Genomic DNA, 54,357 nt, shown 5'->3' on the forward strand with positions numbered 1-54,357 from the left:
GGGGTGGGGGGTGGGTGACAGGGCCCGGGGGCGCGGTGCGCCCGCCCGCCGTCCGATGCGTCCCTCTTAGGGTAATTCCCGCCGAAGGTAAATGGCCCGTGCCCGCCGGGGCGCAGGGTGTTGCAGTTCCCGGCGCTTTGCCGTACCGTTTGGGCCCCCCTACCCCAACGCCGGATCCGCCGCCCATGTTCCAGCCAGCATCCCTGCCGCTGTCCCCCATAGCCGAGCGCGCCCCGCGCGACGAGATCCTGCGCCTGCGCGCGCACCTCGAGGCCCACTGCGACCTTGGGCTGCTGGAAACCGTCCCGGCCATGGTCCTGGTGCTCGACGCCAGGCGCCAGGTGGTCCATGCCAGCCGCAGCCTGCTGGGCTACGCCGGGACGCAGGACCAGCCCATGGCCATGGCCGCCGCGCTGGGGCAGCGCCCCGGCGAGCTGTTCAGCTGCGTGCATTCCGTCGAAGCCGCCCACGGCTGCGGCGCGACCCGGGCCTGCGTGCAGTGCGGCGTACTCCGGAGCCTGCGCGACGCGGCCGCAGGCGCTGTGGCCGAGGACGAAGGCCGGATGCTCCTGCGCCGCAAGGGCCGCCTCGCCGCCGTGACCGTCACCGCGCGCGCCGTGGCCATGGACTTCGCGGGCCGGCCCTTCCTGCTGCTCTACCTGCAGGACGTGCGCGACCGGCACGCCAGCGAGATCATGGAAGGCCTGTTCCTGCACGACGCCCTCAACGCCCTCAACGGCATCGTCGGCGCCGCCGGGCTGCTGCACGAGGAGACCGAGGGCGAGCCGCACGAGTTGGCGGGCATGGTCCTGGAGCGCGCCGGACACCTGGAGCACGAAATCCGCGCCTACCGCATGCTGCTCGACGCCGAAAAGTCCGAACTGGAGCTGCACCCCGGGCCCGTGGACCCCGGCGCGGCCTGCGCGGCCCTGGCCCGGCTCTTCGAGGCCCAGGCCCGCCAGCAGGGCGTGATGCTGGCCTGCGCCCCGGGCCCGCAGACCGCGCTGCACACCGACAAACGCATCCTGGTGCGCGTGCTGGAAAACCTCGTCAAGAACGCCGTGGAGGCCTCGCCCCAGGGCGGCACGGTGACCGTCGGCCACACCGCCACGGACCACGGGGTGCGCTTTTTCGTGGCCAACGAGGCCGTGATGCCCGCCGAGGTGCGCGACCAGGTCTTCCAGCGCTTCTTCTCCACCAAGGGCCCCGGGCGCGGCCTGGGCACCTACGGCGTGCGCCTGCTCACGGAGAACTGCCTGCGCGGCGAGGTGGGCTTCACCTCCGAGCCGGGCGCGGGCACGGTGTTCCATGTGGAACTGCCCCGGTCCCTGGGCCCCGGCGGATCGGCGGCGCAGTGAACGCACCGCTGCTGCCCTTCCCTGCGGGCTGCCGGGAGGCGGCCTTCGTGCGCCGGGTCAAGCGCTTCAGCGTCGAGGCCCGGGCGCCAGGGGGCGCCACGCTCTGGACGCACACCAACAACTCCGGGTCCATGCTCGGGCTGCTGCGGCCCGGGGCGCAGGTGCTGCTCTCCCCGGCGCCCGGAGCCGGGCGCAAGCTCAAGTGGACCCTGGAAACCATGGATTTCCACGGCGTGCGCGTGGGCGTGAACACCCTGACCCCCAACCGCCTGCTGCGCGCCGCGCACCTGGCCGGACGCCTGCCCGGCACCCGGGGCTACACGACCTTCCGCCCCGAGGCCGCAGTGGGCGACTCGCGCCTGGACGCGCGCCTGGACGGCCCGGCGGGCACCCTCTACGTGGAAGCCAAGAACGTGACCCTGGTGGAGGACGGCGTGGCGGCCTTTCCCGACGCGCCGACCCTGCGCGGGCAAAAGCACCTGCGCGAGCTGACGGCCCTGGCGGGCCGGGGCGTGCGTGTGGCCCTGTTCTGCCTGGTGCAGCGCGCCGACTGCGCCTGCTTCGGCCCGGCCGACTACGTGGACCCCGACTACGCCGCCCTGTTCTGGCAGGCCGTGGACGCAGGCGTGGAGATCTGGCCGTACCTGGGCCTGGTCACGGCCCGGGGCATCGACCTGGGCCCCCGGCTGCCCCTGGCGCCGCGCTAGGTGTGTGCACGCCCGGGGACGGTGCGCGCTCCTGGGGGCGGATAAGCCTCCGGCGGCTTAAGGGCCGTGGGCCCTTAAGAATCCCATTCGGGGAGGGCGTGGCGGCGCGCCGCCACGCCCTCCCAATGCGGGATGCTCAAGGGGCGTGCCCCTTGATCCGCCGGAGGCAAATCCACCCAGGGGATACGCGCACCGCCCCCAGGCTTCCGCCTGCCGGGACGAGGGGGCGCGGCTAGAGCGAACCGGCGGCCAGGGTCATGCTGCCCAGGGGCAGGAAGGTGGTGGCCTGGCGCATGGTCAGGGGCAGGTTGTCGCCCGGGCGCAGTTCGAAGCCGGAAGCCCACGGGGCCAGGTCGTTGCCCGTGGTGGCCAGCAGCTTGTCGCGCGGGCCGTTGCTCCACACGTCGGCCAGCCGGTAGCGGCCCGGGGGCAGGGTCACGCTGCCCCCGGCCAGCCAGGGCACCACCACCTCGCCGGACGGCCCGTCCAGGCGCAGGGCGTGGATCTCGCGCGGCAGGACCCGCAGCGCGAATTCGGAGCGGCGCATGCCGGGCGTTTCGCGGACCACGCGGCACAGCACGCCCCCGCCTCCGGCCTTTTCCAGATACCGCCCGATGAAGGCCCCGGTGTCGAGGATGATCTCCTGCCCGGCGTCCTGGCCGTCGTTGCCCAGGGGCTGGCTCACGTAGCCCTTGAGGTTGAGCACCTCGCCCTCGGGCCCGGTGGCGCCCCAGACTCCCTCCAGCAGGAGCTGGTCGCCCTCCAGGGCGTCCAGGGTGCCGCCCTCGGGCACGAAGCGCAGCTCCCCGTTGATCCAGCAGGCGAACAGCACCCCGCCTGAGGCCTTAGGGCCGCCAGCCTCGTTCCAGTCCACGCGCACGCTGCCCACCCGGTCGCCGTCGGCCAGCACGTCCAGCCGGGGAATGCGGTTCAGGGCCAGGCGCGGCGCGACCACGAGGTTCTGGTCGGGCCGGTCGGGGGCGACCACGGCGGGGACGGCGTCGCACAGCGAGGCCCCGCGCACGGCGCTGGCCTCGATGCGGCTGCCCGGACCCAGGGCCAGGACGATCTCACCCCCCGGGGGCAGGGGCTGGCCGTTGACCACCACCGACAGAGCCTGCGCGCGTTCCACGTCCTGCTCGTTGAAGTCGGGCACCTCGACCTCGACCCCGTACTGAGCCAGGATCAGGCAGGTGGCGCGCACCTGCTGGCGAACCTTCCAGCCCAGCTGGCTGATGTTCTTGCTGACCTCGATGGCCAGGGCCGGGATGCCCGCCTCGGACAGGGCGTGGTAGGTCAGCGACTTGCGCTGCTCGGGGTGCGCGGTCCGGGTGGAAAAGGTATCGGTGTTGAAGAGCTTGAACTGCCAGGCCGGAACGATGGACGTGTTGAGTTCGTCAAGCACCGAGGTGGCCACCTGGGCCAGGTTGATGCGTCCGCCGTACAGCGGGGTGTCGATGATGATGGACTGGCCGTAGCGGCCCGGGTTGCGCAGGCCGTCCACGTAGGTCGGGTGGTAGAAGCCCGAGCCCTCGTGCAGGTGGATGAAGGCGTCGGAGCGGCGCAGCAGGAAGCGGATGGCCCGGGCCAGGCGGTCCTCGAAGAAGGTGTTGTAGTCCTGGTCGAAGCGGCGGTTGAGGTCCACGTTGATCTGGCGCTTCTTGGCCAGCACCGTGGGCACGTTGGCCCGGGGGATGACGATCAGGTTGCCCTTGCGCACCTGGGCGCGGGTCAGGATCTGGGCCGCCAGGTAGCCGGAGACCTCGTCGCCCTGGATACCGCCCTGGACCATGACCGTGGGCCCGGGCTCCTTGCCGCGCAGGAAATGCACGTCCAGCGGATACTGGGTTCCGGCGAAGAACGTGAAGCGGGGGGGCAGTTCCGTGGCCAGGGCAGGCGCGGCCAGGGCCATCAGGGCCAGGGCCGCCAGCAGGCTAAGACAGAATCCGCGCCAACGGATAGACGTCACTGAAGATAACCTGCCCTTCGTTATTCTTGATGACCAGACGCAGGCCAAAGACCTCGCCCCGGGTCAGCCCGGCGGGCAGCCCGAAGGAGGTGGAAATCTGCTTGAAACGCTGGATCTGGAAGATGAGGTCGCTTTCGTTCAATTGCGGCTGCTTGTCCTTGCCGTCGTTGGCCACGACGACCAGGGAGGCGACGCCGGCGATGGCGTCCTCGGTCTGCAGGTTGTTCAGGTTGAAGACCACCTGGATGTGGCGCTCGCCGTTGATGCGCGCCTGCATGTTGTCCACACGCACCTGCTGCAGGTCGGTGCGGGTGAAGATCCGCGTGAGGTCCACCGGGGGCTGGGGCGGCGCGGGGGGCGCCTTGGCGGCACCCTGGCCCCCGGCGCCGGGCTCTGCGGCCTCCTTGGCGGCGTTGGACTTGAGGATCTGCTCGATGTTCTTCAGGCGCTCCAGCTCGATGTGCGCCTCGCGCAGCTCGCGCATCACGGCGGTGTGCTCCTCGTGCAGGGCCTGGTTCTCCCGCCAGAAGGCCAGACCGAAGTACCCGCCCGCTCCCGCCACGGCCATGAGCACCAGCAGGAAATACAGCCCCAGCTTGAGCCACACCGGGGCCACCCGGTAGCGGCGCACGGGAGTGTTGTCGCGCATCATCAGGACGTTGTACTTGGCCTTGCTGCTCATCTACAGGGGCCTCCAGTCTTCGCGAAGGATCTTCCATCCCGCGCCGTGGGGCACCATGAGCAGGGTCTTGACGCCCTTGTCCTCGTAGCCGCCCTTGGCGGCGTAGGTCTGGTTGAAGGTCACCTCGATGCCTTCGGGCGCCAGGGCGTAGCGCTGTGAGCCGAAGACCACGCGCTTGGGCGTGGCCACGGGCCACAGCTGGGCCTTGTGCTCGCGGATGGCGTGGCCCGAGCGCTCGCCCTGGGTGGCTCCGGGGGCGAAGTGCTTCATGTAGCCCGCCAGGTCCGCGCGCTCCCAGGCCTTGCGCCAGGCGTCGATGACCGGGGCGATTTCGGCCCTGGAGCGCTCCAGGTAGGCGCCGTCCAGGGTCACGCCGGTGCGCTCCCACTCGCGGCCCACGATGCGCAGCCCGCCGCCAGCCCCGCGCATCCAGTACAGGCGGCTGATGCCCTCGGAAACCAGGGCCGGGGAGCGGTAGTACTGCCGGAAATAGGTGACCACGTAATCCGGCCCGGCCAGGGCGCGCACGTCGTGGGCCAGGACGCGGATCCAGGCGTAGCGCTCGAACAGGCTGCGCTTCTGGGCCCTGAAGCGCTCGAAGTCCCCTTCACCCGCCTCGGAGTAGGCCTTGGGGTCGTAGTAGGAGAAGAACTCCTCGGAGCCCGTCTCCCAGGCCCGGGCCCATTTGTTCACCAGGGTCACGGCCTCTTCGAGATCGCGGGCGGCCCCGGCGTCGGCCACGGCGTCGGTGCGCACGGCCAGTTCGCTGGAGATGACCACCGGGGTGCCCGGGTCCAGGGACTGGCCCAGGACCTTGAGATCCGGCGTATTCATGGCCACGCAGCCGCGCGTGTCACGCGGGACGATGTTCCTGCCCCGGCCATGGATCCAGATGCCGTACCCGGTCTTGCCCTTGAGGCGGTCCACCGGGTTGGGGTAGTTCAGGGGGTAGGCGAGGTTGCCGTACATTTCCCAGTCCAGGGGCCGGGTCATGCGCCCCTCGACGAAGTACACGCCCTCGGGGGTGCGCAGGTCGCCCATGGACTGCTTGTCGCCGTTGCCCTGCCCGGTGGTGCAGGGGTAGCTCGACAGCTCCTTGAGCGGGCTCTGCCGGGCGTAGAGGTGCAGCTTTTGCGACGCCTTGTCCACCGCGAGAAACTTGTGCGGCAGGCTGGGGTGCCCGGCGATGTTCGCCTTCCACCCCTCACCAGTGGCCGGGCCCGCCCAGAGCAGGCAGGCCGACAGAGCAGCGAGGATACAGAGCCTTCTCACGACGCCCCTACTTGGAAGTCACCCAGGTGAATTCGATTCGTCCGGCAGGGCCGGCGACCACCAAAGCCAGCGGCCCCTCGGGCACGTCCTGGAACCGCACCGTGTAGAAGCTGCGCCAGCGCGTGGCATACGGGAAAAATGCCGTCAGCTTCTCGGCAGGCCAGAAATCCCGCTCCATGGGCCTGATTTCCTGGGGGTATAGCGTATTTGCCCCGGAGAGTGCAAACACCTTGAAGCGTTCGTTGCGCAAAGACAGCCTGTCGGCCCCGCCGCCGGGCGCGGCCAGGGCCAGGACGATCTCCAGCCCCTGCTGCGCGGCCACCTGCTGCCCCGCGAGGGCGCGGGCCGCCTCGTCCCCGGTCTGACCGTACAGCTCGGCGTATTTGTCCACGAAGGCCCGGCGCCAGTCCTCGGCCTTGAGGGTCGCCGCGGCGGAAAAGGCCAGGTTCACCCCGTCGTAGACGGCGCCCGAGCGCGTCCAGCGCCGGGTGGTCTGCATGTAGGGGTCGGTCATGTCGGGCCACAGCAGGGTGGCCGCGTCGCGCGTGGCCGTCTGGCAGGCCGGGGCCGCGAGGGCCAGGGCCAGCGCCAGGGCCAGGACGATTCTAGTCGGCAGCCGCATGGAGCAGTTCACTCCTGGTGAAGATGGACGTCAGCTCGTATCCGGCCCGGGCCAGGTTTTCGCGCCCGCCCTCCTCGCGGTCGAGCACGCACAGCACGCCGACCACCTCCAGCCCCTCGGCGCGCACGCGCTCCAGGGCCTTCTGCAACGTGCCCCCGGTGGTCACCACGTCTTCCAGCAGCACGACCTTGTCGCCGGGGGCGAAGTTGGCCATGCCTTCGAGGTACTGGTTGGTGCCGTGGCCCTTGGGCTGCTTGCGCACGATGAACCCGGGCAGGGGGCGGCCCTCGGTGTAGGAGACCACCGTCACGGCGCTGACCAGCGGGTCCGCGCCCAGGGTCATGCCCCCTACGCCTTTGATAGCATAATCTTTGAGAAGTTCAAGGAACAACCGCCCCAGCAGCCAGGCGCCCTGGGGGTGCAAGGCCGTCTGCTTGCAGTCGAAATAGTAGTCGCTCTTGCGGCCCGAGGTCAGGGTGAAATCGCCTTCCCGGTAGGACTTTTCCTTGAGGAGCCGGGCCAGGTCGCGCCGAATCTGCTGCATGTCAGCTCCCGAAGACGCGGTTGAAGATCATGTCCTCGTGCCGCAGGTAATACCCGGAGTCGAAGACCTCGTCCAGTTTCCCGGGGGGCAGCAGCCGGGCGATGTCCGCGTCGGCGCGGGCCTGCTCGGGGAACTGCAGGCCCTGCTCCCAGCAGCGCATGGCCACCCGCTGCACGATCTCGTAGGCCTCCTGGCGGCCAAGGCCGGTTTCCTCCAGCAGGGCCATGAGCACCCGCTGGGAGTAGAACAGCCCGTAGGAGCCCTTGAGGTTGCGCTCGATGTTGGCCGGGATGACCCGCAGCCGCCGCAGCACGCCGGTCAGCCTGGACAGCACGTAGTCGGCCAGGATGGTGCTGTCGGGCATGATCACGCGCTCCACGGAGCTGTGGCTGATGTCGCGCTCGTGCCACAGGGCCTGGTTCTCCATGGCCGCCAGGGCGTTGGTGCGCAGCAGGCGCGACAGGCCCGTCAGGTTTTCGGCGGAGATGGGGTTGCGCTTGTGGGGCATGGCGCTGGAGCCCTTCTGGCCCTTGGCGAAGCCCTCCTCCACCTCCAGCACCTCGGTGCGCTGCAGGTGGCGCAGCTCCACGCACAGCCGCTCCACGCCCCCGGCCAGCAGCGCCAGGGCGGTGAAGAACGCCGCGTGGCGGTCGCGCTGGATGATCTGGGTGGAGATGGGGTCCACCCCCAGGCCCAGGATTTCGCAGGCCAGGCGTTCCACCTCGGGGTTCAGGTGGGCGTAGGTGCCCACGGCCCCGGAAATCTTGCCCACGCGCACGCCCTGCCAGGCGGCGGCAAAGCGCTCCTGGTGGCGGCGCATCTCGGCGTAGAACCCGGCCAGCTTCAGGCCGTAGCTGGTGGGCTCGGCGTGGATGCCGTGGGTGCGGCCCATGCACAGCAGGCCCTTGTGCTGGTGGGCCATGTCCCTGAGCACGGCCAGCAGCTCGTCCAGGCTGCGGGCGATGATGCGCCCGGCGCGGTCCAGCAGTACGGCGTTGGCCGTGTCCACGATGTCCGAGGACGTGCAGCCCAGGTGGATGAAGCGCGCGGCGGGGCCGACCTTCTCCTCCACCGCCGTGAGGAAGGCGATGACGTCGTGGCGGGTCTGCTCCTCGATCTCCAGGATGCGCGGCAGGTCGAAGTCGGCCTTGGCGCGGATCGTGGCCATGTCGGCTTCGGCGATGACGCCCAGGCGGTTCCAGGCCTCGCACACGGCCAGTTCCACTTCCAGCCAGACCCGGAAGCGGTTTTCCTGGGTCCACAGGCTGCCCATCTCGGGGCGGGTGTAGCGGTCGATCATGGGGGCGTTCCAGGGATGCGGTTGGGGTGGGCCGGGCCTGCGGGGCCCGGCGTCCAAAAAAAAGGCAGCCGTGGCTGCCCTTTTGCCGCTACGGCTGCGCGGCGGCTCCGTCCGGCTTGGCGGCCTTGGCCTCCGCCTTGGGCGGCGTGGCCTGCGCGGCTCCGTCCTTGGCCAGGGCCGGGGCATCGCCGCTGCCGTTGCCGTTGCCGCCAGCATTGGCGGCATCGGTCTTGGCGCTGCCGTGGCTCGAGCGGCCCTTGGCATAGTCCGTGACGTACCAGCCCGTGCCCTTGAGCACGAAGGACGTATTGGAAATGATGCGATGGGATTCGCTCCCGCACACCGGGCAGGGCACGGTCTCCTCGGTGTGGCTGCGTTGCCACTCCTCGAAGATCTGTTCGCAGTCGTTGCAGCGGTACTCGTAGATCGGCATTGCTATCACCCCTTCTGCGGCAGTTTCCGGGTTGGCGGATAAGCATGCCGCACAAGGCTGTCAACAGGCGCGAAACCTTTCAGGCCGGGGATTTCCCGGCGGCGGGCCGCCCCGCACCCCGGACGGACCGCCCCGGCCAGGGGCCGGAAAAAAACTACTTGCCCGCAGCGGCCTTGGCCTGGCGGACGCGCTCCTTGCTGGCTTCCTTCTTGCGCTTGCGGCGGCGGTCCAGCTCCTTCTTGCGCTCATGCTTCTTGTGGGCCATTATGCTCTACCTCCAGAAATCGGGTGTTGTTCGGACAAGGGAACCAAAAGGGCAGCCTTAGCCCCAATCCTTGCGCTTGTAAAGCCCGGGGCTGGCCCCGGCAAGGAAACGGCCCCCGCCGCTGACGCGACGGGGGCCGGAACAGACGGCATCGCGCCGGGCCTCAGCCCACCTTGGCGCCCTGGAGTTCGTCCTCGGTGAAGTCCCAGACCACGTTGTGCGGCGGCAGGGCCTCGCGCATCCAACGCGGCAGGTTGTCGTCCTTCTTGGTGAAGCCCGCGCGGGCGTTGAAGGCCAGCTCGTCCTTCAGCACGGCCTCGCCCAGGCCCAGGATGTCGGCCACGGTGAACTTCTGGCCGAAGCGGGCGGTGAGCATGTCGGCCACCACGTCCAGGGCCTCGGCGCTGTCGAGCACGGCGAAGGCCACGAACAGGCAGAAGCCTGCCGAATCCACGGCGGCGGTGGCGATCTGCAGGGCCTTGGACACTTCCACCTGGCCCTGCTTGCCGTGGGGCGGAATGTCCCCGCCGACCTTGAGGATGTTCTGGGCCACGGCGTAGCCGGCGGTATGGTCGGCGCCCATGGGGGAGGTGGCGTAGGTCACGCCGACGCCCTTGACCGCGCGCGGGTCGTAGGCGGGCATGGACTGGTTCTTGACCACGGGCAGCCGGTCCACGCCCAGGGCGTCGCCGGTGAAGACCACGCCGTTGCCGATGATCCGGCCCATGGGGTCGGCGGTGCCGACCTTCTTGAGCAGGGCCAGGGCCGCCGGGCCGTCACCCCAGGGGATGAGCCCGCCTTCCATGGCCACGGCGATGGTGTTGCCCATCTCGATGGTGTCGATGCCCTTCTCGTCGCACACGCGGTCCATCTGGGCAATGATGTCCAGGTCGTGGATCAGCGTGGCGGCGCCCATGGCCCACAGGGTCTCGTACTCGAAGCCCGAGGTGAGGTACTGGCCCTTGGCGTCGAGGTAGCACTGGGAGCACTGGATGATGCAGCCGGGGTGGCAGCCCTCGGTGGTCTTGCCGCCGCGCGCGGTGATCACCTCGTGCATCTTCTCGCCGGAGATGTCCGCCGCGTGCTCGAAGGAGCCGAAGCGGAAGTTCTTGGTGGGCAGGCCGCCTGCCTCGTTGAGCACGTTGACCAGCACGGCGGTGCCGTAGGTGGGCAGGCCCTGGGAGGTCACGGGGTGGTTGCGCAGGATGTCCACCCACTTCTTGCTGGCGGCCTTGAAGGCCTCCTTGTCGGCGTATTCCACGCCCGGGGCGCCCTTGTCGTCGAAAACGATGGCCTTGACCTTCTTGGAGCCCATCACGGCGCCCAGGCCGCCGCGCCCGGCGGAACGCGCGGGCCGGCCCTCGGGGTCGGTGAACTGGATGGTGGAGGCCTTGAGGCACTGGCAGGCGGCGGGCCCGGCCAGGGCCACGCAGGCCTTGCCGCCGAACTGGGCGTCCAGGGCGGCGGCGTAGGCGTAGTTGTCGGTGAGCACGTCGCCGGGGGCGTCGGTGATGCTCACGCCGTCCTTGTCGATCTTGACGATCATGAAGGGCGCGTCCGCGGCGGGCTTGCCCTCGAGCACCACGCCGCCGATGCCCAGCTTGGCCAGCTTCTGGGACACCAGGCCGCCGGAGTTGGACTCCTTGATGCCGCCGGTGAGCGGGGACTTGGCGCCCACGGAGATGCGCCCGGAGTTGGCGGCCAGGGTGCCGGTCAGGATGCCCGGGGCGATGACCAGCTTGTTCTCGCCGGACAGGGGGTGGCTGTCGGCGGGCACCTCGGTGTTGACGATGCGCGAGGTCAGGGCGCGCCCCCCCAGGCCCGCGTAGGCACCCATTTCCTCGAACTTCCACGTGCGCTTGGCCGTGTCGATGCGCAGCAGCTTCATGAGCGTATCCTCCTGGACTGATGGACCATCGTTGGTATTGCACTGTTGACCGATACACCTTACCGTCTAGGCCCATGGGCGGCCATTGTCAAAGAGAACAACATGAATTTTTATTGATATGACAGCCGTTCTATACCGAAAATAACCGTTTCTTACTGTTTCTTACTTCATCATACATGAAATGACCGCCACGGAGTGCAAGGACCCCCCATGACCAGCCTGCCCCCAGACGCCCCCTGCCAGGAACTCGTCCTCGACCAGCCCCGCGAGGCCGCACGCCGCTGGCGCATGGCCCTGCACGCGGGCTTCTGCTTCCGCATCCCCGGCGGGCTCACGGTGCGCGAGCTGCTGGTGCGCGACCTGGGCATGGACCCCGACTACGTGGAGAACCGGGTGCGCACCGTGTTCCTGGGCGGCAGGCCCGTGGACGACATCGACAGCGCCCACGTGGGCCACGGTGCGCAGATGACCCTGTCCACCATGCTGCCGGGCGTGGCGGGCATCACCATGGGCCGCGACAATCTCATCGCCACCTACCGCACGGACATCACCTACCACGAAACCGCCCCCGGCCAAGGCGACGGGCAGGCCGTGATCCAGGTCAAGCTGCTCAATTTCCTGGCTCCGGAGACCGGGCACCTGTTCCTGCCGCGCGGCATCGGCCTGGACGGCGCGGGCTGGGCGCGCGTGGCCCAGGCCCCCGGGCTGTGGGCCGACACCCGAGCGGCGCGGCTGGACGGCCAGCCCGTGGACCCCGCCGCCCTGACCCCGCCGCCGGACGGCATGGTGCGCTACGTGGTCATGCCCTGCGCCCCGGGCTGCGCCTAGCCGGAGCGGGCCCACCCCCGCCAGGGCCCGCCCCGGCCAGCGGACGGGAAAACCCGTGCGGAGCGCGCAACCATGCGCCCTCGAAGGCTGCGCAGCGGGCGGAAGGAAGGGCTGGGGGCAAGGGTTTGAGCGATGCGCGGCAGGGCTGCCGGGGCTCCTCGGAGCGACCGACCGGCCTGGGCATGGCCCGGCCGGGCGGCGCCCGAAACGGGTCTGGCGCCATGCCCCGCCGCATCCGGCCTTCCCGGCGGGGGAGGCGGAGGGCCGCCCGCAGCTAGCGGCGCTCCTCGCGCCGCGACATGTGCTCGGCCAGCCCGGCCAGGATGAAGTAGTTCTTGTTGACCCCCAGCACGTAGTCCACGGTTTCGCGGCCGATGGTCCGGGCGGCGAGGTGCTCCACGGCGCCGAACCAGCGGTCGGGGTCCAGCCCGTGGTCCGGGGCCTGGCGGCGCAGGTCCTGGATGCGCGTGGGCCCCGCGTTGTAGGCAGCCAGGACGAAGTCCATGCGCGCGGCGTCCTCCAGCCCGGGCTCGGCGAAGACCTCGTCGCGCAGGTGCGCCAGGTAGGCCGTCCCGGCCAGGATGTTGCCCTCGGGGGTGGCGATGTCCGCTGCGGCGCCCGTGGCCCGGGCCGTGGACGGCAGGACCTGCATCACCCCCACGGCCCCCGCCGGGCTGGTCTTGTCCTGGCGCAGGCGCGATTCCTGGTAGGCCAGGGCCGCCAGGCGCAGCCAGTCGAAGCCGTGCGCCTCGGCGGCGCGCCGCAGGTGCGGCGTCAGGTCGCTCAGGCGCCCCAGGTCCTCTTCGCCCGGGCGCGGGCCCGGCCCGGCCCCGGGAGCCAGATAGCGCTGGCGCAGCACGTTGCCCAGCAGCGAACCCTGGCGCACCGTGGCCGCGAAAGCATTCAGGGCCCGCAGCAGCTCCGGGCTGGAGTCGCGCACGGCCCAGCCCAGGGTCAGGTTCCGGCCCACGGGCAGGTCCTCGCGCACCCGCAGCCCGGGAAGCGCTTCGGCCCAGAGCCGCGCGAGGTGCAGCTCCACCACCGCCCGGGGCCAGGCCCCGGCATGGACCAGTTCCAGCACGTCGCCCGCGCCCATGTAAGGCTCGGCCCGGCGCACGCGCACCCCGGCCAGGCCCCGGGCCTCCAGGGCGCGGCCCAGGCTGGCCAGGGCCGGGCCCGCCGCGCCGTCCGCCTCCACGCAGGCCACCCGCCCGGCCAGATCGTCCAGCCCGGCCAGGGGTGCGGCCTGCGGGCCCTCGACCACCACCAGGGACACCCCCTCCATGTAGGGGCGGCTGTAGGCCACGCCCTCCCCGGGGTCCTCGGGCACGGGCAGCCCGGCGGCCACCACGTCGCCCCGGCCCTGGGTCAGGCCCGCCAGCAGCTCCCCGCGCTCCAGGGGCACGAAGACCAGGGCCAGCTTGTCCTGCACCCGCGCGGCCCGGGCGTTGAGATGCGCCTCGAAGGCCCGCATCATCTCGTATTCCAGCCCGCGCAGCTCGCCGCCGTCCACATAGAAGTCGGGGTGCGCGTAGCGGACGAGCACGCGCACGAACCGCCGCCCGGCGCGGATTTCCGGCAGGTCGCCCGTCCAGGGCCGGCCCTGCTCGCCCAGGCGCCGGTCCAGCAGACCGTCGCGGTCGGCGTCCGGGCCGCGCGGGGCCAGGGGCCCCAGGCGCAGCAGGGCCGCCACGGCCAGCAGGACCAGGCCCGCCAGCAGCCAGCGCCAGCGCGCCGCCAGCGTCACCACGTCTCCCCGCCGCAGCCGCGCAGCACGGCGCCGTCCAGCACCAGGCGCACGGCGTGGTCGAAGGCCTCGCCGCTCATGTCGTCGGTGCAGGGGCGGCGCTCCACAAGGACCTCCAGGCTGCGGCCCCCGGACCGGGAACGCCAGACGCGCCCCGCCCCGCCCTCCGCCGCCCCGGGCGGGGCGGCGGGGAACTCCAGCAGCGTGGCTCCATAATCCAGGAGCAGGAACAGCCGCTCGGGCCCGATCTCCAGCACCCAGCCCGGCTCGTTGCCCGTGGCGCGCAGGGTTGCCCCGCGCCGCCGGGCGTCGACGGCCCAGGAGCCGCGCCGGTTCTCGCGGCACAGCGCCTCGCCGCCGCCCGTCTCGTAGCGCGCCTCCTGGCCCTTGATCCAGAACTGCCGCCCCGGGGCCACATAGCGCGCCCCCGAGGCCGAAACGGCGACCTGGAAAAGCACGGAACCGTCCGGCCCCTCCAGGAGCATGCTGCCGTCGTCGGCAAAGGTCGTGAGCAGCCCCGGGCCCGGGGTGCAGTCCCAGGCCACGGCTCGCGGCTCGGGCCCGGGCGGGGCCTGGGCCGTGCGGGGCGCCCCGGCGCAGCCGCACAGGGCCAGCCCCAGCAACGCCAGGGCCGCCGCCCGGCCCCAACGTTTTGGATCCACGCGCATGACAACCTCCGGGGGCCCCGGCGCGGGGCCCTGCGGGCACCATTCTAGCAGGCCGCCAGGAAACGGCAATCCGCTGTGTTGCTGCGCCGGGTCCGGGCCCCACGCGCACCCGCCGCAGCCCGCCGCGCGCCCCTTGCCCTGTGCTGGCGCCGCGCCGCGCCGGAACAGCCTGCGCAGGCCACCCGGCCACCGGGGGTGCGCCGGATGAAGAATCCCGCCGCGTTTCGCCAACACCCCGGCCTCCCGGCGCCCGGAGGCGCCCTTCCCGCCCGCCCCGGCGCCGCCCCCGAACCCGCCCGCCCCGGCACCGGCCCGGCCCGTCAGGCCGGTGCCGGACCGTGGCCCAGCCCCGGGCGTTTGCTTTTGGCCGCCCATCCGCTACACTGCCCCTTCCCCGCTCCCGCAACCCAGGAGGCCCGGTCGTGCAAGGCGGTTTCTTCAAGGTCCTGTCCCCCGGCGAGTTCACCGCCCTGCTGCGCGGCTTCGCCCCCCTGCCCCCCGAGGAGGCGCCCCTGGCCGCGCTGGCCGGGCGCGCCCTGGCCCGGGACGTGACCGCCCGCGAGGACCTGCCCCTGGTGGACCGCTCGTGCATGGACGGCTTCGCCGTGCGCGCCCGCGACCTGTTCGGCGCCACCGAGGCCAACCCGGCCTACCTGGAGCTGATGGCCGAGCTGGCCATCGACGTGCAGCCCGATTTCGAGCTGGCCCCGGGCCACTGCGCGGCCATCGTCACCGGCGGCACCCTGCCCCGGGGCGCCGACGCGGTGGTCATGGTCGAGCACACCGCCGACCTGGGCGCGGGCACCATCGAATTCCGCAAATCCCCGGCCCCGGCGGACAACGTCATGCTACGCGGCGAGGACGCCCGGGCCGGGCACACGGCCCTGGCCGCCGGAACCGTGCTGCGGCCCCAGGAGATCGGCCTGCTGGCGGCCCTGGGCTTCGAGGCCGCCACGGTGCGCGCCCGGCCCCGGGTGGCCATCCTGTCCACCGGCGACGAGCTGGTGCCCGTGGCCGCCACCGTGCGCCCGGGGCAGGTGCGCGACGTGAACTCGCACACCCTGGCCGCCCTGGCCCGCGCCGCCGGGGCCGAGCCCGTGCTGCACGGGCTGGTGCCCGACGAGGCCCGGGCCCTGGAAGCGGCCCTGGCCGCCGCCGTGGCGGACAGCGACGTGGTGCTCGTGTCGGGCGGCTCGTCCGTTGGCGTGCGCGACCTGACCCAGGCGGCCATCGAGGCCCAGCCCGACGCCCGCATCCTGGCCCACGGCGTGGCCATCAGCCCGGGCAAGCCGACCATCCTGGCCCGGGTGGGCACCAAGGCCGTGTGGGGGCTGCCCGGGCAGGTGACCTCGGCCCAGGTGGTCATGCTGGCCTTCGGCTGCCCGCTGCTGCGCCACCTGGCGGGCGACGCCGGGGCCTTCGACCCGGCCCGGCGGCGCACGGTGCGCGCGCGCCTGGCGCGCAACGTCCACTCCAAGCCCGGGCGCGAGGACTACGTACGCGTGGCCCTGGAGCGCGACGGGACCGGAGCGCTGGCTGTGCCCCTGGCGGGCAAGTCGGGCCTGCTGCGGACCCTGGTCCAGGCCCGGGGGCTGGTGTGCATCCCCGCCGAAAGCGAAGGCATGGACGCCGGGGCGGCGGTGGACGTCTGGCTGCTGGACTGAGCCGCCCGCCGTCAGGCACTTGAACTCCCCCGCTTTTTCAAGCACACCTGTCTTCAGGGACATCTGTCTTCGACACCCCGGCGGCCCCGCCGCTGCCCCCGCCCCGCCCCAAAGGAGGCCACGCCATGAAGCGCAACATCTATCTGGACACCGTGCCCATCGAGGAAGCCCTGGAGCGCGTGCGCGCCGCCCTGGACCGCGACGCCCTGCTGGGGGTGGAAACCGTGCCCACCCACGAGACCGCCGGACGCGTGACCGCACACGGAGTGTATGCCAAACTGTCATCGCCTACGTATCACAGCGCAGCCATGGACGGCATCGCCGTGCGCGCCGAGGCCACCTTCATGGCCCGCGAGGGCCAGCCCCTGACCCTGGCCCGGGGCCGCGACTTCGTGGCCGTGAACACCGGCAACCCCCTGCCCCCGGGCATGGACGCGGTGATCATGGTCGAAAACGTGGTCCAGGCCGACGACGACGCCGTGACCATCGAGGCCCCGGCCTTCCCCTGGCAGCATGTGCGGCGCATCGGCGAGGACATCGTGGCCACCGAGCTGCTCATGCCCCAGAACCACCCGCTCTCGGCCTACGATGTGGGCGCCCTGCTTTCGGCGGGCATCTGGGAGCTCGACGTCCGCCGCCGGGTGAAGATCGCCATCATCCCCACCGGCGACGAGGTGCTGGACTTCACCGCCCGGCCCGAGCCCAAGCCGGGGCAGGTGGTGGAGAGCAACTCCCAGGTCTTCGTGGCCCTGGCCCGGGCCTGGGGCTTCGAGGCCACGCGCGTGCCCCCGGTGCCCGACGACCCCGAGGCCCTGGCCGGGGCCGTGGCCCGGGCCCTGGCAAGCGACGCGCACATCGTGGTCATCGGCGCGGGCTCGTCGGCGGGCAGCAAGGACTACTCCCGGGCGATCATGGAGCGCTTCGGCACGGTGCTGGTCCACGGCATCCAGGCCATGCCCGGCAAGCCTTCGCTGCTGGGCGTGGCCGGGCCGGAGCACGGCGGCAAGCTGCTGGTGGGCGCGCCGGGCTATCCCGTGAGCGCGGTGGTCTGCTTCGAAGAGCTGCTGGCGCCCCTGGCCGCCTGGATGACGCGCAAGATCGCCCGCCGCCGCCCGCGCGTGCAGGCCGAACTGACGCGCCGCGTGCCGTCCAAGCTGGGCATGGAGGAATTCCTGCGCCTGTCCATCGGCCGGGTCGGCGGCAAGTACGTAGCCACGCCCCTGGCGCGCGGGGCGGGCATGATCACCACCATGACCCGCGCCCAGGGCCTGATGCGCATCCCGGCCAACGCCGAGGGCGTGGAGCAGGGCGAGACCGTGCAGGCCGAGCTGCTGGTGCCCGCCGCCGCCCTGGACGACATCCTCGTGGCCGTGGGCTCCCACGACAACACCATGGACCTGCTGGCCGACGCCCTCATGGGCCGCCAGGCGCCCATCCGCCTGGCCTCGACCCACGTCGGCTCCATGGGCGGCATCATGGCCGTGAAGAACGGCTCCTGCCACCTGGCGGGCATCCACCTCTTCGACCCCGAGTCCGGCGACTACAACTTCCCCTTCCTGGACAAGTACCTGCCCGGGCGCGAGCTGACCGTGGTCAACCTGGCCATCCGCCACCAGGGGCTGATGGTCGCCCCGGGCAACCCCAAGGGCATTGCGGGCGTGGCCGACCTGGCCCGGCCCGACGTGCGCTTCATCAACCGCCAGCGCGGCGCAGGCACGCGCATCCTGCTGGACGACCACCTGAAGCGGGCGGGCATCGCCCCCGAGGCCGTGGCCGGGTACGACAAGGAGGAGTTCACGCACATGGCCGTGGCCGTCAACGTGCTCACCGGCGCGGCAGACTGCGGCCTGGGCATCCGGGCCGCGGCCCGGGCCCTGGGGCTGGACTTCGTGCCCCTGGCCCGCGAGCGCTACGACCTGCTCATCCCCTCGGCCCACCTGGAGGACCCCAAGATCCAGGCCATGCTCGAGCTGGTGCGCGACGCGGCCTTCCAGGAGCGCATCAAGGCCCTGGGCGGCTACGAGACGGCCCTCACGGGCCAGACCATGCGCCCGGGCCTGGGCCTGGGGGAAGACGCATAGGCTCACCGCCGGACGGACACGGCCCGGCAGCTTATGAGGCCCCGTGGTTGAGCCATTGCGCGCCGGGGCAGACACCCCGGTGCGGGCGGCGGGGGCCGCAGGGAGTGGGCTCCGGGAGGCAGCGGTCCAGGGACCTCAGGCGCGAGGGCGAAGGGGCAGACAGGCGCCGCCCCCGAAGGGCGCGACCCGGGGTGCCTGCGGCGGAAGGGGCGAAAATTGCGCGGCGGCGCGGCTCCGCCCTGGCTGGCGGGGGGAGCCGCGTCCCGAACGCCGCCCCGCAGCGCGGTGGCGCAGAGGCAGGAAACCCCAGGGCGCGGACGGCAGGCCGCCGCAACGGCGACAGGTCCGCCGGGCCACGGCGATGGGCCGCCCCGCCGCCCTGCCCGTCAGGCCCCGCCGCCCTGCCCGCGCCGGGCCCAGCGCCTGCGGGCGAACTCGCCCAGCACCACGGCTCCGGCCTGGGCCACGTTGAGGGAATCGAAGGGCCGGGCCATGGGGATGGTCACGCAGGCGGTGGCCCGCTTTTGCACCCCCGGGCGCACGCCCTTCTCCTCGTTGCCCAGCACGAGCACCGCCGGGGTGTACAGGGGCGCGTCGAACAGCGGCACGGCCCCGGGCTCGGCCACGGTGGCGTAGACGTTCCAGCCCTGGTCCAGGGCCTGGTCCAGGGCGCGGGCCAGGTTGACCACCCGCGCCACGGGCAGCCGGGCCAGGGCCCCGGCGCTGGCCTTGGCCGCCGCGCCGCCCAGAAAGGCCGTGCGGTCCTGCGGCACCACGAGCCCGGCGCCGCCCAGGGCGTACAGGGTCCGCGCCAGGGCGCCGACGTTGCCGGGGTCCTGGACCTGGTCCAGGGCCAGCAGCAGCGGCAAGGGCGCGTCCAGGGCCGTGCGCAACAGCTCCTCGAAGCTCGCGTAGCCCGCCTCGCGCACCCGGGCCACGACGCCCTGGGTGTTGCCCGGGAACAGGCGCTCCAGCTCCACGCGCTCCACCAGCCGGAAGCGCACCCGGGCACGCTTGCAAAATTCGACGATTTGTGAAATCTCTAGCCCACGTGCCCCTTTCTGCAGGAACACCGTATCCACCCGCTCGGGTGCGGCGTCCAGCAGTTCCAGCACGGGCTTGCGGCCCGGAACGACGCTGTCCTGGCCTGACTCCTGACTTGCTTTCATGTTCTTTTCCTTGTGGATAAGGCTCTTTGCCCGAGGCTGAATCTGCCTACGGCGCCTGGGTGTTGTCCATAAAATTCTTGACGGGCTCTCGTGTTTTTCTAGATAGTTTCTAAAGTTTACCCCGGGAACTGCCCGTTTTCACCCGGAAAACCTCAAGAGAACGGAAACCAAAGCTTATGCACAAATCCCTGGTCCGCGCAATCGCGCCTGTGCTGTTCGCGGTGCTGCTCCTGGGGGCCCTGCCCGGCTGCGCCATGAAAAAACCGGTGGCGGACGCGGACCTGGCCGCCCCGCCCGACGCGCGGCACGAGGCCTCAAGAGCTTCCCGGCCCGACCTGGCCCCCCGCCTCGACGACGACGCCCTGACCCAAGACGAAGACACCCCGCTGACCGCCGAAGAACGCAAGGCTCTGGAAAGCGACTTGGGCATCACCTTCGAACTCGACGAGCGCGACACCGAAGAGGTCCGCGCGTTCTTCACCTATTTCACCCACAAGGGCCGCAAGCATTTCGAAGCCTGGCTCAAGCGCTCGGAGCGCTATCTGCCCTATGTGCGCCGGGTGTTCGCCGAGCGCGGGCTGCCCCACGAGCTGGTCTACCTGCCCTTCGTGGAGAGCGGCTACAACACCGCCGTGCGCTCCCGCGCGGGCGCCCAGGGCATGTGGCAGTTCATGCCCTTCACGGGCAAGAAGTACGGGCTGCACGTGGGCTGGTGGCTGGACGAGCGCAACGACCCCTACAAGGCCACCCACGCCGCCGCCGACTATCTGACCAAGCTGCACGGCGACTTTGGCGACTGGTATCTGGCCCTGGCCGCCTACAACGCGGGCGAAGGCCGCGTGGCCAAGGCCATCGCGCGCAGCGGCTGCGATGACTTCTTCGAGCTGTCGCAGATGCAGCAGGGCAAGACCAAGGGCGGCCGCCGCTCCTACTACCTGCCCCAGGAGACGCGCCATTACGTGCCCAAGCTCATGGCCGTCATTAAGATCGTGCGCAACCTCGAGGCCCTGGGCTTCGAGAAACCCAACTGGGACGGCCCGGACACCGTGGCTTCCATGCAGGTGCCGCCCAAGACCGACCTGCGGGCCCTGGCCAAACACCTGGGCATGACCTGGGAGGACTTCAAGGCCCACAACCCGGCCTTCCTGGAGGCTGGCAGCCACCCCGACAAGCCCTCCACCGTCTACCTGCCCGATGCGGCCATGGCCGCCCAGGCCCAGGTCTGGGCCACGGGCGCGGGCTTCAAGGAATTCGGCGGCTACTACACCTTCTACAAGGTGCAAAACGGCGACTCCTGGTACCGCATCTCCAACCGCTTCGGCGTGCCCGTGGGCGTGCTCAAGAACTACAACAACGTCAGCTCGAACCTGCTGCGCAAGGGCCAGGTGCTCAAGGTGCCCGGCAAGGGCGAGGCCGGTGCCACCGCCGCGCGCATGCAGAAGCAACCCTCCGCCAAGGCCAAGACCAAGGACATCGCCAAGGCCAAGGCCGACGGCAAGTCCGTGCGCCAGCTGGCGCAGTCGCGCTCCAACTACGTGATCCAGTCCGGCGATTCCCTGTGGTCCGTGGCCAAGAAGTACAACACCACCCCGGACAACCTCGCCGCCGCCAACGGAATCAGCACCAAGACCACCCTCAAGATCGGCCAGCGCCTGTACATCCCCGACCAGAGCCGCCTGGCCGCCAAACAGTCGCGCAAGGACGCCGAGCGCGCCAAGACGGCCATCTCCTACAAGGTCAAGTCCGGCGACACCCTGTACTCCATCGCCAAGCGCTTCGGCGTGAGCACCGAGGCCATCCTGACCTGGAACAACCTGTCCTCCCCGCGCATCTACCCCGGGGACAGCCTGAAGCTCTACCAGTAGCCCGGGCGCGAGCCAGGGCGCAAAGACGGACCCCGGCGGTGGCTCTGGTCACCGCCGGGGTCCGTCTTTGGCGCCGCGTGGCCCCGGGTGCGGCCGGGGCCGCGCGGCGCGCAGGCCGGGGCGGCCCGAAAGCCCTGCCCGCAGCCCGCGCCGCAAGGGCATGGCGACGGCGCGCGTGCTTCGATTCGACGCGCCGGGGGCAGGCCAAGGGGCCGGAGCCCTCGCCCGGCGCGGCGAAGCGCCTTGCGGGCATCCGCCTGCCAACGGGCTCGCCCCCTAGCGCCAGGCGGCCAGGGGCGTCTGTTCCAGGGGCGTCTCGCTTTGCAGCTCGGCAAAAACCGTGGGTGTGCCCGGGCCGCCGCGCGTCTCCTCGGTCTTGACCAGCAGCCCGTCGCTGGCGCGGTACCAGTACAGCGAGCTCCAGAACATGCCCTTGACCCCGGGCACCGTGTGCTTGACGCGCACGGCCTCGGTGGGCGTGCCGCCTACGTCCACGGTCTCGGTCTGCTGGCGAATGGCCCGCAGCAGGACAACCTGCTGCTGCTCGGGCCGGGTGACGTAGAAGCGAACCTCGGGCGCACCCGAAAGCACGAAGTCGCGCAGCAGTAGCACGGAGCCGTACCACGGGGCGTCCAGGTCGAAGGCGCGGTCCACGGCCTTGCCGCCCAGGGTGCCGGTCAGGCGCAGGGTGTCGCCATGGTGGCTCATGGTCAGGGCGTCGCCCGTGGCCGGGTCGTGGTATTCCTCGCGGAGGGTGCCCAGGTCCGCGTCGCAGAGGATGACGCGCCGGGCGCCGGGCTCGAAGAGGCTGATGTGGCAGCCGCCGCCGGGCACGGGCTGGAGCAGGTATTCCTTGGTGCCCTGGCCGGCCGAGCTGGTTTCGGCATAGACAAGGCGCAGGGGGCCGTCGGAAAAGGCCAGGGCCGGGGCGGCCAGCAGCAGCAGGCAGAAGGCGAGCAGGGGGACGGTTCGGGGCATGGCTCCTCGCAGGGGGCAGGCTGTGCGCGGGCGCACACGGCCTGCATGCCACGGGCAGGTTACAGTGGCGTGACGACGCCGCAACGGGGCCCCAAGCGGCGCCTGGAGCGGCACATGAAACGGTGCATGAAACGACGCTTGAAACGCAGGCGGCCAGGGGCCCGCGCACGTCCAGGATGCCACAGGCCCGCCGCGCAGGCAACGCCAGCCGCCGCACGCACGGCCCCGAGTCACAGGGGCGACGCGCCAGGGGCCGTGCGCGCAGCCAACGCCCCCGACGCCCCAGAGCCAGAAGTACCGCGCGAACCCGGCACGCCTGGCCCCCGGGCCACCGCCCGGAGGCGCATGGCACGCCAGACAGCCCTCCCCCGCCCGGCCCAGTCGCCCGGCCCACGCAAGGGGCCCCCCGGCGTGCGCCGGGGGGCCCCTGTGGTGCGTGGCTCGTGCCTGGGGCTACAGGGCCTGGGCGGGCGCCACGGCCTCGATGCCGAAGGCGTCGCCCACCGCCGGGCAGGTCAGGACGCCCTTGTGGGTGTTCAGGCCCAGCAGCAGGGCGTTGTCGGCGCGCAGGGCGTCGAAGCCCTTGTCGGCCAGCTTGATGGCGTAGGGCAGGGTCTGGTTGGTCAGGGCGAAGGTCGAGGTGCGCGGCACGGCGCCGGGCATGTTGGTCACGCCGTAGTGGACCACGTTGCCCACGAGGTAGGTGGGCTCCTTGTGGGTGGTGGGCTTGATGGTCTCGATGCAGCCGCCTTGGTCGATGGCCACGTCCACGACCACCGAGCCGTCCTTCATGGTCTTGACCATCTCGGCGGTGACGAGCTTGGGCGCCTTGGCGCCGGGGATGAGCACGCAGCCGATGAGCAGGTCGGCGAACTGCACGGCCTTGCGGATGTTGGGCTCGGTGGAGGACACGGTGATCAGCCGCCCGCCGAACACGTCGTCCATGTAGGTCAGGCGCTTGTGGTTGATGTCGATGACCGTGACCTGCGCGCCCAGGCCCAGGGCCATCTTGGCCGCGTTGGCGCCGACCACGCCCGCCCCGAGGATGACCACGGAGCCGGGGGTCACGCCGGGCACGCCGCCCAGCAGGATGCCGCGCCCGCCCTGGGGCTTCTCCAGGTAGTGCGCCCCGACCTGGGTCGCCATGCGCCCGGCCACTTCGGACATGGGCGTGAGCAGCGGCAGGGAGCCGTCGGGCAGTTGCACGGTTTCGTAGGCGATGGCCGTGGTGCCCGCGTCCAGCAGGGCCTTGGTCAGCTTCTCCTCGGCGGCCAGGTGCAGGTAGGTGAACAGCAGCAGGTCGTCGCGCAAAAAGCCGTACTCCTCGGCCACGGGCTCCTTGACCTTGACGACCATCTGGGCGCCCCAGGCGGCCTCGCGGGAGACCAGCCGCGCCCCGGCGGCCTCATACTGGGCGTCGGACAGGCCGCTGCCCAGGCCCGCGCCAGCCTCCACCAGCACGGTGTGCCCGCGCCGGACCAGGGTTTCCACGCCGCCCGGGGTCATGGAGACCCGGTTCTCCAACGTCTTGATTTCCTTGGGAACGCCGATGATCATGGGATCCACCTCGCAGGAAGGATTGTGGTTTGCCGCCGGGCCCTGGGCGGCGCAGGCGCAGGCGCGCTAGTCCTGCCCGAAGAACCTCCTGCGCACCGCCCGGGGCAGGGGCACCCATTTGCGCTTGGCCTTCATGACCATGAAGGATTCGCTGGCCGCCACCCCGCCGATGGCCGAAAGCTCGTCGTTGATGAACGCGTAGAGATCGTCGGTGCCTTCGGGCAGCAGGACTTCGACCATGATGTCGTAGCGTCCCGTGACCACAGCCGCCCAGTTCACCTTGTCCAGGGCCGACACCTTCTGGAGCATGTCGTCCATCTTGCTGTGGGTCTCCACCGTGATGCCCACGAAGGCGACCTCCAGCCCCTTGATGCGGAAGGGATCCACCAGCCCGGCGACGCGCAGCACGCCCGCGGCCATGAGGTTCTTCATCCGCGAGCGCACCGTGGGGCTGGTCACCCCCAGGCGCTCGGAGACCTTGCCCGCCGAAAGCTGCCCGTCCTCGGCCAGCACGGCCAGCAGCCTGCGGTCCTGCCGCTCCAGAGTGAACTTCTCGTCCTTGGCCATCGTGAAAGGCTCCTGGAAAAATCGATCACCGAGAATTTTCTAATCAGAAAATTCAGCCCCTGTCAATTCGACAAACCACAAAATTCTTCCGGACCCATTTGTCGGCAAGCCGTCGTGTCCGGGCGAGCCCCCCGAGTATGCCGCACCCGGGGCCCCGCTGCAACCAGGGCCGGGGCGGAGCGAGGGGCATGCAGGAGGCCAGAGGAGGGTGCAGCCGAAGCAGCGAAAAACGGACCGGGGGAGAAGACTCGGCAGCACGCAGCCGAAAACTTCTCGCTCCCCGCCCCGGGCCTGCGCGGCGCTTCGCCGTGCGGGCCCGGGGCGGCGTGCGGGGCCCAGGGGCCCCCGGCCCCTGGCGGGGGTCCAGGGGGCGGAGCCCCATGGCGGGGTCCGGGGCGGAGCCCCGGCCGCCCTAGGCCTGTTCCAGCAGCCCGCCCACCAGGGCCCGGGCGCCGGGCAGGTCGAAGGTCTGGCCGGTCCAGAGGCGGAACTGTTCCAGGCCCTGGTGCAGGAACATTTCGAGCCCGTCCACGATGCGGGCGCCGGTGGCGCTGGCGCGGGCCAGGAACACGGTGCGCCGGGGGTTGTAGACGAGGTCGTAGGCCACCTGCCCGGGGCCCAGGGGCGCGTCGTCCGGCCAGGGCGACTGGTCCTGCCCGGCGCCGCGCATGCCCAGGGGCGTGGTGTTGACCACGAGGTCGGCCCGGGCGCTGGCGCGCTGGTCCCAGGGCAGGGCGGCGGCGGCGAATTCGGCGGCCAGGGGTTCGGCCTTGGGCAGGCTTCGGGCGCAGACCAGCACCCGGGCCACGCCCAGCTCCGCCAGCCCGGCGAGCACGGCACGGGCCGCGCCGCCCGCGCCAAGGACCAGGGCGCACCCGGGCACGGCGCCCAGGGCGCGCAGGGGCGCGAGGAACCCGGGCACGTCGGTGTTCTCGCCCAGCAGCCGCCCGTTGTCCCAGTACACGGTGTTCACGGCGCCGGTGCGCCGGGCGCGCGCGGACACGCCGTCGAGCAGGGCCATGACGGCGACCTTGTGGGGGATGGTCACGGACAGCCCGGCCAGGGGCAGGGCGCGCGCGCGGGCCATGAAGGCGGGCAGGGCCCCGGGTTCCACGGGAAACGCCTGATAGGCCCCGGGCAGCCCCGCGCGGGCCAGGGCCCAGTTGTGCAGGGCCGGGCTCATGGTGTGGCCCAGGGGGTGGCCGATGATGCCGTACTGCGGGGCGGCGGTCATGGCGGTGGGTCCTCTTTGCGGTGAGGGAGGAACGGCGGGCCGCCCGGGGCGGCCCGCCGTCCTGCAAGGCTAGGCCTTGGCGGCGATGTCCGCCCCGGCCTGGATGGCCTCGGCATTCTTGGGGATGAGCTTGGCGTAGCGCGAGGAGATGACGTTGGGCAGGGCGTCCTGCACGGCGGACACGGGCATGACGCCCGTGGCCTGCACATAGGCGCCGATGGCCACCATGTTGGCCATGCGCGTGTTGCCCAGGGCGTCGGCCACCTCGTTGCAGGGCACGAGCACTGTGCGCACGCGCCCGGTCTCGGCCAGGGCCGGGTCGATGAGCGAGGAGTTGACGATCTGCACGCCGCCGTCCTCCAGCCGGGGCTGGAACTTGTCCAGGGACGGGCGGTTCATGAGGATGAGCGACTTGGGGGTGCGGATGATGGGCGAGCCGATCTCGTCGGAGGAGACGACCACGGTGCAGTTGGCCGTGCCGCCGCGCATCTCGGGCCCGTAGACCGGGATGTAGGTCACGTTCAGACCCTGGTGCATGCCCGCGTAGGCCAGCAGGTTGCCGATGAGCATCACGCCCTGGCCGCCGAATCCGGCGATGATCACGTCCTGGTAGAGCATCTACTTGTCCTCCCCGCCGCCGGTGCGGTCCACGATGGTGCCCAGGGGGAAGTAGGGGATGAGCTCGTCGGCGATGCGCTTGTTGGCGTCCACGGGGCTCATCTTCCAGTTGGTGGGGCAGGTGGCCAGGAACTCCACGAAGCTGAAGCCCTGCCCGGCCTCCTGAACCTCGAAGGCCTTGCGCACGGCCTTCTTGGCCCGGGCGATGTTCTTGACGCTGTTCACGGCCACGCGCTCGCAGAAGACCACCCCGCCGAGCATGCCGATGATCTCGGCCATCTTGATGGGCAGGCCCTCGCGGTCGGCGCAGCGGCCCCCGGGGCAGGTGGTGGTGGCCTGGCCGATCATGGTCGTGGGCGCCATCTGGCCGCCGGTCATACCGTAGACGGTGTTGTTGACGAAGATCACGGTGATGCGCTCGCCGCGGTTGGCGGCGTGCATGATCTCGGCCATGCCGATGGAGGCAAGGTCGCCGTCGCCCTGGTAGGTGAACACGGTCTTGTCGGGCCGGGCGCGCTTGACGCCGGTGGCCACCGCCGGGGCGCGGCCATGGGGCGATTCCACGGCGTCCACGTTCAGGTAGTTGTACAGGAACACGGAGCAGCCGATGGAGGCCACGGCGATGGTTTTCTCGGCCAGGCCCATCTCTTCGATGACCTCGGCCACGATGCGGTGGGCGGTGCCGTGCTGGCAGCCGGGGCAGTAGTGGGTCGGGCGGTCGATGAGCACGCCCGACGGCTTGAACACGAGTTTTTCAGCGGCTTGCATGGCTAGCCCTCCAGGCTCTTGAGGATGGGCCCCTCCAGGTCGTCGGGGTTGGGCAGCTCTCCGGGCATGACGCCGAAGAAGTCCGAATCGGCCTTGGTGCGGATGGCCAGACGCACGTCGTCCACCATCTGCCCGCAGTTGTGCTCGATGGTCAAAAAGCGCTTGCCCTGGTCCGCCAGGGCCGCCAGGGCCGCGTCGGGGAAGGGGTACAGCGTGATGGGCCGCAAAAGGCCGACCTTGAGCCCCCGGGCGCGCAGCTTGCGCACGGTGGACTTGGCGATGCGCCCGATGGAGCCGTAGGCGCAGACCACCAGCTCGGCGTCGGCGGTCTGGAACTCCTCGCAGCGCACCTCGGCGCGCATGGCGGCGTACTTGGCCATGAGGTGGCGGTTCTGCCCGGCCAGGGCGCCCTCGTCCAGGAACAGCGACTTGATGAGCCGCTTGGCGCGGCCCGCGTTGCCGTCCAGGTGCCAGGAGGCCGAGGCGTCGTCATGGGCCACGGCCTCGCGGCGGACGATGGGCTCCTTCATCTGGCCCAGGATGGCGTCGCCCAGCAGCAGCACCGGGTTGCGGTACTTGAAGGCCAGGGCGAAGGCCTCGATGACCAGGTCGTAGGCCTCCTGGCAGGTGGCCGGAGCCAGGACCAGCAGGCGGTAGTCGCCGTGGCCGCCGCCGCGCGTGGACTGGTAGTAGTCGCCCTGGGCCGGGCCGATGTCGCCCAGGCCGGGGCCGCCGCGGTTCATGTTCACCAGCACGGCGGGCAGCTCGCTGCCGGCCATGTAGGAGATGGCCTCCTGCTTGAGGGACATGCCCGGGCTGGACGAGGAGGTCATGCAGCGCACCCCGGCGGCGGCGGCGCCAAGGAGCATGTTGGCCGCGGCCACCTCGCTCTCGGCCTGCACGAACTCGCCCCCGGCATCAAACATGGCCTTGGACAGGAACTCCGGGATGTCGTTCTGCGGAGTGATGGGGTAGCCGAAGAAGCAGCGGCAGCCTGCGTCCAGCGCACCCTGGGCGATGGCCTCGTTGCCCTTGATGAAGACTCTTTCAGGAGCCATGGTTCACTCCTTTGCGGCTTTGGCGGTCTTATACACGGTGATGCACATGTCCGGGCACATCCTGGCGCACGAGGCGCAGCCCGTGCACGCATCCATGTCCCTGACTTCGATCACCTTGTAGCCCTGGGCGTTGAAGCGCTCGGACTGCGCGATGATCTCCACGGGACAGACCGTGGTGCACAGCAGGCAGCCCTTGCAGCGGTCTTCCCGGACCTCGATTCGTGACATTGGCGACTCCTTTGAGCTCGGCCCCGCGCGTTCCGCGAGCAGGGCTCCTAGAGAATGAGCATCGCGTCTCCGTAGGAGAAGAAACGCAGACCGTTGTCCAGGGCGTGCCGGTAGGCCCGCAGGATGGGCGCTCTCCCGGCAAGAGCCGAAACCATAATAAGCAGCGAGGACTCTGGCAAATGGAAATTGGTCAGTAGGTGGTCCACGGTGCTGAAGGCGTGGCCGGGGGTGATGTAGATGTCCGTCCAGCCCGTGTAGGCCCCCAGGGCGCCCAGGGCCTTGCGGGCGCCCTCCAGGGCGCGCACCGACGTGGTGCCCACGGCCACCACGGGCCGCCCCTCGCTGCGGGCCAGGGCCACGGCCTGGGCTGTTTCCCGGGAAACCTCGACGTACTCGCGGTGCATGACGTGCTCGCGGATGTCGGGGCAGCGCACGGGGCTGAAGGTGCCGTAGCCCACGTAGAGCGTGACCTCGGCCCAGCCCACGCCGCGCACGGCCAGGGCCTGGCGCACTTCGGGCGTGAAATGCAGCCCCGCCGTGGGCGCGGCCACGGAGCCGAGCTTGGCCTGGTCGGCGTACACGGTCTGGTAGCGCAGGGCGTCGTCGGGGGTGTCGGGGCGGCGGATGTAGGGCGGCAGCGGGTAGTGCCCCAGGCGCAGGAACAGCGCGGCCAGGTCGCCGCGCCAGGCCAGGCGCACCCGGGCCCGCCCGAACTCGCCGCGCTCGAGCACCGTGAGCCGGAAGTCCGCGTCGAAGGTGATCCGCTCGCCGGGGCGGGGGCCCTTGGAGGCCCGCAGCAGGCCCTCGGCCTCGGCCTCGAACCCGGCCCGGCCCTCGCGGGCGGCCTCCAGCAGCAGGGGCAGGGGCGTGAGCAGCAGGAATTCCACGCGCCCGCCCGAGGGCTTGCGCCCGAACACGCGCGCCGGAAGCACCTTGGAATTGTTGGCCACCAGCAGGGCGCCTTCGGGAATGCGCGCGACGATGGAGGCGAAGGTGTCGATCTGCATGGCGCCGGACGCGCGGTCCAGAACCAGCAGCCGCGAGGCGTCGCGCCGGAGGCTGGGAGCCTGGGCGATGCGCTCCTCGGGCAACTCGTAGCAATAGGAACTGAGGCGGAAGTCCTCGGGAATCTCGTGCATGGGTTCGATTTCTGTTCCGGTTTGCGGCCCCCGGGGCCCCGGGGCGGGCCCGGGCCGGGGGCGGGCGCTGCGGCCCTGGTTGCGTTGAATTTTGCGTGGGTCTCGGGTAGGGTGGCCCTTCGGAGCCGTTTCCCGAGCATCCGTGCGCCCGGCGGGGCGGGCGGACAGCCACTCCCGAAGGCCATTCCCACAGGAGGAGACATGCATAGGATACTTCTCGCCGCCCTGGCAATGGTTGCCCTGCTGGCCGCCTCCGGCTGCCAGTCCGTGCTTTCCGACAGCAGCGCCGGCAAACCCCAGACGCAGAGCCAGGCGCGCTCCGCGCCGACCACCAACCCCGTGGGCTCCTACCAGGAATTCAACGACGTGCTCATCCCCAACGAGCTGTCCCTGGTGGGCAAATCCTCCTTCGTCTTCGAAACCCCGAGCTTCAAGACCGGCATCGTGGTCTACAAGGGCCGGGTGGACTCCGTGTCCCTGGCCAACTTCTTCGAGAAGGAGCTGCCCAAGGACAACTGGCGCCTGCGCAGCCGCATGAAGTACAACCGGACCATCATGGTCTTCGAGAAGCCCGACCGCGACTGCATCATCAACATCATCGACGACACCTTCAGCACCCTGGCCGAGATCATCGTCGCCCCGCGCATGGACGGCGGCGGCGGCGTGTCCTCGCAGCCCTCGTACAGCGCCCCGACGCCCTCCCAGAGCTCGCCTTTCGAGGAAACGCTGCCCCAGTAGCGGGCGAGGCGGACACATCATGCAGCCGCATCTCGCATTCACGGGCTACCTCGGGCGCCGCCTGCACCTGGGCGTATGCGGTAGCGTGGCCGCCTACAAGGCCCTGGAGCTCCTGCGCATGCTCACGGCCACGGGCCTTGGCGTGGGCGCCACGCTCACGGCCAGCGCCGAGCGCTTCGTGACCCGCCTGAGCTTCGAGGCCCTGGGGGCTGGCCCCGTGTACGGGCCGATGTTCGACCCCGGCCACGGCCCCTTCGGCCATCTGGAGCCCGGGCAGTCCGCCCATGCCATGCTCGTGGCCCCGGCCTCGGCCAACACCCTGGCCCGGCTGGCCCTCGGGCTGGCCGACGAGATGCTGGCCTGCCAGGCCCTGGCCTTCGAGGGGCCGCTGGTGGTGGCTCCGGCCATGAACCCCCGGCTGTGGAACGCCCCGGCCACCCGCGCCAACTGGGAAACCCTCAAGGCCCGGGGCGTGGTCTGCGTGGAGCCCGCCTGCGGCGACATGGCCTGCGGCGAGCAGGGCCGGGGGCGGCTGGCGCCGCTGGAGGAGATCTACGTCCAGGCCCTGCGCGCGGCCACGGTGCAGGATCTGGCGGGCATCGACGTATTGCTGACCCTGGGCCCGACCCGCGAGTCCTTCGACTGCGTGCGCCACTGGAGCAACCCCAGCACGGGCACCATGGGCGCGGCCCTGGCCGTGGCGGCCTGGCTGCGCGGGGCGCGGGTGCATGCCGTGTGCGGGCCGGTGGCGCTGTGGCTGCCCCAGGGCATCGAACGCGTGGACGTGACCTCGGCCCGCGAGATGCATCAGGCGGCCATGGACCTGTTCCCCGCCGCGCAGTGGGCCTGCTGCACCGCCGCCGTGGCGGACTTCCGCCCCGAGCCCTTTGGCCCGGGAAAATTCAAGAAGGATTCCGGCCCCCTGGCCGTGACGTTCCTGCCCAACCCCGACATCCTGGCCGCCATGGGCCAGGCGCGCGGGCCGGGCCAGCGCCTGTGCGGCTTCGCCGCCGAGGCTGCGGACCTGGAAGCCCACGCGCGCGGCAAGCTCGCACGCAAGCGCCTGGACCTCATCGTGGCCAATGACGTGACCGCCCCGGGCAGCGGCTTCGCCGCGCCCACCAACGGGGTGCTCGTCCTGGACGCCCAGGGCCGCCTGGAGCGCTGGCCCGTGCTGCCCAAGACCGAAGTGGCCTGGAGGATCTGGGATTGGATGCTCGCGCTCTCGTCCTGAGCGAGGACCTGCGCATCTGGCACGACCTGGGCTTGCATCACGTCCTGTGCGAGCAGGACGTGGCCGCGCTGCGCCCTGCGCAGGCCGCCCCGCGCCCCGGGGCACAGGCCGAGCCGCCGCGGGCCCCCCGGCCCCGGCAGGTCGGGGAGCCCGCCCCCGGCGCATCCGTCCCCCCCGCCAGACGCGCGGCGGGCAAGCCCGGCCCCGCGCAGTCCCCCGCCCGGGCCAAGGCGGGTGCGCCCGGGCCTGAAGGCCGCGCCCGCGGCCCCGAGGCGAGTGCGCCCGGCCCCAGCGCCGCGTCCGGGACCGCCGCCCCCCAGGGGCCGCTGGCCGTCTTCCCCTGGGAGCAGTTCCGCCCCAGGCTGGCCGCCCCCAGCCGCACGGTCTGGACCTACTGGGAGCTGGGCATCGACTTCGGCCCCCAGCCGGACCCCGAGCGCCGGGCGCTTTTCCGAAGCATCATCAAGGCGCTGCAATGGCCGCCCAACAGCGTGGCCTTCTGGCCCCTGTCCTTCGAGCACCAGGGGCGGCTCTTGGCCAACAAGGGCTCCTTCCTGCGCGGGGTGGGCGAGGCCGGGGCGCAGACCGTCATCTGCTTCGGCCAGCAGGCCTTCGAGGTGCTCTTTCCGCGCCAGCCGTATGCCACCGGGCGCCACCGCCTGGAGGCGCGCACGGTCATCGCCCTGCCCGGCCCGGCGGAGATGCTCGGCGGCGACGCCCAGGCCAAGCGCCTGACCTGGGACACCCTGCGCGCCCTGAGCCTCTGACCCCTTCGCCGCCGGGGCGCGCCGACCGGCGGGGCAGCGTAGCCGCGGGCCGCACATTCCGCATGACGCGGGCGCCAGCCCCCGAACCCCATGGCTTCCTGCGCAGCGTGAAGGCACGCCTCCCCGGCATGCGTATCTGGCGGCGCGCCTCCAAGAAGACCCGCAACACCCCTCCCGCGTGCGCAGCTGCCGGACGGCCACAGAGGCGCTGGCGCAGGGCAGCATCGAACCCCTCCTGCGCGCGCAGCTGCCGGACCGAACAAGAGCGGCCCGGCGGCGCCCCGGGCCTAGCACCCCCTCCCGCGTGCACCCGGCGGGACGCCCGCAGCGCCCCCACCGCCCCGGCCACACCCGCGCCCGCGCGCGCATCCGGCGGACCTGTCCGCCTGCCGTAGCGGACACGCCAAAGGTGCCGCGCGGACCGGGCGTGTTCTTTCGCCGCAGGCTGGCGCAGCCCCCGGGCAGATGACGCGCGGCCGTTCCCGCGCCCGGCGCGCAGCGACCTGCGCGCCGGGCTCGCCCCGAAAAATTCCCGACCTCCCGCCTCGCGCCCGGCCATCCTGCGCAGCCCCGCTGCCACCCTCGCCGCTACTCCCGGCGCGCACGCCCCCAGCTGCCCGACACTCCGCAAGAAAACGGCACGGTCCTTGCCCAGCGGCGGGTTTCCCCTGCGGCCAGGCGCTCCCGCTTGCAGCGCCCGGGGCTTCTCTGCTACAAAGGAGCATGGAACCATCAGCAGCCCGCCCCAAGGCCTCCTGTTTCCCGTGGAACACTCCCTGGCGCCCCGCGCCCCGGGTTCGCAGGGTCTTGCTCGGCGCCTTGGTCCTGCTTGCGCTTGGCGCGCTGTTCCGCCCCGCCCCCGGCGCAACCCAGGCGCCCCCGGACGCGGCCTTCCCCGTGCTCCACGCCCGCATCCACGCCCCCATCACGCCCGCCAGCGAGCAACTCCTGGCCCATGCCCTGGAGCAGGCCCGCGACCAGGGCTACCGGGCGCTGCTCCTGGAGCTGGACACCCCCGGCGGCTTGGTGACCTCCATGCGCGCCATGGTCAGCTCCATCCTGGGGGCGGAGGTGCCCGTGCTGCTCTGGGTCGGGCCCCGCGGCGCCCGGGCCACTTCGGCGGGCGTCTTCCTGGTGGCTGCCGCCCATGTGGCGGCCATGAGCCCGCAATCGACCATCGGCGCGGCCAGCCCCGTGGAGATGGGCGGCAAGGACGTGGGCCAGACCATGGAGGCCAAGATCAAGAACGATCTCATGAGCTACGCGCGCGGCCTGGCCGAGGCCCGGGGGCGCAACGCCGCCTGGTATCAGGACGCCGTGGACTCGGCGGTGAGCATCACCGCCCAGGAGGCCGCCATGGCCGGGGTCGTGGACCTGCTGGCCGACTCGCCCGAGGACCTGCTGGCCCAGCTGGCCGTCAAGGGCATCCCCTGGCGCGACGGCCCGTTGCGCTTCGGCGCCCAGGACGCGGCCCTGACCAGCTACGATCCCGGCCTGCGCCACCGGCTGCTCGCCTGGCTGCTCGACCCGCAGATCGCCTACCTCCTGCTGCTGGGCGGCATCGCCGGGCTGTTCTTCGAATTCACTACGCCCGGGGCCGTCCTTCCGGGGGTTTTCGGCGGCCTGAGCCTGCTCCTGGCCCTGTATGCCCTGTCGATCCTGCCCACGAGCACCGCAGGCATCCTGCTGATTCTCTTCGCCGTGGTGCTCTTCGTGCTCGAAATCTTCATCACCAGCTTCGGCATGCTCGCCGTGGCCGGGCTGGTCGCGCTGTTCATGGGCTCGCTCATCCTCATTGAGCCCACCCCGGGCCTGGAGGGCGTGCCCCTGGCAACCATTATCGCCACCGTAAGCACGGTCACGGCCATCATGAGCCTGTGCCTCGTACTCATTACCCGCGCCCAGCGCACCCAGACCATGCACGGCCTGGACGCCATGGTCGGCATGACGGTTCGTATTACGGAATGGCAGGGCCAGACCGGGCGGGTGCGGGTGCGGGGCGAGATATGGAAGGCCAGGGCAGACGCGCCTCTGGCGCTGCACCCCGGCGACGTGGCCCGGGTCGTGGCCGCCAAGGACCTGACCCTGACCATCACCCTCCCGGTCGAGGAGGGCGCTGACAAGGCATAGCAGCCGCCCCGGGCGGGCGCCCGACGGCGCCCAGGCAATCAACGCCGCCCGCATTTCAGCCACCCCAGGCGCGCGGGGCAGCCCGGAGAACCCCCATACCCGCCAAACACACCCGAACGGCGCCGCGCCCGGCCCAGGGAAAACCGGCGGCGCCCGGGAGGGCAGGGCGCAACCAGCAGCATTCACTACGTTTTCACAACCACCAACAAGCGAGGGCCGCCATGTTATTCAGTTGGCTTCCGGCACTGGTCATCATCGTCCTGTTTCTGGGCGCCGCACTGCGGGTGCTCAACGAATACGAGCGGGGCGTGATCTTCCGGCTCGGGCGCGTCATCCGGGCCAAAGGCCCCGGGCTCATCCTGCTCATCCCGGTCATCGACCGCATGGTCCGCGTCAGCCTGCGCATCGTGACCCTGGACGTGCCCAGCCAGGACGTCATCACCAAGGACAACGTGAGCATCAAGGTCAACGCCGTGGTCTATTTCCGCGTGGTCGATCCCGTGCGGGCCATCGTGGAGATCGAGGACTACATGTTCGCCACGTCGCAGCTGGCGCAGACCACTCTGCGCAGCGTGTGCGGCGGGGTCGAGCTGGACGACATCCTGGCCCACCGCGACAAGATCAACCTCCAGGTTCAGGAAATCCTGGACCAGCAGACCGACCCCTGGGGCATCAAGGTCGGCACCGTGGAGCTCAAGTATGTGGACCTGCCCCAGGAAATGCAGCGCGCCATGGCCAAGCAGGCCGAAGCCGAGCGTGAACGCCGGGCCAAGGTCATCAACGCCGAGGGTGAATATCAGGCCGCAGCGCGACTTTCCGAGGCCGCCGGAATCATCAGCAAGCACCCGGAAGCCTTGCAACTCAGGTACTTACAGACCATGCGCGAGATGGCCGCCGAGAGCAAGGCGGCAACCGTCCTGCCCATTCCCCTTGATTTTTTCCGCTTCCCCTGGAAGACTGACGCCCGCACGCAAGGCGCTGCTTCCGGGACTGTTTCCCGTGAAACACCCCAAGACGCATAACTGGACCGGGGCGGAGCATCCGCCCCGGACCATCCACCCCCAGCCAGGATCAGCAAGCACATGAAAATTCTTGTCACCGGTGCCGCAGGATTCATCGGCTACCACCTCAGCCTGCGCCTGCTCGGCGAAGGCCACACCGTGGTCGGCCTGGACAACCTGAACGACTACTACAGCGTGGACCTGAAAAAGGCCCGCCTGGCCCAGCTCCTGGATCACGCCCAGTTCACCCACGCCAACATCAACCTCCAGGACGCCGAGCCCATGGAAGCCCTGTTCCGCAAGGAGGGCTTCACCCACGTCATGAACCTGGCCGCCCAGGCTGGCGTGCGCTACAGCATCATCAACCCCCGCTCGTACATCGACTCGAACTCCGTGGGCTTCCTGAATATCCTCGAAGGCTGCCGGCATACCAAGGTCGAGCACTGCGTCTTCGCCTCGTCCAGCTCCGTCTACGGGCTGAACACGACCATGCCCTTCTCGGTGCACCACAACGTGGACCACCCCATCAGCCTGTACGCTGCCACCAAAAAGGGCAACGAGCTGATGGCCCACTCCTATGCCTACCTCTACCAGCTGCCCTGCACGGGCCTGCGGTTCTTCACCGTCTACGGGCCCTGGGGCAGGCCGGACATGGCCCTGTTCCTGTTCACCAAGGCCATTTTGGAAGGCAAGCCCATCAACGTTTTCAACCACGGCAAGATGCGCCGCGACTTCACCTACATCGACGACATCGTCGAAGGCGTCGTGCGCGTCATCAAGCGCACCGCCGCGCCCAACCCCGCCTGGAGCGGCGCCACCCCGGACCCCAGCTCCTCGTGCGCGCCCTACAAGATCTACAACATCGGCAACAATAACTGGGTCGAGCTCGGCGCCTTCATCGAGACCATCGAGAAGGAACTGGGTATGACCGCCGTGCGCAATTATATGGACATGCAGCCCGGCGATGTTCCGGCGACCTACGCCGATGTGGACGACCTCATCGCCGACGTGGGCTTCAAGCCGAACACGAGCATCGAATACGGCATCAAGCAGTTCATCAGCTGGTACAGGGACTACTACAAGGTCTGATCCGCGTTGTGCCCGGCGGCTCCCCCGCCGGGCACAACGGGGCCACCCTCCGGCCCGGGGCCAAGACGCGGCACCGACCGCGCAGCCGTCACGAGCCAGAGGAAAGGGGCATGCGCCCCGACAGGCCGCCAACGCCGACCAGCCCTCACTGTTTCACATGAAACATTCGGGGCGCAGAAGAGGTCCACCGTGTCGCGTATCATCGTTGTGGCCAACCAGAAGGGCGGCGTGGGCAAGACAACCACGACGGTCAACCTGGCCGCCAGCCTCGCCGTCATGGAAAAAAGCGTCCTTGTCGTGGATTGCGACCCCCAGGCCAACGCGTCCAGCGGGTTCGGGGTCTACCCCGAGCAGGTCGAGGCCAACCTCTACACGGTGCTGGGCGACCCCGAGCAGGTCCGCAGCGCAATCTACAAGACGAGCATCCCGTTCCTGTCCGTGCTGCCCGCACACCAGGATCTGGTCGCCGCCGAGCTGGACCTCGTGAACCAACCCCGGCGCGAATACTTCCTGCGCCAACTTATTGAGCCCCTGGAAGACGACTACGAGTTCATCCTCCTGGACTGCCCGCCATCGCTGGGGCTCATCACCCTGAATGCCCTGTGCGCCGCGCGCGAGGTGCTCATCCCGCTGCAATGCGAATATTTCGCCCTGGAGGGCATCGCCAAGCTCATCCAGACCTACAGCCTGGTCCGCAAGCGCCTGAACCCGGACATCCGCCTGCTCGGTGTGCTGCTGACCATGTACGACCTGCGCAACCGGCTTTCGCACCAGGTCAAGAACGAGATCCGCAAAACCTTCCCGGAGTACCTGCTGCAAACCATCGTCCCGCGCAACGTGCGCCTGTCCGAGGCCCCGAGCTTCGGCAAGCCGGTGATCAGCTACGACATCCACTCCAAGGGTGCCGTGGCCTATCTGCAGCTGGCCCAGGAGGTGGTGGGCAGGCAGGCCCACTAGGACACGGCGCGGCGCGCTGCTGCCAGCCCGCGCACAAGTGCGGGGCGCGACAGCGCAGGCAGCCGGGGGCGCGGCCCAGGAGCGCGGGCGCACAGGCCGCGCGGGCCTTGAGTCTAATCATGGGGCTTCTCTTTCCCTGGGCTACGGCGCGCGGGCCGCGTACGAAGCCCCGGCCCGAGGCTCCACAGGCCCAGCGGGCCGCAGGAGAGCGGAGGGCGCCCCCGGGCCGCACAAAGCCCAGGGCGGGCGCCCCGGGCTTTGCGGCAAACGCTATGGCTTGGACCTCGGCGCGTCTTTGAAAGAGCCCTCGGCGACGCGGGCGCGGCAACGCGGGCCATCAGGGGCACGGTTCAGGGGTGCAGGCGCGGCAGCGCTGGCTACCAAGGACCCGGCCCAGGGCTACGGGCGCGGCAACGCTGGCCACCAGGGCTCTGCGGCACAGGCCCGCCCCGCACGGGCCTTCCCGCAGCGCCGCCCGGGCTATTCGACGAAAGGCACGGTCTGGACCTTGACGCCGTCCTTGAAATGGCGCTTGGTGACGCGGGCGCGGCAGCGCTGGCATTCGAAGCGCGCCAGCCCGCCGAGGTTGCAGGCCTTGAGGCGGAACAGGCGCGGCTCGTCGGCCTGCCAGTCGGAACTGGCGGCGCCGCACTGGCCGCAGGCCACGGTGCGGTCCAGGGGGTAGGGCAGGTCCCAGAAGGCCGCCAGGTCGTTCCAGTCGCCCAGGGGCTCGGGAAAGACCTCCTCGGGCTGCTGCTGCTCCCCGGCGGCGGCCATAAGCACCGGCAGGACCTCGGCCTGGACCTCGGCCCACAGGGCTGCGGAAATGAACACGCCAAAGGGCTCGCCCTGGGCGTCGTGCAGGATGGCGTAGGGACGTTCGGACACGGGAATCCTCCTGTTGCAGGATGGCCCGGGCAGGCCGGGCGCCTGCGCACTACGTAGTGGAATGTGAACGATTGTCAAGGAGAGCGCATATGTCGGCCAAGCGCGGTCTGGGACGAGGGCTGGACGCCCTGCTGCAGGGATTCGGCGAGGGCCTGGAGGCCCCGGAGATCGTCCAGGTTCCGGTGGGCAAGATCCGCCCCAACCCCAGCCAGCCCCGGCGGGATTTCGACGAAACGGCCCTGGCCGAGTTGGCCGAGTCCATCCGGATCAACGGCGTGCTCCAGCCCGTGCTCGTGCGCCCGGTGGATGACCCGCAGCACCTCTACGAGCTGGTCGCGGGCGAGCGCCGCTGGCGCGCCTCGCAGCTCGCCGAGCTGCGCGACATCCCGGCCATAGTGCGCACCCTGGGCGACGAGGAAAGCCTGGCCATCGCGCTCATCGAAAACCTCCAGCGCGAGGACCTGAATCCCATCGAGGAAGCCCTGGGCCTGCAACGCCTGCAGGAGGAGTTCGGCCTGACCCAGGAGCAGATGGCGGAAAAGGTGGGCAAGAGCCGCCCGGCCATCGCCAACATGCTGCGCCTGACCCAGCTCCCCGAGGCCATCCAGAAGGACATCCGCACCGGGGTCATGACCGCCGGGCACGGCCGGGCGCTCCTGGTGCTCACCGGCTCGGACGACCAGCAGGCCATGCGCCAGCGCATCACCGAGCGCGCCCTGTCCGTGCGCGAGGCCGAGGCCATGGCCGCCTACTGGAAGCGCACTGGGGTGCTGCCCGGCGAGGAGGGCGCCCCCGGGCCCGCAGGCCCGGCCCGGCCCAGGGCGCCCCGGGCCCAGGCCCAGGCCCTGCCCGACGCCCTGCGCGAGGCCATGGAGGACATGGAAGCCATGCTGGCCGTGCCCGTGGCCCTGCGCGGCGGGCTGGACAAGGGCCAGATCGTGCTGCACTACGCCAGCCTCGACGAGCTCAACGGCATCCTGCGCACCATCGGCGTGCCCCTGGTGGAGCAGGGCGCGGGCGACGGAGCCGCATAAACGTTCTGCGTGGCGCCGCCCCGGCGCCAGGGGAGACACATGCTGGACAAAAGGGAACTGCTGGCGCAGCTGCCCAGGCTGCGCGGCGCGCGCGTGCTCATCGTGGGCGACCTGGTTCTGGACCATTACGTCATCGGCACGGTGGGCCGCATCTCGCCCGAGGCGCCGGTGCCGGTCGTCCACGTCCGTGAGGAGCGCCACCTGCTGGGCGGGGCGGGCAACGTCGCGCGCAACGTGGTCAGCCTGGGCGGCGAGGCCGTGGTGGTGGGCGTGTGCGGACGCGACGCCGACGGCGAGCGCATGAACCGCCTGCTGCGCGACAGCGGGGTCGTGGCGCACACCGTCTGCGACGCCGAGCGCCCGACCATCCGCAAGACCCGCGTGGTGGCCCAGAACCAGCAGGTCGTGCGCGTGGACTACGAGCGCACCCACGACCTGAGCGAGGCCACCCAGGACCAGGTCTTCGACTTCCTGCGCGCCGAGGCCCCGGGCTGCGGAGTGGTCATCGTGTCGGACTACGGCAAGGGCCTGGTCACCGCGCGCTTCATGCAGCGGCTGCACCAGCTCCTGGACGCCCTGCCCGCCCGGCCCAAGGTCTATGTGGACCCCAAGGTCCGCAACTTCGAGCTGTACAAGGGCGTGGACATCCTGACGCCCAACACCAAGGAGGCCGCCGAGGGCGCCGGGGTGCCCCTGGACGACCGGCTCTCGGTGCTGCGGGCCGGGGCGCGCATCTTCCGCAAGCTCGGCTGCGCCAACCTGCTCATCACCCTGGGCCCCGAGGGCATGGCCCTGTTCGAGAGCCCGGACTCGGTGCTGCACATCCCCACCGCCGCGCGCAAGGTCTTCGACGTGACCGGCGCGGGCGACACGGTCATCGCGGCCCTGGGCCTGGCCACGGCGGCAGGGCTGGACCTCGCCACAGCCTGTGTGGTGGCCAACGTGGCGGCGGGCATCGTGGTCGGCGAGGTGGGCACGGCGGCGGCCACCCTGGAGCAGGTGGACCAGGGCCTGCGGGCCGAGGGCGCCATCGACCTTGAGCGCTGGTTCGGCGCGGGCGAATAACCCAGCCCGGCGTGCGGCACACAGCCGGGAACCCAGTGGCCGCAAGGCCTGATAAGCAGTTGCACCATGGCGGACGCACTTTCCATCATCGGCCTGGTGGCCGAGCAGAAGATCAAGGCGGCCTACGACCAGGGCGAGTTCGCGGACCTGCCCGGCAAGGGCCAGCCCCTGGTGCTGGAAGACGACGCCCACCTGGCGCCGGAGCTGCGCATGGCCTACAAGATTCTTAAGAACTCAGGGCATTTGCCGCCCGAAATCACCGCCGCGCGCGAGGTGCGCGACATCCTGGACCTGCTGGCGGACTGCCCGGACGAGACCCTGCGCCTGCGCCAGATGCACACCCTGCGCGTGCTGACCCAGCGCCTGGACCGCAGCGGGCGCCTGGAACTGCTCCTGGACGGCTTGCCCGACTATCAGCGCAAACTCCTGGACCGCGTGCGCCTGCACGGCCCGGGGTCGGGGCCAGGCCCGGGGAAATAGGGCCTGCCGAGGCCCCAGGCGCGCCGCGAGTGCGACCCGGAGCGGCCCTGGCGTGCCCCGGATGCCGCCCGGTGCGAACAACCCCTCCCTGGCTTACGCCAGGGAGGGGTTTGCTTTGCCCGAAGGTCTGGCCTGGTGTGGCGGGACGCGGTGCAGAACCGGGCCGGGCGGCCCTTATGCGCGGCGCTCCAGGCGCACGGCGTGGAAGAACTCGCCCAGGGGCGCGTCCTGCGGCGTGGTGTGGGTCGCCGCCAGCCGGAAATCCGGATGCGCGGCCAAAAAGCGCTCCACCTGCCCCTCGTTTTCCGCCGGGGTCACGGTGCAGGTCACATAGGCCAGCACCCCGCCCGGGGCCAGACAGCGTGCGGCGTGTTCCAGCAGCCGCGCCTGGACTCCGGCCAGGGCCGTGATGTCGTCCGGGGTGCGCCGCAGCAAGGTATCCGGCCTGCGGCTCAGCACCCCCAGGCCGGAGCAGGGCGCGTCCAGCAGGATGGCTGGCAGGGGGCGGCGCCAGAAGACCTGCTCGGCCCGGGCCCGGAACACGGCCACCTCCGCCACACCCAGGCGCCGGCGCTCGGCGTTCAGCCCTGCCAGGCGCCGGGCGTTGGGGTCGCTGGCCAGCACCGTACCGGGCGCGTCGTCGGCCAGCAGCAGGGTCTTGCCGCCGCGCCCGCAGCAGGCGTCCCACACCGGGCGCGGCCAGTGGTCCGCCCCCAGGGCCGCCAGGGCCAGCTGCCCGGCCAGGCTCTGGCGCACGGCGCGGCCCGAGGCCAGAAGCGCGTCCAGGTCTTCGGGCGCGGCAGCCAGGGCCACGCCCGTGGCCGTGCTGGCCAGGCACGAGGGCAGGGCCGCCAGCCCGGCGTGGCGCTCCATGGCGCCCGTAACCCCCGGGCGCAGGCGCAGCCCCAGGGGCGGGGCCTGGCAGCTGGCGGCGAGCAGGGCCTGGGCGCGGGTGGGCCCGTAGGCGCCCAGCCACAGGGCGGCCAGCCAGCGGGGCACGCCGAAACGCCGGGCCAGGACCAGGGCCTCGTCGGCGCGCGCGCCTGCCCCTAGCCCGGCTTCGTGCGCCAGGGGCGGCTGCCCGAGGAAGGCCGCGTCCTGCCAGCCGGAGCCCAGGTCGGCCACGCGGCGCAGCACGGCGTTGCAGACCTTGGCCAGCCGCGGGTTGATGGCGGTCTTGACCTGCTCCGTGGCCCAGTGGACCGAGGCGTAGGCCGGAATCCTGTCCAGGAAGAGAATCTCGTAGGCCGCCACGGCCAGGAGCAGTCGCATGGGCCCGGGCAGGGCGGCAGGGTCGCGCAGCAGGGTGGCGAGGATGAAATCCAGGGTCGGCTTGCGGCGCAGGGTGCCGTAGGCCAGCTCCGTGGCCAGGGCGGCGTCCAGGGCGGCGGCGGGGTCCGGCTGCACAGCCGCGCCGGGGGCGAACACGGCGCCCAGGGCCGCGTCCAGGGCGGCCTGGATGTCCTGCCCGCGCAGGCAGCGCTCCAGGGCCAGCAGGGCGGCCCGGCGCGCCGGGGGCAGGGCCGGGCTGGCGGCGCGGAGCCGGGCCGGGCGGGCACCGGCGGGCCCGGGGCGGAAAGACGTACGGGCCAAGGGTCAGGCGCTCCGGGTCTGGCCCGGGGCGGCGGGCCCGGGCGCGCCCTGGGCCATGGGCAGGCTGCGCAGGGGCGGCGGCGAGGCCAGAAAGCGCCGCAGGGCCAACTCAAGCGCATGCACGGGCACGCCGGTGTCCAGGCACGGGCCATGGGGTCGCTCGTTGAGCACCCCGAACACGGGCAGGGGATAGGTGTCCTGGATGCCGCTGGACAGGTCGCGCTCGCAGGCCACGGCCACGATCAGCCGGGGCCGGATCTGGACCACGATACGCCGGGCGATGGTGCCCCCGGTGGCAATGGCCAGATGCACGCCGTAGTAGTCCGACAGCTCCAGCAGGTCGCGGATGGGGCATTTGCCGCAGCGTTTGCAGTTGTTGATGTCGTAGGTCAGGCGCATGTCGCAACGCGAGTTCTGCAGGCAGTGGGGCATGAGCAGCAGGATCTCGCCGGGGGCGTAGCGCCCGGCCTCGTGCTGCACCAGCTCGTTGTTGACCTTGATGAACGACGAGCGCACACGCTCCTTGGAAATGCCCAGGGCCTTGCCCAGCAGGACCATCAGCGGCAGGAAGAGCTTGATGGTCAGCCCGCGCAGGCGGCGCGAAAAGGGCAGGCTGCGCCCGAGCAGGATGTTGAGCACCAGGCCCAGGCTGGCCCAGCCCACCACGCCGATGGCCGCCGCCACCAGCACCCCGAAAACCCACGGCGCAGAAGGATGAATGGCCGACAGCCCCACGAAGGGCACCACCCACAGCCCGACCAGCAGCAGGCTGACCAGCACCGAGGCGCAGGTGATCAGCCCGATGAACAGGCGCTTGCGCTCGGCCCCGGCGGTCTGGTCCGTGCGGTCGAAGGCGGCGAGGGTGGGGTCGGTAGCGGACATGGCTCAATCGTTTCGTAATACAGAGTGGCAGACAAAAAGAATACCGGCGCATCGGGGGCCGCCCCGCAGGCGACCATTGCACCAGCAGCGCGGCGGCGTGTCAACCGCCAGATGCAAAACAGGGCACAGCTAGGCGAGGCGCGCGGCGGCGGGCAGGTAGCCCCGGGCGAATTCCGCGGCGCTTTGCAGCTTCTTTCCGGCGGGCTTGAGGGAGGGCACCAGGTATTCGCAATCCGCGCAGGCGAAGGCCAAAAGGCCCTCGCGCAGGCCCAGGATGGTGCCGGGCGCGGGCCGGGGCTCGGCCAGCTCGGGGCCCACGCAGCCCGGGGTCAGCACCAGGCGCAGGGGCTCGCCCCCGCGCGGGCCGACCCAGAGGCAGAAGGCCCCGGGCCAGGGGTGCATGGCCCGGGCGCGGTTGTGGACCTCGCGCGCGGGGCGCGAGAAATCCAGCCGCCCTTCGTCCTTTTCGAGCTTGGGGGCGTAGGTGGCCAGGGCGGCGTCCTGGGGCACGCGCACCATGCGCCCGGCGCGCAGGCGGCCCAGGGCGTCCACGATGAGCCGCCCGCCCAGGTCGGCCAGCTGGTCGTGGATCTCGCTGGCCGTCTCGTCGATGTCGATGCCCAGCGAGCGCGCCAGCAGGATGTCCCCGGTGTCCATGCCCGCGTCCATGCGCATGATGGTGATGCCGGTCACGGCCTCGCCAGCCAGGATGGCGCGCTGGATGGGCGCGGCGCCGCGGTACTTGGGCAGGAGCGAGGCGTGGATGTTCAGCGCGCCCAGGGGCGGGATGTCCAGCACGGCCTGGGGCAGGATGAGCCCGTAGGCGGCGACCACGAGCACCTCGGGCGCCAGAGCCGCCAGCTCGGCCACCGTGGCCTGCTCGCGGAAGTTCACGGGCTGGAACACGGGCAGCCCGCGCGACAGGGCGAAGGCCTTGACCTCGCCATGGCGAACGGCCTGACCCCGGCCGCTGGGCCGGTCGGGCTGGCAGTAGACGGCCACGACCTCGCAGCCGTCCCAGTCCACGAGGGATTCCAGGGCGCGCCGGGCGAACTCCGGCGTGCCCATAAAGACTACTCGGATTGGGCCTTGTCCTGCTTCACCCATTTGCGGACCTTCTTGTCGTACAGCGAGCGCTTGAGGCGGCTGATATGGTCGATGAACAAGGTGCCGTCCAGGTGGTCGATCTCGTGCTGCAGGCAGATGGCCAGCAGGTCGTCGGCCTCGATGGTCAGCTCCTGGCCGTCCAGGGTCCTGGCCTGCACGGTGACCTGGGCGGCGCGCTCGACATTGGCGCGGTAGTTGCGCACCGACAGGCAGCCCTCTTCGGACTCCACAGTCTCTTCGCTGCGCGCGGTGATCACCGGGTTGACCAGCACGCGCAGGTCGTCGCGGACCTTGGGGCCGGAGATGTCCACCACCACAAGGCGCACGCTCTGGCCCACCTGGGGCGCGGCCAGGCCGATGCCCTCGTTGGCGTACATGGTCAGGGCCATGTCGTCGGCCAGGGCGCGCAGCTCGGGCGTGACCTCGGCGATCTCCTCGGCCCGGCGGGCCAGGACGGGATCGGGATAGAAAACCAGGGGTCGTGTCATGTCCTCACTTTGTCTCCCGCGCGGGCGCTGGGCCCACGCTCGGCGCGGGCCCGGCCCGCACTAGTCCTTGGGCGCCTCGCGCACCCGGATGTGCAGCTCGCGCAGCTGCTTGTTGTCCACCTCGTCGGGGGCGTCGGTCATCAGGCAGGTGGCCTTCTGGGTCTTGGGGAAGGCGATGACGTCGCGGATGGACGCGGACCCCGACAGGATCATGATAAGTCGGTCCAGCCCGAAGGCAATGCCGCCGTGAGGCGGCGCGCCGAACTCCAGGGCCTGGAGCAGGAAGCCGAACCGCGAGCGGGCGGTGGCCTCGTCCATGCCCAGGGCGGCGAACATGGCCTGCTGGGTGGCCTGGTCGTGGATGCGGATGGAGCCGCCGCCGATTTCCGAGCCGTTGAGCACCATGTCGTAGGCGCGGGAGAGCACGGCGCCGGGGTCCGTGGTCAAAAGCTCCGCGTGGCCGGGGGCCGGGGCGGTGAAGGGGTGGTGCAGGGCCACCCAGCGCTTGTCCTCGGGGCTCCACTCCAGCAGGGGGAAGTCCGTGACCCACAGCGGGTTGAAGGCGCCCGGGTCGATGAGCCCCAGGCGGCGGCCCAGCTCGTTGCGCAGCTGGCCCAGGGCGGTGTTGACCATGACCGCCGGACCGGCCTGGAAGAAGAGGATGTCGCCCTCCTGGGCCCCCAGGCGCCCGGCGATGCCCTGGCGCTCGGCGTCGGAGAGGAACTTGGCGATGGGCGACTGCCACTCGCCGCCGGGCTTGAGCTTGATCCAGGCCAGGCCCTGGGCGCCGTAGATCTTCACGAACTCGGTGAGGTCGTCGATCTCCTTGCGCGAGAGGTCCACCCCGCCCGGCACGCGCAGGCCCTTGACCAGCTCGGCGGAGGCAAAGAGCTTGAACCCGCCGCCGCGCACCACGTCGGTCACGTCCTTGAGCTTCAGGTCGAAGCGCGTGTCGGGCTTGTCCAGGCCGTAGTCGCGCATGGCCTCGTGCCAGGTCATGCGCGGGAAGGGCTCGGGCAGGGCCACGTCCAGGGTCTCGGCGAACAGGCGGCGGATCATGCCCTCGGCCATGGCCATGACCTGCTCCTGGTCCACGAAGCTCATCTCGCAGTCGATCTGGGTGAACTCGGGCTGGCGGTCGGCGCGCAGATCCTCGTCGCGGAAGCAGCGCACCACCTGGTAGTAGCGCTCCATGCCCGCGACCATGAGCAGTTGCTTGAAGATCTGCGGCGACTGGGGCAGGGCGTAGAACTTGCCCTCGGACAGGCGGCTGGGCACCAGGAAGTCCCGCGCGCCCTCGGGGGTGCTCTTGGTCAGAATGGGTGTCTCGATTTCCAGGAAGCCCTGCTCGTCGAGGTAGCGGCGCACGCTCTGCACGGCGCGGTGGCGCAGCTGGAAGTTGCGTGCCAGCTTGGGGCGGCGCAGGTCCAGGTAGCGGTATTGCAGGCGCAGGGTCTCGGCGGCGTCCACGCGGTCCTCGATGGCGAAGGGCGTGGTGCGCGAGGTGTTGAGCAGCTTCCACTGGTCCACCACCACCTCGATCTGGCCGGTGGCCAGGCCCGGGTTGGTCATGCCCTCGGGCCGGGGGCGCACCTGCCCGCGCACGGCCAGCACGTATTCCGTGCGCAGGATATGCGCGTCGGCGTGGGCGGCGGGGCTGTGCTCGGGCGAGAAGACCACCTGGGTCAGGCCCTGGCGGTCGCGCAGGTCGATGAAGATCAGCCCGCCGTGGTCGCGGCGATACTGGGCCCAGCCCATGAGGCACACGGACTGGCCGACGTGGGCGGCGGTCAGTTCGCTGCAGGTGTGCGTGCGCTGCCAGCCGTCCAGGGGCGTGATGTATTTCTGGTGCTCGCGCTGAACGTCGTAGGTCTCTTCCATGGTGCGTCCTCTCGGTGTGCGTCCCGGCGCCCGGGGTGCGGGCGGCGGGCGGAAAATGTCGGCTACTCGCGGCTCGCCAGCAGGGCCACGGCCTCGGCCCGGGGCAGGGTGCGCTGCTCGCCGCTGCGCATGTCGCGCAGGGTCACGCTGCCGTCGGCCAGCTCCTGCCCGCCCAGCAGCAGGCACCAGCGCGCGCCCGAGCGGTCCGCCGCGCGCATGCGGCTCTTCATGCTGCCCGAGGCGAAGCCCGTCTCGCCGGTGAGCCCGGCCTCGCGCAGCTCCTGGGCCAGGGCCAGGGCCGGGCTGGGGGCCGCCGGGTCGAGCACGGCGACGAAGAAGTCCGCCGCAGGCTGGCCCACGGGCGACACCAGCAGCGCCAGGCGCTCCATGCCGATGGCAAAGCCCGTGGCGGCCACGTCGGGCCCGCCGAGCTGGGCAATGAGCCCGTCGTAGCGCCCGCCGCCAGCCACGGCGGTCTGCGCGCCGATGTCCGTGGAGGTGACCTCGAAGGTCAGGCCCACGTAGTAGTCCAGCCCGCGCACCAGCCGGGGGTTCTTGACGAACTCCACCCCGGCCCCGGCCAGGATGGCCTGGACCTCGGCATAGGCCCCGGCGCAGTCCGCGCACAGGTGCTCCTCGATCTCGGGGGCGCTGGCGGTCAGTTCGCGGCAGCGGGGCACCTTGCAGTCCAGCACGCGCAGGGGGTTGGTGCCCGTGCGGCGCTTGCAGTCGTCGCACAGCTCGTCCGCGCCCGGCAGGGCGGCGAAGAAGGCGTCCAGCGCCGCGCGGTGCCGGGGGCGGCAGGTGCGGCAGCCCAGGGAGTTGATCTCGAAGGTCAGCTGGCGCATGCCCAGGGTGCGCAAATAGGTCGAGAGCATGAGCACCAGCTCGGCGTCGGCCTGGGGCTCGGTGGCCCCGACCATCTCCACGTCCAGCTGATGGAACTGGCGCATGCGCCCCTTCTGGGGCCGCTCGTAGCGGAACATGGGCCCGAAGGTGAACATCTTGTGCACGGCGCCCGGGGAATAGAGCCCGTTCTCGATGTAGGCGCGCATCATGCCCGCCGTGGCCTCGGGGCGCAGGGTCAGGGAGCGGCCCTTGCGGTCGGGGAAGGTATACATCTCCTTCTGGACCACGTCGGTCTCCTCGCCGATGGAGCGCGAGAAGAGTTGGGTCGGCTCCATGAGCGGCAGGCGCACCTCCTGGTAGCCGTAGCGCGAAAAGACCTGGCGCGCGGTCTGCTCCAGGTGGGCGAAGGTCGTGCTCTCGGGCGGATACATGTCCGCCACGCCTTTGATTTTCTGGATTTTGCTCATCTTCCGGGCTCGTGCCGGAGCACCCCGCAGGGCGCCGCCGGGCTATGCGGTGCAAAAAAACCTGGAAAGCCAGGGCCAAGCCGCTAGGAGTTAGACCATACCCGCCCAAAAGTCAAAGCGCGCGGCCCCGGCGCCAGGGCGCCCACAATCGCGGACCGTGCAGCGCGCCGGAGCCGGGTGGTCTCCGGGGGGCCGGGGGCGTTCCTCCCGTTCCACTTCCGGCTTGCGGCGTCATTTCACTGGCATCCCGGAGCCGGGGCGCACGTCTTGCCCCTGCTGCCCGCGCCCCTGCCGGGCGCCCGCGCGGCCTCCGGCCCCGGCTCCTCACCCGGGCCTGCCGGGCGCGCCCGCTGCCGCCCGGCCCGCAGGCCCGGGCACCCCAGTGCTGACAAGGCGCGCCAGGGGCGCTATGACAGAGGCAGGCGCCGCCGCCACCCCCCGGAGCCGGGCAGCGGAGCCTGCGCGCGGCTGGCCCGGCATGCGCCGGACGCCCGCGCGCAGCGCCAAAAAGGCTTGCCCTGCCCACCAAAGGGCTCTAGGGTGCGGCCAAAATAATCGATTACCCCCCACGAGGATCGAATCATGCGCAGCAAGCAAATGACCCACGGGCTGGAAAAGGCCCCCCACCGCTCCCTGCTCTACGCCCTGGGCCTGACCCGCGAGGAAATGCGCAGGCCGATCATCGGCGTGTGCAACTCCGCCAACGAGATCGTGCCCGGGCACATCCACCTGGACACCATCGCCAAGGCCGTGAAGGAGGGCGTGCGCATGGCGGGCGGCACGCCCCTGGAATTCCCGGTCATCGGCGTGTGCGACGGGCTGGCCATGAACCACGCGGGCATGCACTTCTCCCTGCCCTCGCGCGAGATCATCGCCGACTCCATTGAGATCATGGCCAGCGCCCACCCCTTCGACGCGCTGGTGCTCATCCCCAACTGCGACAAGGTCGTCCCGGCCATGCTCATGGCCGCCCTGCGGCTGAACATCCCCGCCGTGGTCGTCTCGGGCGGGCCCATGCTCGCGGGCAGCGGCGGCACGGACCTGATCACCGTCTTCGAGAGCGTGGGCCGCGCCCGGCGCGGCGAGATGACCGAGGCCGAACTCGACGCCCTGGAGCAGTGCGCCTGCCCGGGCTGCGGCTCCTGCGCGGGCATGTTCACGGCCAACTCCATGAACTGCCTGTCCGAGACCATCGGCCTGGCCCTGCCCGGCAACGGGACCATCCCCGCCGTTACCGCCGAGCGCGTGCGCCTGGCCAAGACCGCAGGCGTGCGCGTCATGGACCTGCTGGAAAAGAACATCCGCCCGCGCGACATCGTGACGGAAAAGAGCGTGGCCAACGCCGTGACCCTGGACATGGCCCTGGGCTGCTCCACCAACACCGTGCTGCACCTGCCGGCCATCTTCAGCGAGGCCGGGCTGGCCCTGACCCTGGACATCTTCGACGAGGTCAGCGCGCGCACGCCCAATCTGTGCAAGCTCTCCCCGGCGGGCCCGCACCATATCGACCAGTTGCACCGCGCCGGGGGCATCCCCGCCGTGATGAGCGAGCTGGCCAAGCGCGACCTGCTGCACCTGGACGCCATGACCGTCACCGGCCAGACCCTGGGCGAGAACCTGCGCGACCTCTCCGCCGTGGTGCGCGACCCCGAGGTCATCCGGCCCATCGACAAGCCCTACTCCCCGCGCGGGGGCATCGCCGTGCTGCGCGGCTCCCTGGCGCCCGGCGGCGCGGTGGTCAAGCAGTCCGCCGTGGCCCCGGAGATGATGCGCCGCACCGGCCCGGCCCGGGTCTTCGACTCCGAGGCCCTGGCCAGCGAGGCCATCCTCGGCGGGGCCATCAAGCCCGGCGACGTGATCATCATCCGCTACGAAGGCCCGCGCGGCGGCCCGGGCATGCGCGAAATGCTCTCGCCCACGGCCAACATCGCGGGCATGGGCCTGGGCGAATCCGTGGCGCTCATCACCGACGGGCGCTTCTCGGGCGGCACGCGCGGCGCGGCCATCGGCCACGTCTCGCCCGAGGCCGCCGACGGCGGGCCCATGGCCCTGGTCCGCGAGGGCGACCTGATCGAGATCGACATCCCCGCCCGCGCCCTGAACCTGCTGGTGGAGCCCGCCGAACTGGACGCCCGCCGCAAGGCCCACGTGCCCCCGGCGCGCGAGATCGCCTCGCCGCTGCTGCGCCGCTACAGCCGCCTGGTGCAGAGCGCGGCCCAGGGCGCGCGCTACAAGGACGAATAAACCCACCGCCCGCTCCGGGCGGCCCTGCCTTCCGGCCCGCCCCTGGGGCACCCCGCGCGCGGGGTGCCCCAGGGGCGCCAGCCGTTGCCCCCAGGCCTCGGCCCCCCGGGCCGCACCGCGCGCCCTGTTGACCTCGCGCGTGATTCAAGCCCATACTGGCCGTGTGCTTTCACCAGGCCCCGCCACCGGACGGCGGCGGCCAGGAAGCACCCGGCTCCCCCGGCACCCCCGGGCAACAACGCACAAGGACGAACGCATGGCGCGCTGGGACGGCGAAGCGGTGGACCGCTACGAGGCGTGGTTCGAGACGCCCACCGGGGCCTTCGCCCTGGCCCAGGAGCGCGCGCTCCTGGAACGGCTGGTCTCCGCCTGGCCCCGGCGCGGGCACACCCTGCTGGACATCGGCTGCGGGCCGGGCGTGTTCATGAAGCTGTTCTGGGAGTCGGGCTTCGACGTCACCGGCCTGGACAGCTCGCCGGACATGCTCGGGGCCGCGCGGCGCAGGCTGGGGCCCCACGGCGCCTACCACCTGGGCCGCGCCGAGCACCTGCCCTTTGCCGACGACGAGTTCGACTACGCCACCCTGCTCACGGTGCTGGAATTCTGCGAAGACCCGGAGCTGGCCCTGCGCGAGGCCCGGCGTGTGGCGCGCTACGGGGTGCTGGTGTCGTTCCTGAACCGCTTCTCGTTCTACCACTACAGCCATGGCCGCGCCTGGCCCTGGCGCGGCTCGGGGCGGACCATCGAGGCCCGCTGGTACTCCTGCCTGGAAATGCGCCGCCTGGTGCTGGGCACCCTGGGGCCCAAGCAGTGGCAATGCGCCTCGGTGCTGCCCGGCCCGGTGTGGAGCTGGCGGTCCGGCGCGCCCTGGAGCGTGGTCAACCGCGTGGTCTACCCCCTGGGCCTGGGCGCCTACGGCGCCATCCGCGCCGACTTCACCAGCGAAAAGCCCCTGACCCCGCTGTACCTGCTGAGCAAGAACCCGGCCTGAGCCCCGCCGCGCCGCTACCAGCTCACAGGCAGGCGCACCGTCTGTTTGGCCTTGTTGGTGAACAGCACGTGCCCGTGCTCGCGGCCATACAGGAACAGGTCGCGGGTCACGGCCACGTCCTGGGTGCAGTAGGCGATGATCTCGTCCAGGCGGCCCTCTTTCCACCACGCCAGGGCCTGGAGCCCGTCGGCGGACTTCTGCGCGCCCAGGGTCGCCTTGGCCAGATGGTCCAGGGACAGGCGGTAGCCCAGGCGGGTATAGACGTGCTCGAGCATGTCGCAGGTGGCCAGGGCCGCCGGGTCGAAGTCCACCACCCCGCGCAGCACCGCGTAGTCGAAGCGCTTGATATTGAAGCCCACCACCAGCGGCAGGGCGGCCAGATCGCGCACCAGCTCGCCCAGCTCCTCCTGCACATAGGCCCGGGTCTGCCCGCTGCGCGAGTCGTACAGGCAGGCGCACGACACGCCCATGCGCTCCGCGCGGTGCCAGCCGCCGACCTCGGCGGCGGAGCGCCGGGTCTCCAGGTCGAACACACCGAAATGCCCGCTGGCCACGCCCGTGGCCGGGGTCTGCTGGCTGCTCATGGGCTCCTCCCGGCGCCGGGGCTCCGGCGCCGCCTGTTGCGCGGGTTGCACGGCGCGGGCGGGCTCCGGGGGGCCGCCTGCGGCCTCGAAGAAAAACGCGGGCGAAGGCAGGGCGCCGGGCACCACGGCACCGTCCGCGCCGCCCAGGCCGGGGCGCCCCCCAGGCCCGGCGGGCGCCCCGGGCATCAGGGCCGCCGCAGGAAGCGCCCCGGGCTCCCCAGGGTCCAGGGCCGCCCGGGCCTCGGCCAGGGCCGCGTCCACGTCCAGCGCCGGGGGCGGCGTGTCGCGGATGGCCTCCAGCAGGAAACGCGCCGCGCCCTTGTCGATGGGCCGGTTGCCCGAGCCGCATTTGGGCGAATGCACGCACGAGGGGCAGCCCGTTTCGCAGGGGCACGAGGCCACCACGTCCAGGGTCCGCTCCAGCAGCTCCCCGGCCTGCCCAAAGGCCTGCCACGACAGGCCCACCCCGCCGGGCAGCCCGTCGTACACGAACACCGCCGCCCCGCCCACCTGGGGATGGTACGGCGTGGAAATGCCGCCCAGGTCGTTGCGGTCGGTCATCACCAACAGCGGCAGGATGCCAATGGCCGCATGCTCCAGGGCATGGATGCCGCCCATGAAATGCATGAAGCCGTCCTCGGCGCGGCGCTGGGCCTCGCGCGGGATCTCCAGCCACAAGCCCTCGGTCTCGAAGCTCATGGGCGGCAGGTCCAGGGGCACCACGGTCAGCAGCGCGCCGCCCTTGTTCCGGCGCCGCTCGTAGCCCGTGACGCGCTCGGTGACGCGCAGCCGGCCCTTGAACACGCGCATGCCCCATGCCGTGCGCACCCCGTCCACGGACAGGATGCGCGTGGACTTCTCCGCACGCACCCGGGTGTAATGGTCCACCCGCGCCGGGGCCACGGTCACCGTGCGCCCGGGCAGGTCCAGCACCTGGACCACATAGGTCCGCCCCAGGTGCAGATACACCGCGCCGGGATGCGCCTCCTTGCAGGCGCGGTGCTCGTCCACCTGACCCACGCTGCGCTCGCCCTCGCCGCCGCCCAGGGCGATGATGCGCAGCTGCCCGCCCGCGCCGCGCAGGTCCACAGTATGGTGCGGGCGGCGGCGCGGGGAGTGGATTTCCGCGCCGTCGGCGCTGGCCAGGAGCCGCCCGTCGTCCAGCATGGCCCGCAGCACAGGCGCCACCCCGGGCTCGGCCAGCCAGGGCTCGCCAGGGGCCAGGGGCAGCTCCGCCGCCGCGCAGACCAGGTGGCGCTCCACGATGCGCGGGTTGGCCGGGTTGAGCACCGCACGCTCGGGGGGTCGGGCGAAGAAATCGCGCGGGTTGCGCATGAAATACTGGTCCAGCTGGTCCTCCCCGGCGATGAGCGCCACGGCGGACTCCTGCTGCGCCCGGCCCACGCGGCCCCCGCGCTGCAAGGTCTGCATCACCGTGCCCGGGTAGCCCACCAGGATGCACAGGTCCAGGCTGCCGATGTCGATGCCCAGCTCCAGGGCGCTGGTGGAAATGACCGCCAAAAGCTCCCCCGAGGCCATGCGCGCCTCGATGTCCCGGCGCTCCTCGGGCAAAAACCCCGCCCTGTACGCGCTGATGCGCTCGCGGTACGGCCCCGAACGCTGCGCCGCCCACAGGGCGATCAGCTCGGTCATGCGCCGCGACTGGGTGTAGACGATGGTCCGCAACCCGCGCGCCAGGGCCGCCTTGAGCAGCAGGATGGCCACCTGCGACGGGCTGTCGGCCATGGTCAGCGCCGGGTTCAGGAACAGGAAATGCCGCCCGCCCCGGGGCGCGCCGCTCTCGGTGATCTCCGCGACCTCCTGGCCCGAAAGCTGGCGCGCCAGCTCCCCGGGGTTGCCCACCGTAGCCGAGAGGAACGCGAAGGCCGGGGCCGACCCGTAGCGGCGGCACACCCGCGCCAGGCGCCGGAAAACCTGGGCCATATGCGAACCCAGCACCCCCCGGTAGGTATGCACCTCGTCCACCACCACATGGGTCAGCCCCGCGAAAAACGCCGCCCACTTCTCATGATGCGCCAGCAGCGCCAGGTGCAGCATCTCCGGATTGGTCAGCAGCACACCCGGCGGCTTCTCGCGGATCTTGCGCCGGGCCCAGGCCGTGGTGTCACCATCATAAATGGCCGCCCGGGGCCGCGAGGCCTCGGGCCAGGGCGCCACCAGCTCCTCGAAGGAGCGCAACTGGTCCTGGGCCAGGGCCTTCAAGGGGAAAAGACACAGCGCCCGGCTGTCGGGGTTCATGAGCTGCTGCTCCAGCACGGGCAGGCTGGAAACCAGGGTCTTGCCGCTGGCCGTGGGCGTGGCCACCACCACGTTGCGCCCCGCGCGCAAGAGGTCCATGGCCGCCGCCTGATGCGCATACAGGCTGCCAATGCCGCGCCGTTCCAAAAGCCGTTCCACCGTCACCGGCCAGGGCCGGCGGCAGGCGCCCGCCACCGCCTCGCCCGCAGGCAACACCTCATGGTGCGCCACCAGATGCCCCAGCCGCTGCGAGGCCTTGAGCGCCGCGATGTATTCGCCAATGTCCGCCATGCGGAGAAGATACGGCGCGACAGCCAGGAAGGGAAGAGCCGAGGGAGAGCGGCGAAGAAGAACCGGGAGAGGGGGGAGCGGGGGAATTTTTCTGGCGCCAAAATTCCCCCGCTCCCCCCTCTCCCGGAC

General features: G+C 71.2%; 46 protein-coding genes. 18 read left to right on the top strand and 28 right to left on the bottom strand.

From position 1 onward, the window contains the following. Positions 1 to 185: 185 nt before the first annotated feature. Both G495_RS18415 and sfsA read left to right on the top strand, forming a co-directional pair. The gene (locus tag G495_RS18415; protein ID WP_051445217.1) at positions 186 to 1,358 is read left to right on the top strand and encodes a sensor histidine kinase; all 1,173 of its coding nucleotides are present in this window, start codon (positions 186 to 188) and stop codon (positions 1,356 to 1,358) included. Continuing rightward, positions 1,355 to 2,065 carry a DNA/RNA nuclease SfsA gene (sfsA, locus tag G495_RS0108825; protein ID WP_156939649.1) on the top strand — a complete coding sequence of 237 codons (711 nt, stop codon included), beginning with the start codon at positions 1,355 to 1,357 and terminating at the stop codon, positions 2,063 to 2,065. The genes G495_RS18415 and sfsA overlap by 4 nt, the downstream gene beginning before the upstream one ends. Before the next feature lie 232 nt (positions 2,066 to 2,297). Here sfsA and G495_RS0108830 read toward each other — a convergent pair whose 3' ends face one another. The 8 genes from G495_RS0108830 to G495_RS0108870 all read right to left on the bottom strand — a co-directional run bounded on the left by G495_RS0108830 (position 2,298) and on the right by G495_RS0108870 (position 11,040). After that, positions 2,298 to 4,034 (bottom strand): M14/M99 family metallopeptidase, encoded by a 1,737-nt coding sequence (locus tag G495_RS0108830; protein ID WP_245588400.1) that lies wholly within the window; start codon positions 4,032 to 4,034, stop codon positions 2,298 to 2,300. Continuing rightward, entirely contained in the window at positions 4,000 to 4,716 is a 717-nt protein-coding gene (locus G495_RS0108835; protein ID WP_028587511.1) for a hypothetical protein, read from the bottom strand. The genes G495_RS0108830 and G495_RS0108835 overlap by 35 nt, the downstream gene beginning before the upstream one ends. After that, positions 4,717 to 5,988: a L,D-transpeptidase family protein gene (locus G495_RS0108840; protein WP_028587512.1), complete on the bottom strand. Its 1,272-nt coding sequence runs from the start codon at positions 5,986 to 5,988 to the stop codon at positions 4,717 to 4,719. A gap of 7 nt (positions 5,989 to 5,995) precedes the next feature. Further along, positions 5,996 to 6,610, bottom strand: a complete 615-nt coding sequence (locus tag G495_RS0108845) for a hypothetical protein (RefSeq protein WP_028587513.1) — start codon at positions 6,608 to 6,610, stop codon at positions 5,996 to 5,998. Continuing rightward, complete coding sequence (pyrE, locus tag G495_RS0108850; protein WP_028587514.1) at positions 6,594 to 7,154, bottom strand: orotate phosphoribosyltransferase; 561 nt, start codon at positions 7,152 to 7,154, stop codon at positions 6,594 to 6,596. The genes G495_RS0108845 and pyrE overlap by 17 nt, the downstream gene beginning before the upstream one ends. A gap of 1 nt (position 7,155) precedes the next feature. Next, the gene (purB, locus tag G495_RS0108855; RefSeq protein WP_028587515.1) at positions 7,156 to 8,454 is read right to left on the bottom strand and encodes an adenylosuccinate lyase; all 1,299 of its coding nucleotides are present in this window, start codon (positions 8,452 to 8,454) and stop codon (positions 7,156 to 7,158) included. An 88-nt stretch (positions 8,455 to 8,542) separates the two neighbouring features. Further along, the gene (locus G495_RS20360) at positions 8,543 to 8,887 is read right to left on the bottom strand and encodes an FmdB family zinc ribbon protein (protein ID WP_051445220.1); all 345 of its coding nucleotides are present in this window, start codon (positions 8,885 to 8,887) and stop codon (positions 8,543 to 8,545) included. A gap of 428 nt (positions 8,888 to 9,315) precedes the next feature. Continuing rightward, on the bottom strand, positions 9,316 to 11,040 hold the full coding sequence (locus G495_RS0108870) for an aldehyde ferredoxin oxidoreductase family protein (protein ID WP_028587516.1): 1,725 nt from the start codon (positions 11,038 to 11,040) through the stop codon (positions 9,316 to 9,318). Positions 11,041 to 11,250: 210 nt separating this feature from the next. Between G495_RS0108870 and G495_RS20365 the strand changes: the two genes are divergently transcribed. Then, positions 11,251 to 11,868 (top strand): hypothetical protein, encoded by a 618-nt coding sequence (locus G495_RS20365; RefSeq protein ID WP_051445221.1) that lies wholly within the window; start codon positions 11,251 to 11,253, stop codon positions 11,866 to 11,868. Positions 11,869 to 12,142: 274 nt separating this feature from the next. Here the strand turns inward: G495_RS20365 and G495_RS18430 are convergent, their stop codons facing one another. Continuing rightward, entirely contained in the window at positions 12,143 to 13,615 is a 1,473-nt protein-coding gene (locus G495_RS18430) for an MltF family protein (RefSeq protein WP_051445222.1), read from the bottom strand. Beyond that, positions 13,612 to 14,283, bottom strand: coding sequence for an MliC family protein (locus G495_RS18435; RefSeq protein WP_051445223.1), 672 nt, complete (start codon positions 14,281 to 14,283; stop codon positions 13,612 to 13,614). The genes G495_RS18430 and G495_RS18435 overlap by 4 nt, the downstream gene beginning before the upstream one ends. A 422-nt stretch (positions 14,284 to 14,705) precedes the next feature. Between G495_RS18435 and G495_RS0108890 the strand changes: the two genes are divergently transcribed. Together G495_RS0108890 and G495_RS0108895 are read left to right on the top strand one after the other, a co-directional pair. Further along, positions 14,706 to 15,947, top strand: coding sequence for a molybdopterin molybdotransferase MoeA (locus G495_RS0108890; RefSeq protein ID WP_028587517.1), 1,242 nt, complete (start codon positions 14,706 to 14,708; stop codon positions 15,945 to 15,947). A 125-nt stretch (positions 15,948 to 16,072) separates the two neighbouring features. Next, complete coding sequence (locus G495_RS0108895; RefSeq protein WP_028587518.1) at positions 16,073 to 18,028, top strand: molybdopterin biosynthesis protein; 1,956 nt, start codon at positions 16,073 to 16,075, stop codon at positions 18,026 to 18,028. A 386-nt stretch (positions 18,029 to 18,414) separates the two neighbouring features. Here the strand turns inward: G495_RS0108895 and G495_RS0108900 are convergent, their stop codons facing one another. Continuing rightward, positions 18,415 to 19,197 carry a TrmH family RNA methyltransferase gene (locus G495_RS0108900; protein ID WP_028587519.1) on the bottom strand — a complete coding sequence of 261 codons (783 nt, stop codon included), beginning with the start codon at positions 19,195 to 19,197 and terminating at the stop codon, positions 18,415 to 18,417. A gap of 176 nt (positions 19,198 to 19,373) precedes the next feature. Between G495_RS0108900 and G495_RS0108905 the strand changes: the two genes are divergently transcribed. After that, complete coding sequence (locus tag G495_RS0108905; protein WP_028587520.1) at positions 19,374 to 21,062, top strand: LysM peptidoglycan-binding domain-containing protein; 1,689 nt, start codon at positions 19,374 to 19,376, stop codon at positions 21,060 to 21,062. 276 nt (positions 21,063 to 21,338) lie between these two features. On the opposite strand, the gene G495_RS0108910 is transcribed toward G495_RS0108905, so the two are convergent. From G495_RS0108910 to queA, 9 genes are all read right to left on the bottom strand, one after another. Next, on the bottom strand, positions 21,339 to 22,040 hold the full coding sequence (locus G495_RS0108910; RefSeq protein ID WP_028587521.1) for a hypothetical protein: 702 nt from the start codon (positions 22,038 to 22,040) through the stop codon (positions 21,339 to 21,341). A 453-nt stretch (positions 22,041 to 22,493) separates the two neighbouring features. Further along, on the bottom strand, positions 22,494 to 23,597 hold the full coding sequence (gene ald / locus G495_RS0108915; protein WP_028587522.1) for an alanine dehydrogenase: 1,104 nt from the start codon (positions 23,595 to 23,597) through the stop codon (positions 22,494 to 22,496). A gap of 66 nt (positions 23,598 to 23,663) precedes the next feature. Continuing rightward, positions 23,664 to 24,164 carry an Lrp/AsnC family transcriptional regulator gene (locus G495_RS0108920; protein WP_028587523.1) on the bottom strand — a complete coding sequence of 167 codons (501 nt, stop codon included), beginning with the start codon at positions 24,162 to 24,164 and terminating at the stop codon, positions 23,664 to 23,666. Positions 24,165 to 24,576: 412 nt separating this feature from the next. Then, the gene (gene aroE / locus G495_RS0108925) at positions 24,577 to 25,398 is read right to left on the bottom strand and encodes a shikimate dehydrogenase (protein WP_028587524.1); all 822 of its coding nucleotides are present in this window, start codon (positions 25,396 to 25,398) and stop codon (positions 24,577 to 24,579) included. A gap of 69 nt (positions 25,399 to 25,467) precedes the next feature. Further along, on the bottom strand, positions 25,468 to 26,016 hold the full coding sequence (locus G495_RS0108930; protein WP_028587525.1) for a 2-oxoacid:ferredoxin oxidoreductase subunit gamma family protein: 549 nt from the start codon (positions 26,014 to 26,016) through the stop codon (positions 25,468 to 25,470). Next, the gene (locus G495_RS0108935; protein WP_028587526.1) at positions 26,017 to 26,784 is read right to left on the bottom strand and encodes a thiamine pyrophosphate-dependent enzyme; all 768 of its coding nucleotides are present in this window, start codon (positions 26,782 to 26,784) and stop codon (positions 26,017 to 26,019) included. Between the two features lie 2 nt (positions 26,785 to 26,786). After that, entirely contained in the window at positions 26,787 to 27,842 is a 1,056-nt protein-coding gene (locus tag G495_RS0108940; RefSeq protein WP_028587527.1) for a 3-methyl-2-oxobutanoate dehydrogenase subunit VorB, read from the bottom strand. 3 nt (positions 27,843 to 27,845) lie between these two features. Continuing rightward, on the bottom strand, positions 27,846 to 28,070 hold the full coding sequence (locus G495_RS0108945) for a 4Fe-4S binding protein (protein ID WP_028587528.1): 225 nt from the start codon (positions 28,068 to 28,070) through the stop codon (positions 27,846 to 27,848). A gap of 47 nt (positions 28,071 to 28,117) precedes the next feature. Next, positions 28,118 to 29,209: a tRNA preQ1(34) S-adenosylmethionine ribosyltransferase-isomerase QueA gene (queA, locus tag G495_RS0108950; protein WP_028587529.1), complete on the bottom strand. Its 1,092-nt coding sequence runs from the start codon at positions 29,207 to 29,209 to the stop codon at positions 28,118 to 28,120. A gap of 201 nt (positions 29,210 to 29,410) precedes the next feature. Here queA and G495_RS18440 point away from each other — a divergent pair, with 201 nt between their 5' ends. The 7 genes from G495_RS18440 to G495_RS0108985 all read left to right on the top strand — a co-directional run bounded on the left by G495_RS18440 (position 29,411) and on the right by G495_RS0108985 (position 37,125). Then, positions 29,411 to 29,947 (top strand): hypothetical protein, encoded by a 537-nt coding sequence (locus tag G495_RS18440; protein WP_156939650.1) that lies wholly within the window; start codon positions 29,411 to 29,413, stop codon positions 29,945 to 29,947. A 19-nt stretch (positions 29,948 to 29,966) separates the two neighbouring features. Then, positions 29,967 to 31,181 (top strand): bifunctional phosphopantothenoylcysteine decarboxylase/phosphopantothenate--cysteine ligase CoaBC, encoded by a 1,215-nt coding sequence (gene coaBC, locus G495_RS0108960; RefSeq protein WP_028587530.1) that lies wholly within the window; start codon positions 29,967 to 29,969, stop codon positions 31,179 to 31,181. After that, positions 31,157 to 31,948: a hypothetical protein gene (locus G495_RS0108965; RefSeq protein ID WP_028587531.1), complete on the top strand. Its 792-nt coding sequence runs from the start codon at positions 31,157 to 31,159 to the stop codon at positions 31,946 to 31,948. Before coaBC ends, G495_RS0108965 begins: the two co-directional genes overlap by 25 nt. An 819-nt stretch (positions 31,949 to 32,767) precedes the next feature. Beyond that, positions 32,768 to 34,078 (top strand): NfeD family protein, encoded by a 1,311-nt coding sequence (locus G495_RS18445; protein WP_169734372.1) that lies wholly within the window; start codon positions 32,768 to 32,770, stop codon positions 34,076 to 34,078. 221 nt (positions 34,079 to 34,299) lie between these two features. Continuing rightward, positions 34,300 to 35,100, top strand: a complete 801-nt coding sequence (locus G495_RS18450) for a slipin family protein (protein ID WP_084458073.1) — start codon at positions 34,300 to 34,302, stop codon at positions 35,098 to 35,100. Positions 35,101 to 35,160: 60 nt separating this feature from the next. Then, positions 35,161 to 36,168, top strand: a complete 1,008-nt coding sequence (locus tag G495_RS0108980; RefSeq protein WP_028587532.1) for an NAD-dependent epimerase — start codon at positions 35,161 to 35,163, stop codon at positions 36,166 to 36,168. Positions 36,169 to 36,357: 189 nt separating this feature from the next. Further along, positions 36,358 to 37,125, top strand: a complete 768-nt coding sequence (locus G495_RS0108985) for a ParA family protein (protein WP_028587533.1) — start codon at positions 36,358 to 36,360, stop codon at positions 37,123 to 37,125. A 480-nt stretch (positions 37,126 to 37,605) separates the two neighbouring features. Here the strand turns inward: G495_RS0108985 and G495_RS0108990 are convergent, their stop codons facing one another. Beyond that, positions 37,606 to 38,013 (bottom strand): hypothetical protein, encoded by a 408-nt coding sequence (locus tag G495_RS0108990; protein ID WP_051445227.1) that lies wholly within the window; start codon positions 38,011 to 38,013, stop codon positions 37,606 to 37,608. Positions 38,014 to 38,102: 89 nt separating this feature from the next. On the opposite strand from G495_RS0108990, the gene G495_RS0108995 reads away from it, so the two are divergent. The 3 genes from G495_RS0108995 (at position 38,103) to G495_RS18455 (ending at position 40,592) form a co-directional block, all read left to right on the top strand. Further along, the gene (locus G495_RS0108995; RefSeq protein WP_028587535.1) at positions 38,103 to 39,047 is read left to right on the top strand and encodes a ParB/RepB/Spo0J family partition protein; all 945 of its coding nucleotides are present in this window, start codon (positions 38,103 to 38,105) and stop codon (positions 39,045 to 39,047) included. Positions 39,048 to 39,086: 39 nt separating this feature from the next. Beyond that, complete coding sequence (rfaE1, locus tag G495_RS0109000) at positions 39,087 to 40,112, top strand: D-glycero-beta-D-manno-heptose-7-phosphate kinase (protein ID WP_028587536.1); 1,026 nt, start codon at positions 39,087 to 39,089, stop codon at positions 40,110 to 40,112. A 66-nt stretch (positions 40,113 to 40,178) separates the two neighbouring features. After that, a complete protein-coding gene (locus tag G495_RS18455; RefSeq protein WP_035251504.1) occupies positions 40,179 to 40,592 on the top strand; it encodes a DnaJ family domain-containing protein in 414 nt (137 codons plus the stop codon). Between the two features lie 174 nt (positions 40,593 to 40,766). Here G495_RS18455 and G495_RS0109010 read toward each other — a convergent pair whose 3' ends face one another. From G495_RS0109010 to hisS, 6 genes are all read right to left on the bottom strand, one after another. Next, on the bottom strand, positions 40,767 to 42,185 hold the full coding sequence (locus G495_RS0109010) for an RsmB/NOP family class I SAM-dependent RNA methyltransferase (protein ID WP_051445228.1): 1,419 nt from the start codon (positions 42,183 to 42,185) through the stop codon (positions 40,767 to 40,769). A gap of 3 nt (positions 42,186 to 42,188) precedes the next feature. Beyond that, positions 42,189 to 43,067: a DUF116 domain-containing protein gene (locus G495_RS18460; protein ID WP_035251562.1), complete on the bottom strand. Its 879-nt coding sequence runs from the start codon at positions 43,065 to 43,067 to the stop codon at positions 42,189 to 42,191. A gap of 129 nt (positions 43,068 to 43,196) precedes the next feature. Further along, positions 43,197 to 44,135, bottom strand: coding sequence for a methionyl-tRNA formyltransferase (fmt, locus tag G495_RS0109020; RefSeq protein WP_245588401.1), 939 nt, complete (start codon positions 44,133 to 44,135; stop codon positions 43,197 to 43,199). A 5-nt stretch (positions 44,136 to 44,140) separates the two neighbouring features. After that, positions 44,141 to 44,662, bottom strand: coding sequence for a peptide deformylase (def, locus tag G495_RS0109025; protein ID WP_028587539.1), 522 nt, complete (start codon positions 44,660 to 44,662; stop codon positions 44,141 to 44,143). Positions 44,663 to 44,722: 60 nt separating this feature from the next. Then, positions 44,723 to 46,543: an aspartate--tRNA ligase gene (gene aspS / locus G495_RS0109030; protein WP_028587540.1), complete on the bottom strand. Its 1,821-nt coding sequence runs from the start codon at positions 46,541 to 46,543 to the stop codon at positions 44,723 to 44,725. A gap of 62 nt (positions 46,544 to 46,605) precedes the next feature. Then, positions 46,606 to 47,859 carry a histidine--tRNA ligase gene (hisS, locus tag G495_RS0109035; RefSeq protein ID WP_028587541.1) on the bottom strand — a complete coding sequence of 418 codons (1,254 nt, stop codon included), beginning with the start codon at positions 47,857 to 47,859 and terminating at the stop codon, positions 46,606 to 46,608. A gap of 582 nt (positions 47,860 to 48,441) precedes the next feature. On the opposite strand from hisS, the gene ilvD reads away from it, so the two are divergent. Then, positions 48,442 to 50,103, top strand: a complete 1,662-nt coding sequence (gene ilvD, locus G495_RS0109040) for a dihydroxy-acid dehydratase (RefSeq protein ID WP_028587542.1) — start codon at positions 48,442 to 48,444, stop codon at positions 50,101 to 50,103. A gap of 256 nt (positions 50,104 to 50,359) precedes the next feature. Further along, on the top strand, positions 50,360 to 51,094 hold the full coding sequence (locus G495_RS0109045) for a class I SAM-dependent methyltransferase (RefSeq protein WP_028587543.1): 735 nt from the start codon (positions 50,360 to 50,362) through the stop codon (positions 51,092 to 51,094). 14 nt (positions 51,095 to 51,108) lie between these two features. Here the strand turns inward: G495_RS0109045 and G495_RS0109050 are convergent, their stop codons facing one another. Continuing rightward, on the bottom strand, positions 51,109 to 54,228 hold the full coding sequence (locus G495_RS0109050) for a DEAD/DEAH box helicase (RefSeq protein WP_028587544.1): 3,120 nt from the start codon (positions 54,226 to 54,228) through the stop codon (positions 51,109 to 51,111). Positions 54,229 to 54,357: the final 129 nt, after the last annotated feature.

Origin of the sequence: Desulfocurvus vexinensis DSM 17965 (assembly GCF_000519125.1) — a bacterium.
GTDB lineage: Bacteria > Desulfobacterota > Desulfovibrionia > Desulfovibrionales > Desulfovibrionaceae > Desulfocurvus > Desulfocurvus vexinensis.

Bases quoted from the DNA above. Each gene is read 5' to 3' on its own strand.
- G495_RS0108835 (WP_028587511.1), bottom strand. From the start codon at position 4,716: ATGAGCAGCAAGGCCAAGTACAACGTCCTGATGATGCGCGACAACACT.
- G495_RS18435 (WP_051445223.1), bottom strand. From the start codon at position 14,283: ATGCGCGTGGATCCAAAACGTTGGGGCCGGGCGGCGGCCCTGGCGTTG.
- aspS (WP_028587540.1), bottom strand. From the start codon at position 46,543: ATGGAAGAGACCTACGACGTTCAGCGCGAGCACCAGAAATACATCACG.
- G495_RS0108930 (WP_028587525.1), bottom strand. From the start codon at position 26,016: ATGCTCTACCAGGACGTGATCATCGCCGGATTCGGCGGCCAGGGCGTG.
- G495_RS0108910 (WP_028587521.1), bottom strand. From the start codon at position 22,040: ATGCCCCGAACCGTCCCCCTGCTCGCCTTCTGCCTGCTGCTGCTGGCC.
- G495_RS0108870 (WP_028587516.1), bottom strand. From the start codon at position 11,040: ATGAAGCTGCTGCGCATCGACACGGCCAAGCGCACGTGGAAGTTCGAG.
- G495_RS18440 (WP_156939650.1), top strand. From the start codon at position 29,411: ATGCATAGGATACTTCTCGCCGCCCTGGCAATGGTTGCCCTGCTGGCC.
- G495_RS0109045 (WP_028587543.1), top strand. From the start codon at position 50,360: ATGGCGCGCTGGGACGGCGAAGCGGTGGACCGCTACGAGGCGTGGTTC.
- G495_RS0108935 (WP_028587526.1), bottom strand. From the start codon at position 26,784: ATGCAAGCCGCTGAAAAACTCGTGTTCAAGCCGTCGGGCGTGCTCATC.
- G495_RS20360 (WP_051445220.1), bottom strand. From the start codon at position 8,887: ATGCCGATCTACGAGTACCGCTGCAACGACTGCGAACAGATCTTCGAG.
- def (WP_028587539.1), bottom strand. From the start codon at position 44,662: ATGACACGACCCCTGGTTTTCTATCCCGATCCCGTCCTGGCCCGCCGG.
- fmt (WP_245588401.1), bottom strand. From the start codon at position 44,135: ATGGGCACGCCGGAGTTCGCCCGGCGCGCCCTGGAATCCCTCGTGGAC.
- G495_RS0108945 (WP_028587528.1), bottom strand. From the start codon at position 28,070: ATGTCACGAATCGAGGTCCGGGAAGACCGCTGCAAGGGCTGCCTGCTG.
- purB (WP_028587515.1), bottom strand. From the start codon at position 8,454: ATGATCGACCGCTACACCCGCCCCGAGATGGGCAGCCTGTGGACCCAG.
- G495_RS0108995 (WP_028587535.1), top strand. From the start codon at position 38,103: ATGTCGGCCAAGCGCGGTCTGGGACGAGGGCTGGACGCCCTGCTGCAG.
- G495_RS0108940 (WP_028587527.1), bottom strand. From the start codon at position 27,842: ATGGCTCCTGAAAGAGTCTTCATCAAGGGCAACGAGGCCATCGCCCAG.
- coaBC (WP_028587530.1), top strand. From the start codon at position 29,967: ATGCAGCCGCATCTCGCATTCACGGGCTACCTCGGGCGCCGCCTGCAC.
- G495_RS0108895 (WP_028587518.1), top strand. From the start codon at position 16,073: ATGAAGCGCAACATCTATCTGGACACCGTGCCCATCGAGGAAGCCCTG.
- G495_RS0108900 (WP_028587519.1), bottom strand. From the start codon at position 19,197: ATGAAAGCAAGTCAGGAGTCAGGCCAGGACAGCGTCGTTCCGGGCCGC.
- rfaE1 (WP_028587536.1), top strand. From the start codon at position 39,087: ATGCTGGACAAAAGGGAACTGCTGGCGCAGCTGCCCAGGCTGCGCGGC.
- G495_RS0108920 (WP_028587523.1), bottom strand. From the start codon at position 24,164: ATGGCCAAGGACGAGAAGTTCACTCTGGAGCGGCAGGACCGCAGGCTG.
- ald (WP_028587522.1), bottom strand. From the start codon at position 23,597: ATGATCATCGGCGTTCCCAAGGAAATCAAGACGTTGGAGAACCGGGTC.
- queA (WP_028587529.1), bottom strand. From the start codon at position 29,209: ATGCACGAGATTCCCGAGGACTTCCGCCTCAGTTCCTATTGCTACGAG.
- G495_RS0108905 (WP_028587520.1), top strand. From the start codon at position 19,374: ATGCACAAATCCCTGGTCCGCGCAATCGCGCCTGTGCTGTTCGCGGTG.
- G495_RS20365 (WP_051445221.1), top strand. From the start codon at position 11,251: ATGACCAGCCTGCCCCCAGACGCCCCCTGCCAGGAACTCGTCCTCGAC.
- ilvD (WP_028587542.1), top strand. From the start codon at position 48,442: ATGCGCAGCAAGCAAATGACCCACGGGCTGGAAAAGGCCCCCCACCGC.
- G495_RS0109050 (WP_028587544.1), bottom strand. From the start codon at position 54,228: ATGGCGGACATTGGCGAATACATCGCGGCGCTCAAGGCCTCGCAGCGG.
- pyrE (WP_028587514.1), bottom strand. From the start codon at position 7,154: ATGCAGCAGATTCGGCGCGACCTGGCCCGGCTCCTCAAGGAAAAGTCC.
- hisS (WP_028587541.1), bottom strand. From the start codon at position 47,859: ATGAGCAAAATCCAGAAAATCAAAGGCGTGGCGGACATGTATCCGCCC.
- G495_RS18415 (WP_051445217.1), top strand. From the start codon at position 186: ATGTTCCAGCCAGCATCCCTGCCGCTGTCCCCCATAGCCGAGCGCGCC.
- G495_RS0108845 (WP_028587513.1), bottom strand. From the start codon at position 6,610: ATGCGGCTGCCGACTAGAATCGTCCTGGCCCTGGCGCTGGCCCTGGCC.
- aroE (WP_028587524.1), bottom strand. From the start codon at position 25,398: ATGACCGCCGCCCCGCAGTACGGCATCATCGGCCACCCCCTGGGCCAC.
- G495_RS18460 (WP_035251562.1), bottom strand. From the start codon at position 43,067: ATGTCCGCTACCGACCCCACCCTCGCCGCCTTCGACCGCACGGACCAG.
- G495_RS18450 (WP_084458073.1), top strand. From the start codon at position 34,300: ATGTTATTCAGTTGGCTTCCGGCACTGGTCATCATCGTCCTGTTTCTG.
- G495_RS0108980 (WP_028587532.1), top strand. From the start codon at position 35,161: ATGAAAATTCTTGTCACCGGTGCCGCAGGATTCATCGGCTACCACCTC.
- G495_RS18455 (WP_035251504.1), top strand. From the start codon at position 40,179: ATGGCGGACGCACTTTCCATCATCGGCCTGGTGGCCGAGCAGAAGATC.